Annotated in this window: 40 protein-coding genes and 1 pseudogene (1 of these 41 running past the window's edge); 22 read left to right on the top strand and 19 right to left on the bottom strand. The window is 62.8% G+C overall.

From position 1 onward, the window contains the following. The 3 genes in view from B3H86_RS01560 to B3H86_RS01550 are tightly spaced (at most 2 nt apart) and all read left to right on the top strand, a layout consistent with a single transcriptional unit that may run on beyond the window. Positions 1 to 5,133: the 3' portion of a DUF3320 domain-containing protein gene (locus B3H86_RS01560; RefSeq protein ID WP_292050803.1), read on the top strand. The gene continues 813 nt to the left of window position 1, outside the view; the window shows 5,133 of its 5,946 coding nt (coding positions 814–5,946); the start codon falls outside the window, past its left edge; it ends in the stop codon at positions 5,131 to 5,133. Between the two features lie 2 nt (positions 5,134 to 5,135). Beyond that, on the top strand, positions 5,136 to 6,260 hold the full coding sequence (locus tag B3H86_RS01555; protein WP_292050802.1) for a metallophosphoesterase family protein: 1,125 nt from the start codon (positions 5,136 to 5,138) through the stop codon (positions 6,258 to 6,260). Continuing rightward, positions 6,257 to 8,878 carry an AAA family ATPase gene (locus B3H86_RS01550; RefSeq protein WP_292050801.1) on the top strand — a complete coding sequence of 874 codons (2,622 nt, stop codon included), beginning with the start codon at positions 6,257 to 6,259 and terminating at the stop codon, positions 8,876 to 8,878. Before B3H86_RS01555 ends, B3H86_RS01550 begins: the two co-directional genes overlap by 4 nt. A gap of 53 nt (positions 8,879 to 8,931) precedes the next feature. On the opposite strand, the gene B3H86_RS01545 is transcribed toward B3H86_RS01550, so the two are convergent. Further along, complete coding sequence (locus B3H86_RS01545; protein ID WP_292050800.1) at positions 8,932 to 10,104, bottom strand: acetyl-CoA C-acyltransferase; 1,173 nt, start codon at positions 10,102 to 10,104, stop codon at positions 8,932 to 8,934. A 347-nt stretch (positions 10,105 to 10,451) separates the two neighbouring features. Between B3H86_RS01545 and B3H86_RS01540 the strand changes: the two genes are divergently transcribed. The 4 genes from B3H86_RS01540 to B3H86_RS01525 are packed head-to-tail and all read left to right on the top strand — an operon-like array spanning position 10,452 to position 16,457. Next, entirely contained in the window at positions 10,452 to 13,892 is a 3,441-nt protein-coding gene (locus B3H86_RS01540; RefSeq protein WP_292050799.1) for a response regulator, read from the top strand. Further along, complete coding sequence (locus B3H86_RS01535; RefSeq protein WP_292050798.1) at positions 13,889 to 14,749, top strand: CheR family methyltransferase; 861 nt, start codon at positions 13,889 to 13,891, stop codon at positions 14,747 to 14,749. The genes B3H86_RS01540 and B3H86_RS01535 overlap by 4 nt, the downstream gene beginning before the upstream one ends. After that, positions 14,746 to 15,315: a chemotaxis protein CheB gene (locus tag B3H86_RS01530; protein WP_292050797.1), complete on the top strand. Its 570-nt coding sequence runs from the start codon at positions 14,746 to 14,748 to the stop codon at positions 15,313 to 15,315. The genes B3H86_RS01535 and B3H86_RS01530 overlap by 4 nt, the downstream gene beginning before the upstream one ends. After that, positions 15,312 to 16,457 (top strand): hybrid sensor histidine kinase/response regulator, encoded by a 1,146-nt coding sequence (locus B3H86_RS01525; protein ID WP_292050796.1) that lies wholly within the window; start codon positions 15,312 to 15,314, stop codon positions 16,455 to 16,457. The genes B3H86_RS01530 and B3H86_RS01525 overlap by 4 nt, the downstream gene beginning before the upstream one ends. Before the next feature lie 45 nt (positions 16,458 to 16,502). Here B3H86_RS01525 and B3H86_RS01520 read toward each other — a convergent pair whose 3' ends face one another. Beyond that, entirely contained in the window at positions 16,503 to 17,189 is a 687-nt protein-coding gene (locus B3H86_RS01520; protein ID WP_292050795.1) for a Crp/Fnr family transcriptional regulator, read from the bottom strand. A 592-nt stretch (positions 17,190 to 17,781) separates the two neighbouring features. Between B3H86_RS01520 and B3H86_RS01515 the strand changes: the two genes are divergently transcribed. From B3H86_RS01515 to B3H86_RS01505, 3 genes are read left to right on the top strand one after another with little or no spacing between them, the layout of a single operon-like run. Next, positions 17,782 to 19,281: a DUF4153 domain-containing protein gene (locus B3H86_RS01515; protein ID WP_292050794.1), complete on the top strand. Its 1,500-nt coding sequence runs from the start codon at positions 17,782 to 17,784 to the stop codon at positions 19,279 to 19,281. After that, entirely contained in the window at positions 19,278 to 20,072 is a 795-nt protein-coding gene (locus B3H86_RS01510) for a response regulator transcription factor (protein ID WP_292050793.1), read from the top strand. Before B3H86_RS01515 ends, B3H86_RS01510 begins: the two co-directional genes overlap by 4 nt. Next, positions 20,069 to 21,676, top strand: coding sequence for a sensor histidine kinase (locus B3H86_RS01505; RefSeq protein ID WP_292050792.1), 1,608 nt, complete (start codon positions 20,069 to 20,071; stop codon positions 21,674 to 21,676). Before B3H86_RS01510 ends, B3H86_RS01505 begins: the two co-directional genes overlap by 4 nt. Here B3H86_RS01505 and B3H86_RS01500 read toward each other — a convergent pair. Continuing rightward, the gene (locus B3H86_RS01500) at positions 21,673 to 22,887 is read right to left on the bottom strand and encodes an SAM-dependent methyltransferase (RefSeq protein ID WP_292050791.1); all 1,215 of its coding nucleotides are present in this window, start codon (positions 22,885 to 22,887) and stop codon (positions 21,673 to 21,675) included. The two genes, B3H86_RS01505 and B3H86_RS01500, sit on opposite strands and share 4 nt — an antisense overlap. 242 nt (positions 22,888 to 23,129) lie before the next feature. Between B3H86_RS01500 and B3H86_RS01495 the strand changes: the two genes are divergently transcribed. After that, positions 23,130 to 25,196: an alkaline phosphatase D family protein gene (locus B3H86_RS01495; protein ID WP_292050790.1), complete on the top strand. Its 2,067-nt coding sequence runs from the start codon at positions 23,130 to 23,132 to the stop codon at positions 25,194 to 25,196. Positions 25,197 to 25,199: 3 nt separating this feature from the next. Here the strand turns inward: B3H86_RS01495 and B3H86_RS01490 are convergent, their stop codons facing one another. The 5 genes from B3H86_RS01490 to B3H86_RS01470 all read right to left on the bottom strand — a co-directional run bounded on the left by B3H86_RS01490 (position 25,200) and on the right by B3H86_RS01470 (position 34,095). Then, complete coding sequence (locus tag B3H86_RS01490) at positions 25,200 to 26,180, bottom strand: DUF4105 domain-containing protein (RefSeq protein WP_292050789.1); 981 nt, start codon at positions 26,178 to 26,180, stop codon at positions 25,200 to 25,202. Positions 26,181 to 26,273: 93 nt separating this feature from the next. Further along, the gene (leuA, locus tag B3H86_RS01485) at positions 26,274 to 27,971 is read right to left on the bottom strand and encodes a 2-isopropylmalate synthase (RefSeq protein WP_292050788.1); all 1,698 of its coding nucleotides are present in this window, start codon (positions 27,969 to 27,971) and stop codon (positions 26,274 to 26,276) included. Positions 27,972 to 28,224: 253 nt separating this feature from the next. After that, on the bottom strand, positions 28,225 to 29,544 hold the full coding sequence (locus B3H86_RS01480; RefSeq protein ID WP_409450228.1) for an Hsp70 family protein: 1,320 nt from the start codon (positions 29,542 to 29,544) through the stop codon (positions 28,225 to 28,227). Between the two features lie 122 nt (positions 29,545 to 29,666). Then, complete coding sequence (locus B3H86_RS01475; protein ID WP_292050837.1) at positions 29,667 to 30,953, bottom strand: metal-dependent hydrolase family protein; 1,287 nt, start codon at positions 30,951 to 30,953, stop codon at positions 29,667 to 29,669. 133 nt (positions 30,954 to 31,086) lie between these two features. Continuing rightward, a complete protein-coding gene (locus tag B3H86_RS01470) occupies positions 31,087 to 34,095 on the bottom strand; it encodes a TonB-dependent receptor domain-containing protein (RefSeq protein ID WP_292050786.1) in 3,009 nt (1,002 codons plus the stop codon). A gap of 389 nt (positions 34,096 to 34,484) precedes the next feature. Between B3H86_RS01470 and B3H86_RS01465 the strand changes: the two genes are divergently transcribed. Then, positions 34,485 to 35,390, top strand: a complete 906-nt coding sequence (locus B3H86_RS01465) for an acyl-CoA thioesterase (protein ID WP_292050785.1) — start codon at positions 34,485 to 34,487, stop codon at positions 35,388 to 35,390. Between the two features lie 69 nt (positions 35,391 to 35,459). Continuing rightward, entirely contained in the window at positions 35,460 to 38,540 is a 3,081-nt protein-coding gene (locus B3H86_RS01460) for a DUF3857 domain-containing protein (RefSeq protein ID WP_292050784.1), read from the top strand. Positions 38,541 to 38,592: 52 nt separating this feature from the next. Here the strand turns inward: B3H86_RS01460 and B3H86_RS01455 are convergent, their stop codons facing one another. Further along, on the bottom strand, positions 38,593 to 40,194 hold the full coding sequence (locus tag B3H86_RS01455) for an AbgT family transporter (RefSeq protein WP_292050783.1): 1,602 nt from the start codon (positions 40,192 to 40,194) through the stop codon (positions 38,593 to 38,595). A gap of 244 nt (positions 40,195 to 40,438) precedes the next feature. Between B3H86_RS01455 and B3H86_RS01450 the strand changes: the two genes are divergently transcribed. Beyond that, a complete protein-coding gene (locus B3H86_RS01450) occupies positions 40,439 to 41,485 on the top strand; it encodes an NAD(P)-dependent alcohol dehydrogenase (RefSeq protein ID WP_292050782.1) in 1,047 nt (348 codons plus the stop codon). A gap of 64 nt (positions 41,486 to 41,549) precedes the next feature. Here the strand turns inward: B3H86_RS01450 and B3H86_RS01445 are convergent, their stop codons facing one another. Next, positions 41,550 to 42,044 carry a DUF3617 domain-containing protein gene (locus B3H86_RS01445; RefSeq protein WP_292050781.1) on the bottom strand — a complete coding sequence of 165 codons (495 nt, stop codon included), beginning with the start codon at positions 42,042 to 42,044 and terminating at the stop codon, positions 41,550 to 41,552. A gap of 229 nt (positions 42,045 to 42,273) precedes the next feature. Between B3H86_RS01445 and rpmB the strand changes: the two genes are divergently transcribed. Together rpmB and B3H86_RS01435 are read left to right on the top strand one after the other, a co-directional pair. Next, positions 42,274 to 42,570, top strand: a complete 297-nt coding sequence (gene rpmB / locus B3H86_RS01440; protein WP_292041291.1) for a 50S ribosomal protein L28 — start codon at positions 42,274 to 42,276, stop codon at positions 42,568 to 42,570. Between the two features lie 115 nt (positions 42,571 to 42,685). Further along, entirely contained in the window at positions 42,686 to 44,392 is a 1,707-nt protein-coding gene (locus B3H86_RS01435; RefSeq protein ID WP_292050836.1) for a M1 family metallopeptidase, read from the top strand. Here B3H86_RS01435 and B3H86_RS01430 read toward each other — a convergent pair. Continuing rightward, positions 44,382 to 45,245, bottom strand: coding sequence for a LysR substrate-binding domain-containing protein (locus tag B3H86_RS01430; protein ID WP_292050780.1), 864 nt, complete (start codon positions 45,243 to 45,245; stop codon positions 44,382 to 44,384). The two genes, B3H86_RS01435 and B3H86_RS01430, sit on opposite strands and share 11 nt — an antisense overlap. Positions 45,246 to 45,356: 111 nt before the next feature. Here B3H86_RS01430 and B3H86_RS01425 point away from each other — a divergent pair, with 111 nt between their 5' ends. Continuing rightward, a complete protein-coding gene (locus B3H86_RS01425) occupies positions 45,357 to 45,974 on the top strand; it encodes a LysE family translocator (protein ID WP_292050779.1) in 618 nt (205 codons plus the stop codon). Positions 45,975 to 46,027: 53 nt separating this feature from the next. On the opposite strand, the gene B3H86_RS01420 is transcribed toward B3H86_RS01425, so the two are convergent. Beyond that, positions 46,028 to 48,376 (bottom strand): TonB-dependent receptor, encoded by a 2,349-nt coding sequence (locus B3H86_RS01420; protein WP_292050778.1) that lies wholly within the window; start codon positions 48,374 to 48,376, stop codon positions 46,028 to 46,030. A gap of 202 nt (positions 48,377 to 48,578) precedes the next feature. On the opposite strand from B3H86_RS01420, the gene B3H86_RS01415 reads away from it, so the two are divergent. Continuing rightward, positions 48,579 to 49,760: a serine hydrolase domain-containing protein gene (locus tag B3H86_RS01415; protein WP_292050777.1), complete on the top strand. Its 1,182-nt coding sequence runs from the start codon at positions 48,579 to 48,581 to the stop codon at positions 49,758 to 49,760. Here the strand turns inward: B3H86_RS01415 and B3H86_RS01410 are convergent. The 3 genes from B3H86_RS01410 to B3H86_RS01400 form a co-directional block, all read right to left on the bottom strand. Beyond that, complete coding sequence (locus tag B3H86_RS01410; protein WP_292050776.1) at positions 49,733 to 50,302, bottom strand: HNH endonuclease; 570 nt, start codon at positions 50,300 to 50,302, stop codon at positions 49,733 to 49,735. The genes B3H86_RS01415 and B3H86_RS01410 overlap by 28 nt on opposite strands. A gap of 143 nt (positions 50,303 to 50,445) precedes the next feature. Next, complete coding sequence (locus B3H86_RS01405; protein WP_292050775.1) at positions 50,446 to 51,099, bottom strand: trimeric intracellular cation channel family protein; 654 nt, start codon at positions 51,097 to 51,099, stop codon at positions 50,446 to 50,448. Positions 51,100 to 51,187: 88 nt separating this feature from the next. Further along, the gene (locus tag B3H86_RS01400) at positions 51,188 to 51,763 is read right to left on the bottom strand and encodes a DNA-3-methyladenine glycosylase family protein (protein WP_292050835.1); all 576 of its coding nucleotides are present in this window, start codon (positions 51,761 to 51,763) and stop codon (positions 51,188 to 51,190) included. A 186-nt stretch (positions 51,764 to 51,949) separates the two neighbouring features. Between B3H86_RS01400 and B3H86_RS01395 the strand changes: the two genes are divergently transcribed. Together B3H86_RS01395 and gluQRS are read left to right on the top strand one after the other, a co-directional pair. Then, positions 51,950 to 53,083: a JmjC domain-containing protein gene (locus B3H86_RS01395; protein ID WP_292050774.1), complete on the top strand. Its 1,134-nt coding sequence runs from the start codon at positions 51,950 to 51,952 to the stop codon at positions 53,081 to 53,083. A 5-nt stretch (positions 53,084 to 53,088) separates the two neighbouring features. Then, positions 53,089 to 53,937, top strand: coding sequence for a tRNA glutamyl-Q(34) synthetase GluQRS (gene gluQRS / locus B3H86_RS01390; RefSeq protein ID WP_292050773.1), 849 nt, complete (start codon positions 53,089 to 53,091; stop codon positions 53,935 to 53,937). 76 nt (positions 53,938 to 54,013) lie between these two features. Here the strand turns inward: gluQRS and B3H86_RS01385 are convergent, their stop codons facing one another. Further along, a complete protein-coding gene (locus B3H86_RS01385; protein WP_242914672.1) occupies positions 54,014 to 54,217 on the bottom strand; it encodes a cold-shock protein in 204 nt (67 codons plus the stop codon). Between the two features lie 181 nt (positions 54,218 to 54,398). Further along, positions 54,399 to 55,547 carry a serine hydrolase domain-containing protein gene (locus tag B3H86_RS01380; RefSeq protein ID WP_292050772.1) on the bottom strand — a complete coding sequence of 383 codons (1,149 nt, stop codon included), beginning with the start codon at positions 55,545 to 55,547 and terminating at the stop codon, positions 54,399 to 54,401. Between the two features lie 84 nt (positions 55,548 to 55,631). On the opposite strand from B3H86_RS01380, the gene ppk2 reads away from it, so the two are divergent. Beyond that, positions 55,632 to 56,372 (top strand): polyphosphate kinase 2, encoded by a 741-nt coding sequence (gene ppk2, locus B3H86_RS01375; RefSeq protein ID WP_292050771.1) that lies wholly within the window; start codon positions 55,632 to 55,634, stop codon positions 56,370 to 56,372. Between the two features lie 13 nt (positions 56,373 to 56,385). Here ppk2 and B3H86_RS01370 read toward each other — a convergent pair whose 3' ends face one another. Next, positions 56,386 to 56,751 carry a hypothetical protein gene (locus B3H86_RS01370; RefSeq protein ID WP_292050770.1) on the bottom strand — a complete coding sequence of 122 codons (366 nt, stop codon included), beginning with the start codon at positions 56,749 to 56,751 and terminating at the stop codon, positions 56,386 to 56,388. Positions 56,752 to 56,915: 164 nt separating this feature from the next. Between B3H86_RS01370 and B3H86_RS01365 the strand changes: the two genes are divergently transcribed. Beyond that, complete coding sequence (locus B3H86_RS01365) at positions 56,916 to 57,314, top strand: hypothetical protein (protein ID WP_292050769.1); 399 nt, start codon at positions 56,916 to 56,918, stop codon at positions 57,312 to 57,314. 12 nt (positions 57,315 to 57,326) lie between these two features. On the opposite strand, the pseudogene B3H86_RS01360 reads toward B3H86_RS01365, so the two are convergent. Next, positions 57,327 to 57,671: pseudogene (locus B3H86_RS01360) on the bottom strand (hypothetical protein); the annotation flags it as partial.

Genomic DNA, 57,671 nt, shown 5'->3' with positions numbered 1-57,671 from the left:
TTCGCCAACTCGATCGAAACGGACCAGATGGAGGTTCGCAAGGCGCTCGCCTCGCGCGAGATGATTGTGTTCGAGACAACGGGCGTGACCCACCGCCCCGCCATGACGTTTGAACAGGCGCAGCGCGCTCTGGACAATCGCATGAGCGAGGAAGAGGCCGGTGCCTTCGTGGCGTCCATCGATGTGCGGCGCGCGCGCAGTGGCGGGATTACCCCCCTCGCCTCGCATCAGCCGATGGCTCGCGCCATGACGGAAGCCGATGACGCAGCCGTTCCCGTCAGCGACCTTCCGTTGCCCGCAGCGCCGACCTTTGATCATCTTGCCGGCGACCAGGTCGAGCAAAAGCCCACCACCGCCTCGGGCCGTATCGACCGTTGGCAGAAGAAGCTTCTGGACCTGACGCTGCGCAACCGCCTGCTGAACTTTCCGGAAACGAAGAAGACAATCCCCTTCATCTGCCCGGATGTGGCCTATCTCGAAGACCGTCTGGCGGGGGGAGCGGCGGTCCAGATCATCTCCCTGCCGGAACAGAATCCTCTGGGAGAGCGTGATGCCGAACTCTACCGCGAGGTTCACGGGCGCGACATTCAGCGCCACTTTGCCGCCGAGGCGTTGCAGCGCGACGAACTGGCTTCTCCGCTGGACGGGCCCCAGCTCAACGCGCGCCTGATCGACCTGCACAGACAGGTCAAGAACGACTTGGCCGAAGGGGGCGCAAACACCCTGTTCATGGCCGTCGGCTTCCTGCGCTGGAAGCGAAAGGCCGAAGACCAGAAAACCTATCGCGCCCCGCTTCTGCTCGTGCCGGTCAAGCTGGAGCGCCGCAGCGCCAATGCGCCGTTCCGTATCCGTTTCCACGAGGACGAGCCGCGCTTCAACTCGACCCTGCTGCAGTTTCTGGAGCGGGAGTTCGAACTGAAGCTGCACCATCTCGCCGACCTGCCGATGGACGACAACGGTGTGGATGTACCGCAGCTTCTGGCCGCGGCGCGTCTGGCCGTCCGCGATGCGCCGGGTCTGGAGGTCGTGGACGAAGCCGCGCTCTCGACCTTCTCGTTCGCCAAATTCCTGATGTGGAAGGATCTGGTCGAACGGACCGATGCGCTTCGTCAGAACCGCGTCGTCAAACACCTGATCGATACGCCCGACAAACCCTTTGAAAATGGCGGCGACGGGTCTGGCACCTTTATTGACGAGAACACGCTCGACCAGACCTATGATCCGGCCGATATCGTCTGCCTTCTGCCGTCGGATTCATCGCAGACCGCGGCCAGCCTCGCCGCGGCACAAGGGCGCGACTTCGTCATCGTCGGCCCGCCCGGCACCGGCAAGAGCCAGACCATCGCCAATATGATCGCCAACTGTCTGGCGGTCGGGAAATCGGTACTGTTTGTCGCTGAAAAGACCGCCGCTCTCGACGTGGTCTATCGCCGTCTGCGAGAGCATGGTCTCGGCGATTTCTGTATCGAACTGCACTCGAACAAGGCCGACCGCAGGCAGTTCCTGTCCCAGCTCAAGGCGGCATGGGAGAACAGCGTCAAAACTGACGCCCAAGAATGGATCACGATCAACGAGCGCCTCAAGGTTCGCCGTGATCAGCTGAACGCCTATGTCACGGCCCTGCACCACCCCTATCCGAATGGCTGGACCGCCTATCGCGCGCTTGGCCTGAAACTGCGTGACAGGGACGTCTACACCCCCGTTCTGGACTGGCCCAAGCCGCAGGATGTCGACGCGGTCACACTGGCCAAACTCGAGGACATCGCCGATCAGCTCGGCAAGGTTTACGCCTCGATCGAGCGGCACCCGTCGCTGCATCTGGTCGACATCGCCGAATGGACCAGCGGCAGGCAGGACGCCCTGCTGGCGTCCGGTCGCGGTCTGCGTACGGCGGCGGATGTATTGGAAAATGCGCTGGACGCCTTGCGCCAGTCGCTGGGCCTGTCGGCGGCAGACCATCCGGTATCGACCGAACTCACGGCATGCAGGGCTTTGGCGCATGCCCTTGTCCAGGCCGAAGGACATGATGTGTCCATCGCCTTCCATCAGGCCTATGGGCGCTGTGCCGAAGACCTGAAAAATCTCGAAGCCGCGATCGGCATCTATCGCGATAACGAAGCGCAGATGGGGGCACGCTTTACGCCCTCGTCGCTGGCTACCATAGAGCTGGACCGGCTGGACCGCGAATGGCGCGAAGCCTCGGCCTCCTTCTGGCCGATGTCCGCACTGGGACGCCGCAAGATCACGCGCCTGCTGCAATCCTATGCCGAGAGCGGAACCGTCAATCCGGACACCGATCTGGGACGGCTGCGGGTAATGCGCGAACAGTTGGGCCTGATCGAGGCCAATGGACTGAACGGGCTGCCCCTGCCTGTGCGCGGCCTCGACACGCCGATCCAGGAGGTTGCCGATCGGCTCCAGCTCGCCGCCAGCCTGCGCGCGGCCCTGCGTCTGCCGGGGCGCGAGACTGCCGACATATCCGCCCTGATCACCCGTATCAGCCAGTGGTTGGGGTCTGAACACATGGGCGACAACGTCGTCCCCGTCGCCAAGCGCCTGATCGCGGCGACAGAGGCCTTCAACATCGCGCTGAAAGACTTCGCCGCCCTTTCCGAGCGTACACCCCCGTGGGGAGATACCCCCGACGGGCTGGCCGATCTGTCCCGACAGTTGGATGAACTGGACCAGCAGAAGCGTCTGCTGCGAAACTGGTCCAGCTGGTGCCACACCCGCCGTCAGGCCGTGGCGCACGGCCTGTCCAGCGTGGTCGAAGCGGTGGAGCGCGGTGACATCCCGCCAGAAGAAAGCCGTGCCCGCTTTACCCTGGCCTATGTCCGATGGTGGCTGCCCCAGGTGATGGACAGTGTGCCGGAGCTCAATAGCTTCAGGCGCTTCCAGCATGAAAACATGATCTCGGAGTTCCGCGAGATCGACGACATGGTGCGCAAACACGCGGCCCAGCGCGTTATCGCCGCCCTGAACCGCGACCTTCCGCCGGTCCAAAGCGTGCCGCGCAACTCCGAACTGGGGCTGCTGCGCCACCAGATGGAACTGCAACGCCCCAGCCAGTCCATCCGCGACATGATTGGGCGAATGCCGAACTATTTCGGCAAACTCGCCCCCTGTATGTTGATGTCACCCCTGTCGATCGCCCAGTATTTCCCGCCGAACCAGACACTGTTCGACGTGGTGATCTTTGACGAGGCGTCACAGATCACGACCTGGGATGCCGTCGGGGCCATCGCCCGCGCCCGTCAAACCATCATTGTCGGTGATCCCAAACAGCTGCCGCCGACCAGCTTCTTCGGCCGAAATGAAGAAGAGGAGGACGTCGAAGATCATGAAAAAGATCTGGAGAGCATCCTCGACGAGGCCAAGGCCTCGGGCATCCCCGTACGTGACCTGCGCTGGCACTATCGCAGCCGCAGCGAGTCACTGATCGCCTTCTCCAACCATCACTATTACCAGAACAGGCTGGTCACCTTCCCGTCGCCACAGGTCGATGACCGCGCGGTACAGCTGCGCAAGGTTCCGAACGGCATCTACGACCGAGGCAAGTCGCGCACCAACCGCATTGAAGCCCAGGCCATCGCCGACGAAGCCGTCCTCCGCATGCGCTCATGGCTGGCCCTGCCGGAAAGCAGCCGTCCGACACTGGGGGTCATCACCTTCAACGCCCAGCAGCAGAGCCTGATCATGGACCTGCTGGACGTGGCGCGGCGTAATGAGCCGGAACTGGAATGGTTCTTCGCGGAGGAGCGGGTCGAACCCACCATCGTCAAGAACCTTGAAAATGTTCAGGGTGATGAGCGCGATGTGATCCTGTTTTCGATCACCTTCTGGAAGGATGCCGCCGGAAGGCTGACAATGGACTTCGGCGCGCTCAACAAAGAGGGCGGCGAGAAGCGCCTGAACGTGGCCGTGACTCGTGCACGACAGGAGTTGATCGTCTTCTCCGGCTTCACCGCCGACCAGATCGACATCACGCGCACCAAGGCGCTGGCCGTCCATCATCTGAAGACCTTCCTCGACTATGCCGAACGCGGCGGCATCGCCCTTGCGGCCCAAGCCACGGACTCTATGGGCGGGTTTGATTCACCGTTCGAGGAAGCCGTCGCCGCCGAACTGGAAAAGCGCGGCTGGATCGTCGTGCCTCAAGTCGGCATGTCCGGCTTCCGTATCGACCTCGGCGTGCGCCATCCCGACCTGCCCGGTGCCTATCTGGCGGGTGTGGAATGCGACGGCGCGACCTATCACAGTGCAGCCACCGCCCGTGACCGCGACAAGGTGCGCGAGCAGGTTCTCAGGGGGCTGGGCTGGAACATACTGCGCGTCTGGTCCACCGACTGGTGGCATGACCACGCCGCCTGCGCCGAGCGCCTGGACAAAGACCTGCAGGACCTGCTGGCCGCATGCCGTGACCGCCGCGCCGAAGACACCCGGACCACGGCGCACTGGGACATGGGTCACGAGGTCGAGGACATCGTGGAAATCCGCGATGATCCGCTTTTGCTGCCCGATGTGCCCTCAGGTTTTGAACCAGAGCCCGAAAAGGTTACGGACAGCCCCGTGGACGAACCCCACAGCGCCGCGTCGGCTGCCCCGCCCACGGATGCGCCGGTCTATCGGTTGACCGACCTTTCTTCCTTCAGTGCCGATCCGGACAGCTTTTACGACTTTGTCTATCGCCCGACGCTTCAAGCGATGATCGATGCGGTCATGGCGACCGAGGCCCCCGTGCGGAAAGACATTCTGTGCCAGAGGATCGCTCGGGCTCACGGCTGGCTGAAAACTGGTTCAAGGATCAGAGAGCGTATCGAGATGCATCTGAAGACCTGCGACCTCACATTTGAATCCAGCGGGGAATTCGTGTGGGCCGCTGGAAGCGTGTCCGATCTCGTACCCTACCGTCAGCCTGTCGGAGACGACGCGCGGCGTTCGGTTGCGGATATTCCATTGGCCGAACTGGCGCACGTCGTTGTCACGCACCGCGATCTGCTGGAAGAGCCGGACCCGACACGCGAACTGTCCCGCCTGCTGGGTCTGGAGCGTCTGGCGACGCCATCGCGGGCGCGGCTGGATGAGGCTATAGAGCGTGCGCGCGCGCACCTCGCCGCCCAACTGCCAGAGTAGCCATGTTCAGGTTTATCCACTCAAGCGACCTTCACCTCGGCAAGCGGTTCGGCAATTTCGAAGGCGATCTGCCGGGCCGTCTGCGCGAGGCACGCCATGCGGTGCTGGGCAAGCTGGCGCGCCATGCACGTGAGCAGAACGCCCCGACGGTCCTGCTGGCCGGCGACACCTTCGACAGCGAGACACCCGCGCCCGATGTCCGACGTCAGGCGATGACGGAGATGGCCCAGCACGAGGACATCCACTGGATCATACTGCCGGGCAACCATGACTCGCTTCAGGCCAGCGAGCTTTGGCAGCGCATGGCGGGTGATGCGCCCCCCAACGTCATTCTGGCGGTCGAGCCGTCACCGATTTCGGTGGGGCCGAACGCCTATGTGCTGCCCGCGCCCTGTACCTTCAGGCGTCCGGGCCGTGACCTGACCGAATGGATGGGCGAAAGCGGTCTGGACGATACCGCCCTGCGGATCGGACTAGCCCACGGGGCCATCCAGAACTTTACCGAAGACGCCTCGACCCACGACGTCATCGCGCCGGATCGCGCGCGCCAGTCGGGGCTGGATTATCTGGCGCTGGGCGACTGGCACGGTGCCATGCAGGTGGACGATCGCACCTACTACAGCGGCACGCCGGAGCCGGATCGCTTCAAGCACAATCGCCCGGGCGAGGCCTTTGTCGTCTCCATCGCCGCGCGCGGGGCAAAGCCGGAAATGAAGGCAGTGCCCACCGGCACGTTTGACTGGCGCAGCCATGACCTACACCTGATGACGGCCAGTTCGGCCCCGGCGGCATTGGACGCCATCCTGCCGGAGATGGGACAGCGACGTCACAGCCTGTGGAAGGTCAGGGCCAGCGGCCACACACGCGTGGCCGAACACTCGGCCCTGCTGGACCGCGCCGAGCAGACGCGTCACGACTTCGCATGGTTCGACCTGTCACTGGACGACCTTGAGATCGAATATGATCCATCCGATCTGGACAGTATCGAGCTGTCCGGCGCCCTGCGCGAGGCGGCCAACGCCCTGATGGCCGATGTGAACAATGCGGCCCTGTCCGCACAGGACCGCTCTGTCGCGGGATCGGCTTTGTCGCGGCTGTACCGCCACCTTCAGGAGACATCGAAATGAGGCTCGATGCCCTGCGCCTTTTCAACGTCAAACGCTTTGACGGACATGGCGTCTCCATCGAAGGACTGAGCGATGGCGTAAACGTCCTGGCCGCACCGAACGAGTTCGGCAAATCGACCAGTTTCGAGGCCCTGACCGCCCTGTTCTTCGCCAAACATTCCAGCCGTTCGGCGGATGTGATGTCGCTTCGTCCCTACAGCGGCGGCTCCCCCCGTGTGGAAGCCGACATCACCACGGCCAAGGGGCGCTATCGCATCACCAAACAGTTCCTCGGCAAGGCGGTGGCCCAGGTGGTCGATCTGGACAGCGGCCGCCTGATCGCACAGGCGGACGAGGCCGAGGGCTTCATCGGTGAACTGCTGGGTGACGCCACCAGCGGACCTGCCGCGCTACTTTGGGTCAAACAGGGCGTCACCGGCTGGGAACGCCGCACGAAGGCCGAGGACGAGAACGAAACCACGGCCCGCACCGACCTGCTCCATTCCGTACAGGGCGAGGTCGAAGCCATCACCGGCGGGCGGCGTATGGCCGAAATCCAGTCCGCGACCGAGGCCGCTCTGAAAGAACTGGTCACGGCCACGGGACGCCCGAAGGTCGGCGGCCGGTATCATGCCGCACTCGATAAGCGTGACCGGCTTCGGTCCGAAATCGAAAAGCTGGGCGCGGATGTGGACGCCCTGCGCGTCGCTCTCGATCAAAGAGCCAGCCAGAACCGTCGCCTCAAGGAGCTCAACAGCCCTGAAGAGGTTGCAGCGCGTGACGCGGCACTGGCCACGGCCCAAAGCCAATTCGAAGCCGCCAAATCGCGGCATGAGGTTCTGGAACGCCTGAAGGCCGAGCTGAAGCTGGCACTGACCAATCGTGACGCGGCACAGCGCGAACTGGATCAGTTCCAGAGCGCACTGGAAGCCTATGCCACCGTCACGCAAGAGCTGAAGACGCTGGAACCGCTTCTCGTCGAAGCGACCCGCCATCGTGAAGAGGCCAAGGACGCTGAGCATCGCGCCCGCGAAGCCGCAAGCGCCGCCGAAAAGGCCGAAGCCGACGCGCGGTCCGCTCTGGAGAAACACGACCTTTTCCAACGCGCGACCGAGGCCGCCAAACGTCTGCAGACCCTGAAGGACAGTCTCGACAAAGCCCTGTCCTCACGCACTGCGATTGAATCGCTGAGGGCCGACCTGTCGGCCAAGACCGTTCCCGACAGCGCGCTGGCCGAGTTGCAGGAGTTGGAGAACACCCTGCTCAAACTGCGGACCATCCGCGACAACGCCCGGCCGTCCGTCATCGTCGAATACGACAGCGGAGCCAGCCACCGGATCCTGATGGACGGCGTCGCGCTCGAACCCTCGCAGGAGCGCCACTATTCCGGTCGCACCGCCCTGACCGCTCCGGGCATCGGCACCATCCAACTGCGCTCGAACAGTGTGGACGATGCCGCCGAACTGGCCGCCTGCGAAGAAAAGCATCGCCAGCTGCTGACTGCGCTGGGCGTCGAAAGTCTGGCCGCGGCGCGTCTGCGACAGGATCAGGCCAGAGACATCATGGGCCGCATCGAAACCGAGACGGCGCGTCTGGGCGCGCTGGCTCCTGACGGTATCGAAGCCCTGCAACAGGAGGTGTCCGCTTGCGAACTGGCTGCGAGGGACGTGCCCGAAGACCTGCCTGAATGCGACGTCCTGGAGGCGGCGTTCCAAGCCGCCAAAACACACCGCCACACCTGTATCGAAGCCCAGAAGACCAGCAGTCTGGCACTCGACAGCGCCACCAACCGCTATGTCGAAATCTCCACCCGCCACAGCCCGCTGGACAGCCGGTTCAGGCAGATGGGCGAGCAACTGGGTGCGCCCGACGAGCATCCGGCAAGGCTGGCGCAATTGAAAGCCGCCCTGCTCGCCGAGCAGGCCCGCGTGGAAGAGGCAGAAGCCAAGGTGCGCGAGGCAGAAAGCTCGGCGACCGACTTCGAGTTCGCCCAGGCCAATCTTCAGCGCGCCCAATCGGTCAAATCGGCCGCCGAAAAAGAGAGCAACCAGCTTCAGGTCGAGATCGCCAGCCATAACGCCCTGATCAAGGCCCGTTCCGACGAAGCCGTCGAGGAAAAAATCAACGAGCGGCGCGAAGAACTGGAAGCCGCCGAACAGGGTGTGGGCGCGTTCGAGCACGAGATCGCCATCCTCCAACGCCTGTTAAGCGCCCTGGAAAGCGCCCGTCAGGAAGCCAAGGACCTGTACCTTGCGCCGGTGATGGAAGAACTGCGCCCCTTGCTGTCCATGCTGTTCGAGGATGTGGCCATCACCTTCGACGACCAGGCCCTGCTGCCCGAAAGCCTGATACGCAAAGGTCAGGACGAGGCCGTGGACAAACTGAGCGGCGGCATGCGCGAGCAGTTGTCGATCCTGACACGGCTGGCCTTCGCCCGCCTGCTGGCCCGCGACAACCGCCCCATTCCCGTCGTTCTGGACGATGCTCTGGTCTACTCTGATGACGACCGCATCGAACACATGTTCAACGCCCTGCACCGTCAGGCCAAGGACCAGCAGGTCATCGTCCTGACCTGCCGTCAGCGGGCCTTCCAGAAGCTCGGGGGCCATGTTCTCAAGCTTCAGTCGTGGGAACCCTAACGACAGGCTGCCACGCGGGTGCGGCCTTATCCGCACCCGCCCGATAGACCCCGTCAATAGATTTCGAACAGTCCGGCGGCCCCCATGCCGCCGCCCACGCACATGGTCACCACACCATAACGGGCCTTGCGGCGGCGGCCCTCGATCAGGATATGGCCGACCATCCGCGAACCCGACATGCCATAGGGATGGCCGATCGAGATCGCACCGCCGTTGACGTTCATCTTCTCCAGCGGAATGCCCAGCACCTTCTGGCAGTAAAGGACCTGCACGGCAAAGGCCTCGTTCAGTTCCCAAAGGTCGATGTCCTCGACCTTCAGCCCGAAACGCTCAAGCAGCGGCGGGACGGCCTTGACCGGACCGATGCCCATTTCATCCGGTTCCACACCGGCCACCGCCATGCCGACATAGCGCCCCATCGGCTGCAGTCCACGGCGCTCAGCCTCGCCCGCCTCCATCAGCACACAGGCCGAAGCCCCGTCTGACAACTGGCTGGCATTGCCCGCCGTGACGATCCCGCCCGGAATGACCTCACGCAGGGCTTGCAGTCCCTCCAGTGTGGTGTCGGGACGGAAACCTTCGTCGCGTGTCAGGGTCACGTCCTTGTAGGACACCTCGCCCGTGGCCTTGTCCGTCACCTTCATGCGCGACGGCATGGGTGCCAATTCGTCGGCATAGGCACCGGCTTCATAGGCCTGGGTCGTGCGCTGCTGTGAAATCAGGCCATAGGCGTCGCATTCCTCGCGGCTGATCCCATAGCGTTTGCCAACGATCTCGGCGGTGTTGAGCATGGCGATATAGGCATCGGGAGCTTTTTCCAACACCGTCGGATCGCTTTGGACGCGCATCTCGACCGTCTGGACGGTGGAAATGGATTCCACACCGCCACCGACCGTAATCTGCATGCGGTCGGTGATGATCTGCTTGGCCGCCGTGGCCACGGCCATCAGGCCCGAGGCGCACTGCCGGTCCAGCGTCATGCCCGCGACCGAAACAGGCAGGCCCGCCGCAAGCACCGCATTGCGGGCAATCGTGTGCTGGTAGCCCTGCGGCAGGGCACAGCCCAGAAGCACATCCTCGATCTCGCCGCCTTCAAGCCCGGCCCTGTCGGCTGCCGCACGCAGGGCATGGCCCGCCAGTGTCGGCGACGGTGTGTCGTTGAAAGCCCCGCGATAGGCACGGCCAATGGGCGTGCGGGCTGTGGAAACGATGACGGCTTCTCTCATGAATATCACACCCTGACAGGGCCGGCCCCACCGGCAAATAGACAGCGGGTTCCGGACCGGATTGAACCGAAAGCGACGGTTTCTCGCCCCTCACGATCCACGAGCAGGCCACAAATAGCAATGCTTTGCGAAGGGATCGCCCCCTGTCATTGCCCCCACAAAAACAAGTCATCGCAATTGTAAGATTTTTTCAAATAGCGCAGTAATCTACAGGAACCGCCGCGCTTGGTTAGCGTTGCAGTACGACCTGTGCCGATGGAACCGTCCGTCAGCACTGACAGCACAGTTCTTAAACACTGACGGATCGCGGTAATGGGGCGCGAACTGTCCTGGCGGGGTGGCCTGGAATGTTTGATAAGTTTCGTCTGAAGTCCGGCTCGCGGACGGAGGGCTGGGCAGCCGTTGGCCTAGCCCTCGTTCTCGCATTCTTCTGCGCGACGGGCCTGCTCACCTACCTGAACATCCAGGTTCTTCGGTCCAATAATGAACAGATCATGCACACCCATCGCGTGATCGTGGGCATCGACAGTCTGATGACCACCATGCTGGACGCCGAAACAGGACAGCGCGGCTATCTGCTGACAGGTAATCCCTCCTATCTATCGCCGTATGAACGGGCGGTGGCCGACGCGGACAGGCGTCTTGATGACCTGTCCGCCCTGACCGCCGACAATCCCATCCAGACCGGCTATGTCGAACAGGTCCGTATCCACGTGGCGACACGCCTGGATGAACTGAACACCGCACTTGTCGTCCGTCGCGAGCAAGGCATTGACCGTGCGATCGAGCGCCTGAATTCCAACCGCGGCAAGAACGTGATGGACACCATCCGCGGCCTCGTGGCGCAGATGCAGGTAGAAGAGCAACGCGTCCGCCAACTGCGCATTGCCGAGATGCAGGCTGCCGCCCGCACCGCCGTCATCAGCGGCGTTCTGTCGGGGCTTCTGGGTGCGGCACTGACGATTGCCGTTTTCCAGCTAGTCCGTCGAAGCCTTCGTCAACGCGCCCGTCAGGAGTGGCTGCATGAAGGGCAGGTCGGCCTGACCAATACGATGATGGGCGAACAGTCGCTCGAACAGCTCGCGGAAAATGTGCTGGCGTATCTGAGCCAATATACCGGAGCCCATGCCGGTGCCCTGTTCAAGGGCGAGGACGGAATATTCCGTCGCATAGCCATTATGGGCGTGCCCGATGACTCCGCTGTGCCCAGACAGTTCGCACGGCGCGAGGGCCTGTTGGGTCAGGTGGCGACCGAAGGCCGCACCATGCTTCTGGACAATGTACCCGAAGGCTATCTGACCATCGGTTCAGCCCTTGGCCACGACAAGCCGCGCCACCTGCTGATTGTGCCCAGCACCGCTGACGGCGAGATCAATGCCGTGCTGGAGCTCGGCTTCCTCAATGACATAGACGAACGCGCCCGCACCCTGCTGGAAGAAGCCAGCTCCGCCATCGGTTCGGCTCTGCGTTCGGCCCGCTACCGTGCCCGCCTGCAGGACATGCTGGAAGAGACACAGCGTCAGGCCGAGGAACTGCAGGTCCAGAGCGAGGAACTGCGCGTCTCCAACGAGGAACTGGAGGAACAGGGCCGCGCCCTGAAGGAAACCCAGATCCGCCTCGAACAGCAGCAGGTCGAGTTGGAGCAGACCAACAGCCAGCTCGAGGAACAGGCGCAGATGCTGGAAATCCAGCGCGACGATCTGGAACGCAGCGCTGCCGATCTGTCTCTCAAGGCCCGCGAACTGGAACAGGCCAGCCAGTACAAGTCCGATTTCCTCGCCAACATGTCGCACGAGCTGCGCACGCCGCTGAACTCGCTGCTGATCCTGTCGAAACTGCTGGCGGACAATGCCGACGGCAACCTGAGCGAGCAACAGGTCAACTATGCCCGCACCATACAGTCGTCCGGCAACGACCTGCTGTATCTGATCAACGACATCCTCGACCTGTCCAAGATCGAGGCCGGACACATCCAGGCCCGCCCTGAGGCGGTTTCCGTCCAGCGTCTGGCCGGCGACCTGCGCCAGCTGTTCCAGCCGGTGGCCGATGAACGCAGCCTGTCGTTCGACATCGACCTGTCCGGACTGGGTCCCGACGCACTGGAAACCGACCGCCAGCGCTTGGAGCAGATTCTCAAGAACCTGCTGTCGAACGCCTTCAAATTCACCGAGGCCGGCTCGGTCAAACTGGCCGTCGAGGCCGTGGGGGCCGACGAACTGGCCTTTGTCGTCACCGATACCGGCATCGGCATTTCGCCCGAGCAGCAAAAGGCGGTGTTCGAAGCCTTCCGTCAGGCGGACGGTACCATCAGCCGCAAATACGGCGGCACGGGTCTTGGCCTTTCGATCTCGCGTGAGCTGGCGCGTCTTCTGGGCGGCCGGATCACACTTGAAAGCGAACCGGGCAAGGGCAGCAGCTTCACCCTGATCATTCCGCGCATCTACGAAGCCGATCGGGTGGCCCCGCGCGAGATCATGCCTGTGGCCTCGGCAGAACCCCACGCAGCCTCCGCGGAGCCGACAGTCGAACCGGCTGCCGACCAACCCGTCCGCGCGATGCCCCAGACCGTCGAGGATGACCGCGACCATCTGCACTCCAACCGCCGCGTGCTGCTGGTGGTCGAGGACGATGCCCGTTTTGCTTCCATCATCCGTGACCTTTCGCACGAGTTGGGCTTCCAGGTGCTGGTTGCCGGCACCGCCGAGGAAGCCGTCCGTCTGGCCAGACGCTATCGCCCCAGCGCGGTCGTTCTGGACGTCGGCCTGCCGGACCAGTCGGGCCTGACGGTACTGGACGCGCTCAAGCGCGATGACGAGACACGCCATATCCCGATCCACGTCATTTCCGGCGGCGACCACAGCCAGACGGCCATGTCGCTGGGGGCCATCGGCTATCTGGTCAAACCCGCCAAGCGCGAGGAACTGGTCGAGGTACTGAAGACGCTCGAGGAGAAGCTGACCCGTTCTGTCAGGCGTGTTCTGATCGTGGAGGATGACCCGGTCCAGCGCGACGCCGTCAGCCATCTTCTGGCCTCCGGTGATGTGGAAACCGTAGGCGTCGGTACGGCCGCCGAATGTCTGGAACAGCTCAGGTCCCAGACCTTTGACTGTATGGTGCTGGACCTGACGCTGCCTGACGCCTCGGGCTTCTCCCTTCTGGAAACGCTCAGCCGCGAGGGGACCTACGCCTTCCCGCCGGTAATCGTTTACACCGGACAGGACCTTTCGCCCGAGTACGAGCAGCAGCTTCGCCGCTACTCCAGCTCCATCATCATCAAGGGGGCCAAGTCACCCGAGCGCCTGCTGGATGAAGTCTCCCTCTTCCTGCACCAGGTCGTGGCCGAGTTGCCCCCTGAACAGCAGAAGATGATCCGCAAGGCCCGCAACCGCGACGCCGTACTGGAAGACAGGCGCATCCTGATCGTCGAGGACGACGTGCGTAACGTCTATTCCCTCACCAATGTGCTGGAACCGCGCGGTGCCAAAATCGAGATCGCCCGCAACGGCAAGGAGGCGCTGGACGCCCTCGCCCAGTCGGCCAACGATCCGGCCAGGGCCATCGATCTGGTTCTGATGGATGTGATGATGCCGGTCATGGACGGCCTGACCGCGACGCAGGAAATCCGCAAGGATCCGCGCTGGCGTGACCTGCCCGTTCTGATGTTGACCGCCAAGGCCATGCCCGATGATCAGGAACGCTGCATGGCTGCGGGTGCCAACGACTATATGGCCAAGCCACTGGACGTGGACAAACTGCTGTCCCTCGTACGCGTATGGATGCCCCGTTGACCGCACGACTGACGACACCGGCGTCCGCTCTGGCCCAGCCATCGGTTGAGGATATCGAAATCCAGCTGCTGCTGGAGGCCGTTTTCCTGCGCTATCACTACGACTTCCGCCGCTATGCCCGCGCCTCGATCAAGCGACGGCTCTTGCAGGCGCGCATCCATTTCGGCCTGCCTACCATTACGGCACTACAGGAACGCGTTCTGCATGATCCCGACATGCTGACGCGCCTGTTGGACTTCCTTACGGTCCAGGTCAGCGAGATGTTCCGTGACCCGAGCTATTTCCGGGCCCTGCGCGAACAGGTCATTCCGCATCTGCGCACCTATCCTTCGCTCAAGGTGTGGATCGCCGGGTGCAGCACGGGTGAAGAGCTGTATTCGATGGCCATCCTCTTCAAGGAAGAGGGCCTGTTTGACCGCACGCTCTTCTATGCAACGGACATCAACCCCGATGCCCTGTCGGCGGCCAAGGCCGGCATCTATCCTCTCGACCGCATCCGCAAATTTACCGAGAACCACCAGAAGTCAGGCGGCCGTTCGTCTCTGTCAGACTATTACACTGCCGACTATGGACGGGCAGTGTTCGACAGCGCCCTGCGCGCCAATGTGGTCTTTTCCGACCACAGCCTCGTCTCGGATGCCGTTTTCGGCGAGATGCAGCTGATCTCATGCCGCAATGTGATGATCTATTTCGATCGCACACTGCAGGACCGCGCCGTAGGCCTGTTCAAGGATTCCCTCAGCCATAATGCCTTTCTGGGTATCGGCTCCAAGGAGACCCTGCGTTTCTCACGCCATGTGGAGGCCTTCAACGAGTTCTGCCCCGCCGAGAAAATCTATCGGAGGAATGAACGGTGAGCGGCGTTTCGGCCATAGCCATCGGGGCCTCCGCCGGCGGGGTCCAGGCTTTGCTGGAGCTACTGCCGCGCCTGCCACAGACGTTTCCGGTTCCGGTATTTGTCGTGCTGCACGTTCCGGCCGACCGCAGCAACCTTCTGGCCCCCCTGCTGGATTCACGTTGCGACATCGCGGTCAAAGAGGCCGAGGACAAGGAAGCCGCCCGTCCCGGCGTCGTCTACTTCGCACCGTCCGACTACCATCTGCTGGTCGAGTTGAATGGCGATCTGTCGCTGTCCTCGGACGAGCTGGTGAATTTCTCGCGTCCGTCTATCGACGTCCTGTTTGAAAGCGCGGCCGACACCTATGGAGCGGGGCTTGTGGCCGTACTCCTGACCGGAGCCAATCAGGATGGCGCACAAGGCGTGGCCGCGGTTGCCGCCGCCGGAGGCACTGTCCTGATCGAATGTCCCGATACAGCCTACGCACGCACCATGCCCGAGGCCGGTATCGCCCTTTGCCCCACGGCCACCGTCATCCCTCTGCCGGGCATTGCCGAATATCTAGAAGCGATTGTACGCGCATGAGCATTTCCGAACAGCCGATCAACATCCTTCTCGTCGACGACCTGGACGAAAATCTGCTCGCTCTGGAAGCCTTGCTTGCGAACGAGGATGTGGTTTGCCTGAAGGCACGCTCTGGCGAGGAGGCGCTGGAACTCCTGCTGGTCCATGATGTGGCCCTGGCGCTGCTCGACGTACAGATGCCCGGCATGGATGGCTTCCAGCTGGCCGAATATATGCGCGGCAACATCAATGTACGCGCCATTCCCATCATCTTCGTCACAGCCGGCAGCGCCGACATCCAGCGCCGCTTCCGCGGCTATGAAGCCGGTGCCGTGGACTTCATCCAGAAGCCGATCGAAGCCGACATTTTACGCAGCAAGGTCAATGTTTTCATCGAGCTGTATCGCCAGCGCCGCGAAATCATCGCCCAGCGCGACGAGCTTGAAAACTATGCCAGCGTCCTTCGCAAAACCAATCAGCGCAAGAACGAGTTCATAGCCGTACTTGGCCACGAACTGCGCAATCCGATCATGGCGCTGACGGCAGGGTTCACTTTGCTGGAACGCTACAACGACCCCGAAAGGCAGCAGGACATCCAGAAACGGATGAAAGTCCAGGCCCAGCACCTGACACGTCTGGTCGAGGACCTTCTGGATGTTGCCCGCATCGATCAGGGCAAGATCTCGCTGAAGCGCGAGAAGCTGACCCTTCAAAGCGTCCTTTCCTCAGCAGTCGATATAAGCCGTTCCAAGATCGACGCGGGCAATCACACCCTGAGCGTCTCCACGCCGGATGAACCGGTATGGCTGCATGGCGACTTCACCCGCCTGTCGCAGATCATCAGCAACCTGCTGAACAATGCGGCCAAGTATACTCCGACCGGGGGCCAGATCCGGCTGGTCAGCACCGTCCAAGACAGCACGATCCGCATTGCCGTCGAGGACAACGGCATCGGCATTCCCGAAAAAGTACGCGAAAAAATCTTCGACCTGTTCGCACAGTCGAGCGGTCCGGATGAACGCTCCCGCGATGGTCTGGGGGTCGGCCTGGCGCTGGTCAGACAGCTGGTGGATATCCACAACGGCCAGGTGCAGGTGGAAAGCGAAGGCGAAGGACAGGGCAGCCGTTTCGTCGTCACCCTTCCTCGTGTCGTCGCGGAATAAAATCAAGGGTGCGAAGGTCCTCACCGCCGCACCCCCAAGCTGATCCTATCCGTTAGCGCATCTTTCGGTCAGGGTCGCCACGGCGCTGTTGGCGGCAACCCTGTGCGAGTGATTGGCGTGATGGTTCGCCGAATTCATCGCGTCGCAGCCGCACGCGATCCGGCTCAGAAGGGCCTCGTTGACCACCGTCACACGGCCTCTTTGAACACGCACCACCCCACGGTCCTGCAAGGCCCCGCAGGCCGCATTGACGCTGGTTCTCTGGAAGCCGGTAATCTCGGCCATGAAGCTCTGGGTGATTTTCAGATTGTCGGCGCTGCCGCTGCGCCACAGTCGCAGTATCCATTTGGCCACGCGCTGCAGACAGGTGTGCATGGCATTGCAGGCCGCTTCGGATGCCAGACGCTTGGCCCGCAGCGTCTCGTTGGCGTTCAGCAATCGCGTAAGCCACAGTTCATCCAGATTGCGTCTCAGCTCGGCCGCCGGAACATGGAAACCCTCGCACAGTGTCAGCGCACTGGCCCTGAAGGGATTGCGGCCGATGGTGTGCCCCCATCCCCATACGCCTCCGGGAAGGACCGTATCCACGCAGATAGGTCCGTCATCCACGAACACCCCCAACGCCCCGAAGGTCGAAAAGAACACCACACCGTCCGGCGGCGACTCATTCGGCTGAAGGGATAGAAACCGCCCGTGGTTCAAACAGAAGGCCTTGGCCTGTTCAGGCAACAATCCAACGACGGGATGCCATAACGGCGACGGCGCTACAGACAGTGACTTTGAACTGACCAAATAATTATTGGACGCAGACCCCATTCATTCGCTCCCCGGAATACGAATGTCATGTCTTCAGTGTCGAAACATGACAGTTGTTGCCTCGTGTAAATCTTTGCAAAGCTGAACCGTTCCCGCCTTTACGGCCCCGTTTGAAAATAAGCCTTACGGTTAATGACGCGATGCTAGATCAAGGATTTGCCGAAGCTTTTTAACCGGAACACATTCGTCCCTTATAGTGCTGATTTCAAAGCTGTTTCGCTTGAGAAGGATCTGACCGCACCGGCAATATGGATGCGGGTGTGCCCGATCGGCCCCGGTTAATCAACTTCACCATAAGTCCGGAATCGGACCTAACGGATGGAGTGGGCAGTGAGGACGGCCTGATGCACGGGCCTAACGCCCGCTCGCTGTTCTGCGGATGCTTTCAAACAACGCACCGGCATCTGCACCGGTTCTGCACAATCCCTGCGCAGCAGTTTGACGCGCCCGCCATAACGCCTCGACGGCAGCGGTCGATAAGCCATCTCGACAACGACCGAGGTGCTTCGTGATCACTGCCATTCAATCCGGTTTCTGGTTCAAGATTTCTGCCGCCGTGCTTCTCGTGGTCACGGCGGATATTCTGGTCTTCGACACCATTCCCGGATCGGTGCTGGGTGTCTTCTGTCTGCTGTGGCTGGTGCTGGCCGCAAGCGTGCGCAAGGGATGGCGCGGTGATCGACGCGGACAGTGGGCCGCACTCGCCGCGCTGGCGATGTCAGCGGTCATGATTGACCGGCCCAGCCTTCTGGCATGGATATTGTTCGGTATCGCCTTGATGGTGGCCATGCAGTCCGCACGTGTCAGACCGCATGAAGATGCGTGGCGCTGGGCGCAGCGCCTTATCGTGAATGTACTGGGTGCCTTCATCGCTCCGGCGCTTGATCTGCGCACCCTGTCGAGAGCCAAAACCCGCAAAGGCGCGGGCGTGGCACCGGCCAGGGTCCTGCATTTTCTTGTCGTGCCCGTTATCGGTGCTGTCGTTTTTATCGGCCTGTTTTCAATGGCCAATCCGCTTCTGGCCGACTTCATCAGCCGTCTGAGCGTGCCCCGACCGGGCGAGAACCAGATCGCCCGGGTGATATTCTGGGGCATTGTGCTGATCGGGACCTATGGCGTGTTTCGCCCCCGCTGGCGTCGCAAGCTGATAGCCCTGCCGCACCGTTCCAGTGACACCTCCTTCATTCCGGCAGCCTCGGTCATGGCCTCGCTGGTCGTGTTCAATCTGATCTTTGCTGTGCAGAACGGACTGGACCTGGCCTTCCTGTGGAGCGGAGCCAGCCTGCCTGCGGAGATCACACTGGCGGAATATGCGCATCGCGGCGCCTATCCGCTGATCTTCACCGCCTTGCTGGCCGGTCTGTTCGTTCTGGTCTTTCTGCACCCCGGCTCGACGACCGCCAACAATCCGTGGATCCGGCGGCTGGTGGTGCTGTGGGTCGGCCAGAACCTTTTGCTGGTCGCGTCCAGCCTGCTGCGCACAGCCGAATACATCGACGTCTATTCGCTCACACGTCTGCGCCTGTCGGCCATGATCTGGATGGTGCTGGTGGCGGTGGGCCTGTGCCTGATCTGCTGGCGACTGCTGAAAAACCGCTCCGGCAGCTGGCTTATCAATACCAATGTGGCTGCCTGTGCCATCGTGCTTTTCACGGCCGCCACCATCGATCTCGGCCCCATCGTGGCCGCATGGAACACCACCCATGCCAGAGAAGCCGGTGGCCACGGCCAGCCTCTCGACCTGCCCTATCTGATGACGCTGGGCGGTGCCTCGGTTCTCTCACTGGCCCGCATGGAACAGCGCACGGGCGACCCCGCCTTCAAAGCCACCGTGCGGCCCATGCTCGATGACCGGATCTTCAGCCTGACGCAACGCCAGGCCGACTGGCGCAGCTGGAGATGGCGCGATGCCCGCCGTCTGTCCCGCCTCCGGTCCATTCGTCCTGACGCGCTTGCCGCCCGCCCCTGTCCTTCCCCTGCCTGCGATACCGATTGGATCCGCACATGAACATGCACACCCCGATATCCGCCCTGCCCACGCGCCCCGTTGACCTTTTGCAGCAGAGACTGAACATGGGGATCATGCAGCGCACTGTCCTGATTGTTGATGACGATCCCCATATCCGGGACCTTCTGGCCTTTGCGCTGGCCAAGGCCGGCCTTGCCACGTGCGAAGCCGGTGACGGTGAAGCGGCTCTGGCCGCCATCGAGACCTATGAGCCGCATCTGGTCATCCTCGACATCAACATGCCGCGCATGGACGGGTTGGAAGTCTGCCGCCGCATCCGCGCGCAGAGCGACCTGCCCGTGCTGTTCCTGTCGTCACGCGATGACGAGATCGACCGCATCCTCGGCATTGAACTGGGCGGCGACGACTATGTGGTCAAACCCTTCAGCCCGCGCGAAGTGGTGGCCCGCGTCGCGGCCATCCTGCGTCGCACCGTGCTGTCGCCGCCGCCCGTACCGTCGGGTGGCGTAAAGATCGGTCGCCTGTCGCTTGACACCGACGGCTGGGCCGCCCGCTGGGATGATCGTGAGGTGGCCCTGACCGCGACCGAGTTCAGCATCATCAAGACCCTCGCGGCCAAACCCCAGATGGTCTTTACCCGCGATGCCATCATAGACCGCATCCACGGGCCGGGCTTTGCCCTGACCGACCGCACCATCGACAGCCACGTCCGCAATCTGCGGGCCAAGTTTGCGGCTCTGGGCGGCGGCGATGTGATCAGCACCCGATCGGGCGTCGGCTATCAGCTGGGTCCGTGCCTCGGTGCCCAGGGCGCGGGCCTGAACGCGTGACATCAGCCGGGGTGGAGCGGCTGCGCGGTTTCGTACGGGCGCACTGGCCCGCCATGAGGCTGCGCACCATCCTGTTGTCGGTGCTGCTGTTTGCCGCCCTGCTGCCGGGGCTGGGTGCCATATTCCTGCGCGTGTACGAAAACACGCTCGTGCGCCAGACCGAGGCTGAACTGATCGCGCAGACCGCCGCCATCTCGGCCACGGCAGAGGCGATCTGGCCCGGCGCGGTCCATTTGCCCGTCACCCCCGAACTGCGCCGCAAACCCGGCTATTATGTGCCTTTTCCGGCCACCATCGATCTGCGGTCCGATCCAGTTCTGCCGCCCAGACCAGCCGCCCCTGCCAGCGCGCGCACCGCCGATCCCCAAGCCCTGGCCGTGATGGAGAAACTGAACCCGATCATCGAGGAAACCTCGCGCACCACGCTGGCCTCGCTCACCGTTCTGGACCGTCACGGCATTGTCCTTCGCGGCGAAGGTTTCGGTGGCAGCTGGGCCGACCTGCCCGAAGTGGTCACCGCACTGTCCGGGCGACCCGCCACGGTCCTGCGCCGCAACGCCGCCTATCAGCCCCGCTATTCTTTCGAATGGCTCAGCCGTGCCTCGGCCCTGCGCATCCACCATGCACGTCCGGTGGTCGTGAACGGCAAGGTCGAGGGCGTGATCCTGACCTCGCGCTCTCCGCGTGCGCTGTTCAAGGGCATCTATCAGGATCGCGGCAAGATTGTCTTTGGCATAGTCGCCATATTGGGCCTGCTGACCGTTCTGGCTGTCGTGATCTCGCGCGGTATCGCCCGCCCTATCGAGCGCCTGCGCCGCGCCACCCGCGATGTCAGTTTTGGCGGCGGCACGGTTCCGCCACCACCGCCGACCGCCGCCGTGGAAATCCGCGACCTGTACGAGGACTTTGGCCGCATGGCCGAGGCCGTAGACCGCCGCTCGCGCTATCTGCGCGACTTCGCCGCCGCTGTCAGCCACGAGTTCAAAACCCCGCTGGCCGGTATTCGCGGCGCTGTTGAACTGCTGCAGGACCATGCCGACGATATGGAGCCCGCCCAGCGCGAGCGTTTCCTCGCCAATATCGGTGACGATGCCCGCAGGCTTTCCGATCTGGTATCGCGGCTGATGGATCTGGCCCGTGCAGACATGGCGCGTCCCGAGGCGGGCGTCGCCACCAACCTCTATGACGTGACCCGCCGTATCGCAGACGCCCTCGGCAATGCTCTGGCCATCCAAACCGGCCTGCCTGCCCGTCTGCCGCTTGTGGCCGTGCCCGAGGCCACGCTGGAGATGGTGCTGACCATATTGCTGGAGAACAGCCGCCAGATCGGGGCCACCACCGTCACCCTGACGGCCGAGGAACACCCCGACCGGATTGTCCTGAATGTCTGCGACAACGGTCCGGGCGTGGCAGAGGGCGATGCGCACCGCCTGTTCGAACCCTTCTTCACCACCCGTCGCAGCGAAGGCGGTGCAGGTCTGGGTCTGTCGATCGCCCGATCCCTTTTGCGGGCGAACCACGCCGACCTTGATCTGGCCGACAGCCTTCAGGGGGCCTGTTTCGCCGTGATCCTGCCCCTGCCCGAAGCGCCCGCCCGCGCCTAGGATACGGCCATCTGGATGACGTCTATCCGTCTGGACCGGAAACCGGCCTCGCAATAGGCCAGATAGAACATCCAAAGCTGGTGGAAGCGATCATCGAAACGGTCGTGTATCCGCTGGATATCCGGCCACGCCGCACTGAAACGTCTGCCCCACGCCGCCAGAGTATCGGCATAGCTGATACCGAACCGCTCGACCGCCCGCGTGGCCAGTCCCGCCCCCGCCACCACCGATGCCAAACTCTCTTCCGAAGGCAGTACCCCGCCGGGGAAGATGTATTTCTGGATGAAGTCTGTGCGCTTGTTATAGCCGTCGAACAGGTCGTTGCGGATAGTGATGATCTGCAACCCCGCCCGGCCACCGGGGCGCAGGACCTCGCGGACCTTGCCGAAATAAGCTGGCCAATATTCCTGACCGACCGCCTCGAACATTTCGATGGAGGCCACCCGATCGAACTGTCCCTGAACATCGCGATAGTCGATCAGTTTTATATCGACCTGCTCGCTCAGTCCCTGTCGCACCATCCGCTCACGCGTGTAGTCATATTGCTCGCGCGAGATGGTGATGCCCGTCACCTTGGCCCCGATCACCTTGGCGGCATATTCGGCAAAGCCGCCCCAGCCACATCCGATCTCCAGCACCGTCTCGCCTGCCCGCAGGTCCATCATCCGCGCAAGCGAGGCGTATTTGGCGGTCTGCGCCTCTTCCAGCGTACGGACCGTCCCTCCGTACCGTCCGGAAGAATAGGTCATCGTCCGGTCCAGCCACAACGCATAGAAGCTGTTTCCGAGGTCGTAATGGGCATGGATGTTACGCCGCGCGCCCTCGCGGCTGTTGCGGTTCAGCCGGTGGCCGATCCAGTTCACAACCTGTCCAATGCGGTTGCCGTCAAACAGCCGGCGGATACCCTCGTAGTTATTGGCCAGCGTCTCCAGCAGCACGGCCAGATGCGGCGTATCGAACTCGCGCGCCATATAGGCTTCGGCAAAACCTATATCGCCGCCTTTCAGGACACGGCCCGCCATCCTGTAGCTTTTGATCCGAAGCACGGCACGATGGCCGGGCCGGGGGCCGACCAGCCGGTGCTCATTGCCGTTGGGCAGGACTATATCCAGCTGCCCCCACGTCCAGTTGGCCGACAGCAATCTCAGGAACAGGCCGAAAATCCTCGGCGTGCCGACAGGTCGATCAGCGAGTGTCCCGGCAACGGTCATAACGCGGCTCCGAAGGTTCTACCGGACAGGACACAGCGCCCTGCAACCCGATCCCCCCTCGCCGGCCCCCACACCCCTACAGCGTCGCGCACAGGTGACACAGGCGAAGGTTGTCCGGCCACGTTGACCTCTATGCCACGTCATTTCAAGGCCGAAACCGCCATTACTGTTACGCCTTATTAACTTGGAAAAACGGCGGTACAGGCTCCAACTGTAGGCGATATCAACGCACGAAAAGCCATATGACGCCGCCAGACCGCCGCCAGTTCCTCATTGCCGCTGCCGCTTCTGTGGGAGCCAGTCTGGTCATGGCCGGACCCGCTGCCGCCATCGCAGGGGTGCGCGGCGTATCGCGCGAACGTTTTCCCGAAGGTGTCGCATCGGCTGATCCACAGAGCGACAATGTGCTGCTGTGGACGCGCTGCCCCCGGTGGCCCGGCCGTGCCGACAGCCTGCGTGTAGAAGTGTCCGAGTTCGACGATTTCCGCACCGTGATCACGCGCGAAACCGTCATCCCCCTGGCCGAGGCCGACTGGACCTGCCGCGTTCTCGTGGGCGGCCTGAAGGCGGGTCGTCAGTACTGGTACCGCTTTGTCGACAATGACGGCTATGCCAGCCGCACAGGCCGCACCTTTACCGCGCCCGATACCACCGACGTCTCGCCCGTCCGCTTCGCCTTTGTCAGTTGCCAGAACATCAACATCGGCCACGCCACGCCCCTGCGCCGCATGATCGTGGAGGACATGTCGCGCCCGCCGCAGGAACAGCTGCAGTTTGTGCTGCATCTGGGCGACTTCATCTATGAAATGATCTGGTCGCCCGCCGACCAGCCCAAGGTTCAAGGCCGCGACGTCAACGAGATCGGCCCCCTTCCGACCGGCCGCCGCGTGGGCACGATACAGGTGCCCACCACGGTCGAGGACTATCGTCACGTCTATCGCGCCTATCTGGCCGACCGCGATATCCAGGATGCCCGCGCCCGTTGGCCCTTCATCTGCATCTGGGACAATCACGAGTTCGCCAACCGCTGCTTCCAGAGCCAGATCAACTATGACGGCCCCGCACCGGCCCAGTCGCTGAAGGTCGCGGCCAATCAGGCGTGGTTTGAATATATTCCCGCCCGCGTCATCGGCTCGACCGATGCCCTGCGGCGCTTCCTTCCGCCTGCGGTGACCGATACGCCTCTTGAGGGTTTCGACGACCACGGCCTGGCGCACGAACCGAACAACCTTACCGCCATCAACAGCCTCAATGTCTATCGGGCACTGCGCTGGGGCGCGAACATCGAGCTGATCCTGACGGACAACCGCTCGTTCAAATCCCGTCCTGTAGCCGAGCAGAACGCGGCGGCACCCTTCCTGCCGCGAAACTTCCCCTGGTACGCCCCCCAGGAGGTGATCGAGGTTCTGGATGCAGGCCGCGCCTATCCCGGCGGCGCCCCCCAGACCCTCGCCTATGACGGTACGTCACACCCCAATCCGCACAAGGATATGCCCCCCGGCAGCATTCTGGGCCAACGCCAGAAGCAGTGGTTCAAGGAGCGTCTTGTCTCGTCCACCGCCCGCTGGAAACTGTGGGGCAACTCCTTCGGCATGCTGCATCGCCGCACGGATATGCAGAACCTGCCGAAGGATTTCGAGCCCAAATGGCCCAGTGCGGGCTATGCCCTGTCCGGCACCGATGACTGGTGCGGCTATCCCGCAGAGCGGCGCGAACTGCTCGACTTTGCCAAGACGCAGGGCGTGACCAACATGGTCTCCTTGGTCGGGGATCGCCACGCCTTCTTCGCAGGGTATCTGTCCGCCGATATCCCGCCGTGCGACTATGACCCCGTGGCTGTGGAGTTTGTGGTCGGCTCCATTTCCACCCCTTCGGTATTCCAGGCTGCCGAAGCGTCCCTGCCCTTGGACCGCCCCCTGTCGCCCCTTTATCTGGTCAGGCAGAACGATCAGGGCCCGGTGCTTCCGGCCATGAATATGGCGGTGCGCCACGGTGTCGAGGCCTGTCTGGAATATGCCCGCAGCGGAGATGTCGAAGCGGCCAAAGCCCTGTCGAACCCGCAGCTGGCCCCGCATCTGGCCTTTGCCGATCAGGGAGGGCACGGCTTTGCCATAGTGACGGCAACGCCCGACGATCTGACCGTCGATTTCGTCGGCACCGCCAGACCGGACACGCCTTCAACAACCCCCGAAGGCATCGCCGTCGCCTATCGTATCAGCCACCGCATCAAGGCCTGGAGCAAGGGGCAGCAACCGCATCTGGAACATATGGGTACCGAAGGACACGCCGAACTGGTCACCAACCTCTAGGGCTTACAGCCCCTGACGGACGGCACGGGAGTAGTCCGCATCCCCGGGCAGGGCGCGGGCCTTGGCGGTGATGCGGGCCCTGGCCTTTATGACATCGAGCGGGCGGTCATTGGCGATCACGCCCAGATCATACAGATAGTCCTGCGTATACCCCGACAGCAGGATACGCCAGTCCATAGGCAGGCCCGGTGCCACAACCCGCGCCAGCTTCCAGATCACGGTCGTACAGTTGGTCGTGATCGTCTGGTACCAGCGCGGTTCACGGGCCAGATCATTGCCCAGACCGACATAGGACAGGAACAGGCCACGCCGCTGTTCCGGTGTCATGCTCAGGCGATAGATGGACACATCCTCGTTGCGCGCATGGGTGCGCAGTTTGACGATGTCCTCCTCGGTCGCCCCGATCAGGACCAGTTCGAACTTTTTGAAGAAACCGCCCAGTTCGGAAAACTTCTCGTGCTTCTCGCGCCGGATCTCGGCGGAGAAGACGACATACTGGCCATCGCTGAAACCAAAGCTGATCATGGTGTGGGCGATGGCCTCGCTGGCCCATGTCGTGCGGATGAAATCCACATGCTCCAGCCGATCCAGATCGACCGTTTTGGTGATCCAGCGGGCCTCGCCATCATCGCGGGTACGCCAGCGGAAATCGCGGACATTCCTCAACCGCACAATCGGGCCGTCGATTTCAGCCTGTACGCCGCGCGACAGCTCAGGTGCCCAATCGCGGTTCTGTTGCGGACGCACCTGTGCCCATGCCACCACGACCGTAACCAGCATGATCCCCAGTACGGCCCACGCCCGCTTGGCTCCCCTAAAGGATGCCGCCAGTACGATCGCCGCGACCAGCACCGGAAGCGCATAGACCCACCATCCCATCGCCCCCAGCTGGAAATGCACAGCCAGAAAGGTCCATGCCAAAAACGGGACACTGACGAACAGGCTTCCCCACGCCCAGCGGCGCTTTTCGGTACGCGATCTCAAACAGGCCCCCTGCGGAAACGAAAGCGGACCCATGTCTAGCACACAGGTCCGCGATCGATCACCAGCGCTGCACATCCCGAAAGGATGCACGCATCAGGCCGCCAGCGTCTGTTCCTGACGGGCAGAGGCGGTATTGGCCGCGCTGATCACCGCACGGGCCGAAGCCGTGGCCACATCGGAATCCATGCCGAAGCCGAACACCGTCTGGCCGTCCGCCGTGCGACACTGCACATAGGCCGCGGCCTTGGCATCGGTGCCAGCGCCGATGGCGTGTTCCTGATAATCGACGATCTCGAACACCGGACCGCCCGCCTCGCGCATGCCGTCCAGCAGGGCCGAGATCAGCCCGTTGCCGCGTCCGGTGATGTTCTGGACCTTGTGGCCGATCTTCACATCGCCGCTGAACACGCGCTGGCCATCGCTCTTGGCGATGCCATGCTCGGCAAAGGTCATCAGCTCGAACTGCTGCGGGCCTTCGACGCGATAGGTCTTCTTGAAGGCGTCCCAGATGTCGGCGCTGGTCAGCTCGCGGCTGGTCTCGTCGGCCAATTTCTGGACCGCGCGGCTGAAGTCGGCCTGCATGGCCTTGGGCAGTTTCAGGCCCTTGTCCTGTTGCAGCACCCACGCCATGCCGCCCTTGCCGGACTGCGAGTTCACGCGGATGACGGCCTCGTAGCTGGCACCGATATCGGCCGGATCGATCGGCAGATAGGGCACGTTCCAGATCTGGTCGTTGCGCTTCTTCTGCGCCTCGAAGCCCTTCTTGATCGCATCCTGGTGCGAGCCCGAGAAGGCCGTGAACACCAGCTCGCCCGCATAGGGATGGCGCGGATGGACGGGGATCTGGTTGCAGAACTCCACCGTCTGGACGATCTCCTCCATGTTTGAGAAGTCCAGCTCCGGCGAGACGCCCTGAGTGTACATATTCAGCGCCAGCGTCACGATATCCACATTGCCCGTGCGCTCGCCGTTACCGAAGATACAGCCCTCGATACGGTCGGCACCGGCCATCAGACCCAGCTCCGCCGCCGCCACGCCCGTACCACGGTCGTTGTGCGGGTGCAGCGAGATCACCACCGCATCACGGCGCGACAGATTGCGGATCATCCACTCGATCTGGTCGGCATAGATGTTGGGGGTCGAGCATTCGACTGTGGCCGGCAGGTTCAGGATCATCGGCTTTCCAGCCGTCGGCTCCAGAATGTCCTGAACGGCCTCGGCGACTTCCAAGCTGAAATCCAGTTCGGCGGTCGAGAAGGTTTCCGGTGAATATTCAAAGCGCCAGTCGGTGTCCGGACGCTTTTCGGCCTCTTCGCGCAGCATCTTTGCGCCTTCGATGGCCAGTGCCTTCACGCCCGCGCGGTCCATGTTGAACACCACTTCGCGCCATGCGGGCGATACGGCATTGTACAGGTGGACGGTCGCCGTGCGCGCGCCTTCCAGCGATTCAAACGTCTTCTGGATCAGGTCGCGACGTGACTGGGTCAGCACCTGCACCATCACATCCTCGGGGATGCTGTCGTTACGCACCAGGCCCGAGATGAAGTCGAACTCGGTCGCGCCCGCAGACGGGAAGCCGACCTCGATCTCCTTCAGGCCGATCTTCACCAGCATGTCGAAGAAACGCTGCTTCTTGGCGGCGTCCATCGGGTCGATCAGGGCCTGATTACCGTCGCGCAGATCGGTGGACAGCCAGCGCGGGGCCTTGGTGATCGTCTTGGACGGCCATTGGCGATTGGGCAGGTCGATTTGCGGAAACGGACGGTATTTGACCGAGGGGTCGCGCAGCATGGGATGCGCCTCTCTTGGGTAAGCAGATTTTTAGCGGGAGATGTGCGGCGCAGACACGTCGCCACCGAGGCAGCCGTTAACCCCGGCGGCCACTCATAAGTCGCCCAAGGGCGAGTCCAAGCTGGAACTGCATCTCAACCATCGCGGCGTTCACTAAGCCACGATCCGGCAAAAATCCACCCCTATTTCTGCACCGCAACCAAAGTCTGCGCAAATATGCACCCAAAGCGTCACCATACAGGCAAATAATGCCTTAGGATGATTTTCTCTCGCTCCACAGATCAAGGTCCGTTTCTTTCCCGATAAGCGCCAGACCGGAGGCGATCGACTCAAATTCACTGCCGCTTTCGATTTTTTCATGACCGAAGCGGCTGACGAAAATTTCGCGCACCGCCGGCACAAACGAGGTGCCCCCCGTAAGGAAGACGCGGTCCACGCCGCCGGCCTCGATACCCGCTTCGGCCAGCGCCTGATCGACCGCATTCTGCATCGCTTCTAGGTCCGGCGCGATCCAGCCTTCGAATTCGGCGCGGGTCACATTGGCGCGGATATCAATGCCGCCCACCGTGAACACAAACCGGGCCTCATCCTTGGACGACAGGGCCACTTTCAGGTCCGAAACGGCGCGGTAAAGGGCATAGCCGTGGTTGTCGTCCAGCACCTCGACCAGACGCTCCACCTTCTCCGGCTCCTCGGCATCGCGCACCAGCAAGCGGATGTCCTTCATGTCGCGCGATGCCCGCAGCAGCGCCAGCTGCTCCCATTTGGCAAAGGCGGTGTAATAGCGCTGCGGGATCGGCAGGGTTTTGCCAAAGCTGGTGTATTGCGTGCCCTTGCCCAGTTCCGGCGACACCAGATGGTCGATGATGCGATAGTCGAAGGCATCGCCTGCAATGCCCACACCCGCACGGCCCAGAGGGGTCGATCGCAAGCCATCCGGCGTCGGCTCGAAACGGATGATGGAAAAGTCCGACGTACCGCCGCCGAAGTCGGCCACCAACACGGTTGCCGCCTGCATCAGGTTCCGCGCGAAATAGAAGGCCGCGCCGACCGGTTCATAGGCATAGCGGATATCTTCAAAGCCCAGTTGCTCGAACGCGGCCTGATAGCGTTCCAGCGCCAGATCTTCCTTGGGATTGCCCCCGGCAAAGGTCACCGGCCGCCCTACGATCACGCGCGGCGGCAGGTTGTGCATCGCCTCGCCACCATAGTGTTTCACCTGTTTCAGGAAGGCGGCCAGCAGGTCCTCGAACTTGTAGCGTTTGCTGTCGATCACCGTCTCGGTGAAGGCACTGCTGGCGGCGAAATTCTTGAACGACTGGATGAAACGCGTCTCCAGCGGGTCTTCCAGATAGGCCTCGATGGCCCACGGCCCCGCGGTAATGACGCGCTCGGCCACGCCACCTGCATTGTGCACCAGCTGGAACCCCAACGCCGAACGCCAGCCCTTCTCCAGACCCTCCGGCCCTTCCAGCGTCATGACATGGGTGTCGCCCCCCGGATGGCTGATGGCCACCACCGTATTGGTGGTTCCAAAGTCGATACCGATGGTGGCAGACGTCACAGGCTTGATCCGGCAGGCAGAAACAGGGGGGCGCACCCCCTACAGCAAATCGCGGGTGATTGCGCCCCCGCCAAAAGGAAAAGGGCCGCCCTCCTTTCGGAAGGCGGCCCCTGCCCTGTCTCTCGAGCGGCTTATTGCTGCTTGTAGATTTTGCCCGCACGCATGACGAAGTTGACGTCCATCAGGGTGGTCACGTCTTCCAGCGGATTGCCTTCGACAGCGATGATGTCGGCATTGTAGCCTGCGGTGATGCGGCCGATCTGGTCACCCAGACGGAAGTGGTCGGCGGCATTGATCGTCGCGGTCTGGATGGCTTCCAGCGGGGTCAGGCCCGCCTGCACCAGCAGTTGGAACTCACGGGCATTGGTGCCGTGCGGGGCCACGCCGTTGTCGGTACCGAAAGCGATCTTGACGCCCGCGGCGTGGGCGCGGCGCGCCATGTCCAGCATCAGCGGACCGGCCTCCAACGACTTCTTGCGCTGGTGCTCGGTGAAGGTATTGCCCGGACGCACGGCTTCACGGGCAACGAAATCGCCGGCCAGCAGGGTCGGGACCAGATAGCCGCCATTGGCCTTCAGCATGCGGATGGTTTCGTTGTCGAGGAAGGTGCCGTGCTCTATCGAGTCACCACCGGCCCGCAGGAAGCTGTTGATGCCGTCCGTGCCGTGGGCGTGGGCGGTGACCTGACGGCCCATGAAGTGGGCGGTCTCGACAATGGCGCGCAGTTCCTCGTCCGCGAACTGTTGGTTCAGGCCCGCGCCGGTGTCGGACAGAACCCCGCCCGTGGCCGTGATCTTGATGATGTCTGCACCGGAGCGGACACGTTCACGCACAGCGCGGCGGCAGTCGTCCGGCCCCGAACAGACGCCCGACGAGCGCAGGTGCGGCACCAGCGATTCCGGCACGCCATTGGCATCGCCATGACCGCCGTGCGGGGTCACCGTACCGGCCGAGGCCAGGATGCGCGGGCCCGGTACACGGCCTTGGGCGATGGCATTGCGCAGGCCGACAACGGCATCGATATTGCCCCCCAGATCCGCCACGGTCGTAAAGCCCGATTCAAGGGTGATCTTGGCGTATTGGGCGCCACGAAGGGCGGCATCGGCCGAGGTCGTGGTGAACCGCGATGCACGGTCACCGTCGCCTTGCTGGCCGTTCAGGTGAACGTGGCTGTCGATGAAGCCCGGCAGGACGAACTTGCCGGACAGGTCAACGACATTGCCCTCGCCGACGAAGCCGTCGCGGATTTCCTTGACCTTGCCATCCTCGATCACCAGCGTCTGGCGCTCGGCCACACGGCCCGTTGCCGGATCGGCCAGAACGCGGCCTGCGTGGATGTAGGAGACCTCGCCCGCAAAGGCCGCCCCCGCAGAAGCCAACAGCGCTGCGACCACACCGGCAGCCAGACCCTTCTTCATCGAAACTTTCATACTTTCCTCCTCCACAGCGCCGATGGCGCTGTCCCAAGAACATCACTCTCGCCTTGCCCGTGAAGCTTCGTCCACCGGAAACGCAAAAGGGAGCCGCAAATAGTCGCGGCTCCCACGTCCATCAGAACGTCTTGGTCACCGCGACCGAATAGTAGCGGCCCAGAACGTCATAGTTCTGCGGGTCATAGGTTCCGCGCACATCGCCGACCTGTGGCGGTGCCGTGTTGAACAGGTTGGTGACTGTAAAGCGCAACGAAGTCTGCCACGGCAGGTCCACACGGGCGTTCAGGTCGAACACATCATAGGCATCCACCCCGCGTGTCGTGCTGTTCGGCGAGGTCACCCGCGCCGAATGGATCATCTCCGAGGTATGCCGCCAGCGCAGGCCGACGTTCCAGCCGTCGCGCGAATAGCCGACGCTGGTGACGGCCTTCCACTCGGGGTGGGCCTGACCGGCATTGGCCTCGATCGCGGTGCCCCAGGTCCCGGCATAGTCATAGACCGGTGGCCCCGGCAGAGCCTGGATCTCGAAGCTCTGGAGATAGGATACCGCCGAGCCCAGCGTCACCGTGCCGGTATCGCCAAATCCCAGGTCGGACAGATGAAGACGCCAGTCGAACTGCAGGTCCACACCCGTCACATTGAACGCGCCGAGGTTCAGCAGAGGTTGCAGCGGATTGACCATATTGCCGTCAACCGTGCTGCGGTCCTGCAACTGGCAGTAATAGTTGTTCCTGTCGTAGGTCGGGTTGTTGCCGCCGTCATTGAAGCAATAGCGGATGGCATTGCCGACACCCAGCGTCCCCACGGCGTCGGCCACCTTGATCTGGTACCAGTCGACCGAGGCGGTGATATTGCTCAGCCACGGCGAGTCAAAGCTGGGCGAAATGACCGCGCCCAGCGAATAGGTATCCGCCGTTTCTTCCTGAAGATCGGGATTGCCGCCGGTCAGTGCAAAGACCTGTGCCGCGCCGAACTGATAGGTGTCAATGATCGTTTCCGGCACGCCCAGAGCAACGCAGAGGTCGGCGACCTTCTGGCCGTTCGGACCCTGGCGGAAGGAAGAGCGGGTGTCGCACGGATCGCCGTCGGTATTGGCCGGTGTGGCAGTGCCGATGGTGACGGTCGCGGTCGAGATCGGGGCGTAAAGCTCGCCCACGCTGGGGGCACGCACGGCGCGGTTATAGCCGCCGCGCAGGCGCAGGGTGTCGTTCACCTCCCAGTTGATGTCCGCCTTATAGGCCTGGACACCACCGACCGAGCTATAGTTGGAATAGCGATAGCCCAGATCGACTTCCAGCAGTTTCACTAGCGGCAGGTCCTTGAGGACCGGAACGAGGAACTCGGCGAAGATTTCGGTCGCATCCACATCGCCCGACGAAGGACGCAGTTCGGAATAGCCCAGAACGTCGCTGGTGCCGTCCGGCTGTGCCAGCAGCGTATCCGGCTCGAAGGCGAAGTCGTTGTAGCGATAGCCCACACCCGCCGCGAAACGCACCTCGCCCGCAGGCAGTTCGAACAGGCCGCCGGTCACGCTGGCCTCGGCCATGCGCTGGGTCAGCTCATTGGTGTTCTTGGTGCGGCGGGTGACATAGTTCACGCATTCTGCCGACGGCGCATGGGCACCGAACGGATTGAAGCCGCCCGCGCACAGATCGGCCCCACCCGTCGGGCTGTAGAGCAGCCGGCTGATGGCCGAACGCGAAACCCCGCCCGCCTGCACATTCTCGAAGTCCGAGCGCGAGACCGCCGCATAGGCTTCCCACGTCCAATCCTTGAAACCCACATCGCCCGACAGGCCGCCGATGAACTGATAGACGTCATAGGCATATTTCTGCAGGCGCTTGCCCGCGAAATCGAGGTCCTTCCAAAAGGAAAAATCCGCCGTCGGATCAGGCCGCGAAGCCAACAGTCCGGCAAAGTCAGCACCGATATAGGGGTTGGTCACCGGCACGCTGAGCGCATAGGCCAGACCCGCCAGCGTGGGATTGAAAATACCCTCGGACTCATAGCTGGTCAGGGTCCCCTGGATGAAGAAGTCGAGGTTGGGGGCCAGCTCATAGTCCACGCGCGAGAACAGCGAATAGCGCTGGTTGTCGTTCTGCACGCTGTTCTGGGTCCATCCCCACAGCATGTTGGTGCCCGCAGCGTTCAGGAACGCCCCGTCATTCTCTTCATCGCGCAGGTTGGAGACAGGTGCCGAGGTGCCCAGGTTGAACACCGTCCGGTCCCCGGTATTGAAGCCGATCTGGCCATTGTAGAAACCGCCGACGCCCGCGATGGGTGCGGCACCATACCGGCCGACGAACAGATCGTTCACCGCCGCGATCGTCGGGCGGTTGGTGCCGAACCAGGCGGTGCCCTGGGCGATGATGGCAGTGCTGGACTGGCGGTTGCGGCGGTAATAATAGTCGCGCTCGGCCTGCAGGGCCACGTCGCGCATCGAATAGTCCAGAGAAATGACGGCCCGGCCGCGATCATCGGCAAAGCGGTCACCCGCCGTCACCGACAGGCGGAAGCTCTCGCCGTCGCCATAGTCCGAAACGCCATACTGGGACGCGACCGTAACGCCTGAGAAATCGCGCTTGAGACGGAAGTTGACCACGCCTGCGGTGGCATCCGAACCATAGGCGGTCGAGGCCCCGCCGGTGATGACCTCAACATTGCCGATCAGGGCTTCGGGGATGATGTTCAGATCCACCGAGCCGTCGGGGTTCGATGGCTGGAGGCGCTTGCCATCCAGCAGGATCAGCGTGCGTTTGGAGCCCAGACCGCGAAGGCTGGCATAGGCCTGCCCCCCGTTCAGAGCCGTCGAGGAAGAGCCCGAAGTGCTCTGGCCCATAGCGCCCGCAAACTGGGGCATTTGGGTCAGGGCCTTTTCAACCGTCACCTGCCCGGTGTTTTCGATGGCCTCTGCCGTCACCGAAGTCAGCGGGCTGTTGGAGGCATAGTCGCGGCGCGCGATGCGCGAGCCGGTGACGACAATCTCGCTCACCTGAACCGCCTGCTCTCCATCGACGGCGTCCTGTGCCAGTGCCGCCCCCGCCGAAAGCGCCGCATAGGCACACGCCCCCGATAGAATAGCACGATGTGCCAGACGTCTTTTGGAATGACGACCTGCCATACGCATACGCGACTCTCCCCTTACCTGGTCGGTTCAGGGCTTCGCATTGCGGTACGCTTTTCGCTGCCGCGAAAGAAAGACTGTTCGCACAATGGACAGTTTCAAGATCGATTTTGCGCTATTTCGTTTCTATATCTGCCGAAATTAGGCAAATATTCCGCGCCCAAGCGCGGAATAGACAGTGATCGTTGCAAGATTTTGCGCACCCCGAACAAAGCCGCTGCTAGTTAGGGACCGGAAGTTCGCTCCGAAGCGGGGCGGCCCGCTTTCCTTTCCGAATTCCCGCCATTCTTCCGAGCCTTACCCCGGGTCAAGAAGCGGCTTTTGCTTGCACCGCAAGGTGTCTGGGCCGATGATTGCAACCTCCCTTTCGATGCCGGGATTTCTTAGGCCTGATGACTGAACTGCCCTCCCCCAAGGACCCTTCCTCGCCTTCGGCTCCGGCGCGCGTCGATGCGCTGGTTGAACTGCTGACCGTCGAGACGCTGGATACAGACCTTTATCGCGGCATCCCGCTGCCCGGCGGCAAGGGACGGGTTTATGGCGGCCAGGTGGTGGCACAGGCTCTTCAGGCCGCCCAGCAAACGGTCGAGGGCGGCACCTGCCACTCCCTTCACTGTTACTTCATGCGCCCGGGCCAAGAGGGCAGACCGATCATTTATCGCGTGGCCCGCGACCATGATGGCCGCACCTTCTCGACCCGCCGCGTCATCGCCTCGCAGGGCGGCGAGCCGATCCTGAATATGCTGCTGTCATTCCAGGTTCCAGAAACCGGTTTCGAGCATCAGGATCGGATGCCGGCTGTCCCAGCGCCTGAGGAACTGGTGCCCGAAATCGATCTGTGGCGCGCCGTCGCAGACCATCTGCCCGACAGCTTGCGTGACTATGCCCTGCGCCCGCGCTCCATCGAGTTCCGGCATGTCTATGTCCGCAATCCTCTGGCGCCGACACCGGAAGAGCCGCGCCATGCCTCGTGGTTCCGTACCGCCAGCGCGCTGGGTGACGATGCGGCCATGCACCGTGCCGTTCTGGCCTATGCCTCGGACATGACCCTGCTCAGCACGTGCGGCCTGCCTCACGCCGTCAGCTTTTTCGATCCGGCCTATCAGGTTGCCAGCCTCGACCACGCCATCTGGTTCCACAACGACTTCCGCGCCGACGACTGGCTGCTGTACGTCACTGACAGCCCCTCGGCCTCGTGCGGACGTGGCTTCAACCGTGGCCAGATCTTCACCCGCGACGGAAAGCTGGTCGCCAGCGTCGCCCAGGAAGGCCTGATCCGGAAGCGCGGCTCCAAATAGGTCACATCCCTATTCCCCGCCCTGCAGTTCTGTTAGTCGGATTATGGCAACATAACGGCAGGATATCCCGTGAAAAACAGACTGATGATGGCTGCGGCGGTGTGGCTTCTCGCCTCTCCGGCTATGGCGGGGGACACCATCCTGCGCGCTCCAGCGCCGGAATGGCTGCCGGAGGTTGCCCCGCATCTGTCCAATATGCCGGACGATGCTTCCCAGCATCTCCGTTACGAACTGGCCGAATCCCATGTGCGGCATTTTGGGACGCACAACGAGAGCTATATCCGCATGCGGATCAAGATCCTCTCGTCGCTGGGGCTGCAACACGGCTCGCAGCTGGGCTTGGAATGGAATCCCGCCTTACAGACGCCCTCGGTCCATCACGCGCGGATTATTCGCGCCGGTGAAACCATCGAGCTTCTTGACAAGGTCGATTTCACCGTACTGCGCCGTGAAACAGGTCTTGAATCCTCTCTTCAGATCAATGGCTTCCTGACGGGCGTTCTGTTGGCACCCGACGTCCGCGTGGGCGACGTGATCGATTTTGCCTATTCGGTCAGGACGCAGTTCGACATCTTCGGCAATCCGCTGGAGATGCAGAATGTGCCCGTGTCGCCCATTCCTCTGGATCTGGCGGTCACCACGGTCAGTTGGCCTTCCACTCTAAGGGTCCAGACCCGCGCCGGTGCCCACGCCACCCTGCCACCGATCCAGGAAGCGAACGGCATCAAGGTCATGACCATGCGCCTGACCGATGTCCAGGCCGAGACCTTCCCGCAAACCGTTTCCGCCTATTCCATTCCCGATTACGGCTGGCAGATCAGCAGCATCCCCCAATGGGGAAGCATCGTGGACTACATCCGCCCCGCCTATCAGCAGGCCATCGCCCTGCCGGCTGCCGATGATCTGGCAGCACAGGTCGCGCGGATAAAAGCAGAGCACGCCACGCCCGAAGCGCGCGCCGTGGCCGCCCTGCGACTGGTTCAGGACGAGGTGCGCTATCTGGCCATAGCGCTGGGAGACGGCGGCTGGCTGCCGACTTCGGCCAGCGAGGTCTGGGCCAGCCGCCAGGGCGATTGCAAGGGCAAGACCGTTCTTCTGGTGGCGATACTGAAGGCACTGGATATCGACGCCGTTCCGGTGCTCGTCTCATCGGAAAATCTGCCGCTGGACAAATACCTGCCGATGGTGGGCGCTTTCGACCATGTGATCGTCAAGGCGCTTATCAACGGCGAAACCTATCTGATGGATGGCGCGCGTATCGGTGACCGCAGCCTGACGCCGGACAAGTCCATCGTGCACGAATATGTCCTGCCCATCGTCGAGCGCGCCCGCCTGGAGAACATCCCGGTGCGGGTACCATCGCAGGCCAAGCCCACCCTTCAAATCGAGATCGACTTTTCGGACGGTGTCTACAGCCCTGCCCGCGTCACCCTGACCGATTACGGGCGGGGCAATGCGGCCACCGAAATGCAATCGGGTATCAGCGCGGTGCCCAACACCGAACTGACGCGCTGGTATGACGATCGCTGGAACAAATTCCTCAAGGACTTCGGTCAGGTTTCCGACGTGAAGAGCCAATGGGAATACCGCGAGGCCACCCACGAGTTTGTCGCCAGTGCCACCGCACGGGTGGCTTTTGACTGGTCCAACGGCCCCATAAACATCCCGCTGGCACACGTCACATGGAAGGGACTGGACGAACACCGCGGCGAGCGTTTCAAAGACGCCCTGTATGCCAATTCATTCCCCTCGGCCTCCTCGTTCCAGACCACCATCATACTGCCCGAGGAAGACGACGCCCTCGAACTGACGGTTGAGCCCTATGAGGTCGAAGCCGGCGCCACGCGCTATTTCCGGACCGTAAGACGCAACGGCAACCGACTGGAAACGGATCGCGGCTCTATCGCGCTGCGGCCCTATATGAGCGGTGCAGAGCGGGCCATCGAACAATCGCGCATGGACAGCTTCAACACCCTGAAGGCCACCATGCGTCTGCGCCGCGGCTACACCATGACAGCGGCAGATCGCTCCACGCTGACGGAAGCGCCTGCGGATAACCCGGAAGCTACGCTGCGTCGTGGCTATGCCTTGTACAACGCAGGCGACTACGCTGGCGCGATCGCCCAATTCGATGCCGCTATCGCAGGCTTCCCGACGCCCCACGCCAATGCCTTGGCCAATCGTGCCCTCGCCTATCTGTCTTTGAACGAAGTGGACAAGGCCCGCGCGGACATCGCCGCCGCCGAGGCCGCCGATCCCAACGAAACCATCCTCTTCCATGCCAAGGGCCGTCTGGCCGAGACAGAAGAAGACGATCTGGACGCGCTTCTGGCCTTTACCGGCGCGATCAATGCGTGGCCCGAAAACACCTATGCGCTTTACCGCCGGGCCGCCGCCTATGAACGGATGGGGCAAACGACCCGCGCCCTCGCCGATCTGGAACGCGTCGTGACGATCAAGCCGCAGGACATCGAGGCCAAGGGTGCCGTGGCCGGCCTTCTGCTTCGCATGGGCCGCCCGCAGCAGGCCCTCGAACAGACCGCACTCGTGGCCGAAGCTTTGGGCTATCCCGATGCCAAGACCTCATTGTTCATCGGCATGGCCCAGCGCTTCGCATCAGAACTGACCCCCAAGGACCCCGCCAAGGCCGAAGCCATTCTGACCGATGCCCTGTCGGTGGAAACCGACTTCCCCGCGCTGATGGTCAACCGCGCGCTCATCCGCGATCTGCGCGGTGATACCCGTGGTGCCGCTACGGACAGGGCGCGCTTCAAACAACTGACCCAGATCGACCTCGACAGACCGGCTCAAGCCTGCGTCTCCGAACGCCTGATGACGCATAGCCGCGAGGCCGCACTGGACGCCTGCAACAGGGCTATCGCGCAGAAGGCAGACGATGCTGATCTGCATACCCGCCGCGGCTATCTTCTGTATGTGACCAATCGGGAAGACGAAGCTGTCGCGACCTATCGCACCGCTCTGGAGTTAGCCCCGGCCAATCAGAAGGCCAGATACGGCCTTGGCATGATGCTGAAGGAAACGGGTCAGGTCACTGAGGGGGAAAGCCTGATGGCCGAAGCCCTTGCCGCCGATCCCGATGCCAACAAGGATTACGACAGCAGCGAAATGATCCGCGTCCGCCTAGACTGAAACACAAAAAAGGGTCACCCGACGGGTGGCCCTTTTCCATTTTCGGTTCGCCTCAGCCCACGCTGTAGAAGGTCGGTGCCCCCGGCCCCACCGGCAGGCCGAACCCGAACACCCACAGGAAGAACAGGATCGTCCAGGCAATCGTGAAGAAGATCGAATACGGCAGCATCATCGCGATCATGGTGCCGATGCCGACCTTCTTGTCGAAGCGCACCGCCCACGCGAGGATAAGTCCGAAATAGCTCATCATCGGGGTGATGATGTTGGTGGTGGAATCGCCGATCCGGTAGGCGGCCTGGATGACTTCCGGCGAATAGCCGACCAGCATCAGCATCGGCACGAAGATCGGGGCCGTCATCGCCCACTGGGCCGATGCCGAACCGATCGACAGGTTGACGATGGCGCAGATGATGATGAAGCCGACAAAGACGATCGGTCCGGTCAGGCCCGCCGTCTCCAGCATCTCGGCGCCCTTCACCGCCGTGATCGAGCCGATGTTGGACCAGTTGAAGAAGGCCACGAACTGGGCGGCAAAGAAGATGATGACCAGATAAAGACCCAGCGAACTCATGGCTTGCGCCATACCGTCGATGACGTCGCGGTCCGTCTTCACCGTCCCGACCACACGGCCATAGGCCCAGCCCATAGCAAGGAAGAAGATAAAGATCCACACGGCAAAGCCGCTGAAGAAGGGCGAGCGCATGGCATCGCCTGTCACCGGATCGCGCAGCACGCCCCACGACGGCACCACCGTCAGCAGCATGACCGCCAGTACGCCCAGCAGCACCAGACCGGTGACCTTCAGGCCCTTCTTCTCCTGCGCGGTCAGTGGCTCGGCACTGGCTTTTTCCAACACCGTCGGGTCGGCGTCATCCTTGTTGTAGCCCCCCAGTTTCGGCTCGACGATATAGGTGCTGACGGCCCAACCGACGATGGTCACAAGGAAGGTCGAGACCGCCATGAAATACCAGTTGGCGGTCGCCGTGACCGAATAGGTCGGATCGATCAGCCGCGCGGCTTCCTCGGTGATACCGGCCAGCAGCGGATCGATGGTGCCGATCAGAAGATTGGCCGAATAGCCGCCCGATACACCGGCAAATGCCGCCGCCATACCGGCCAGCGGATGACGGCCCAGCGAATAATATACCACGCCTGCCAGCGGGATCAGGACCACATAACCCAGCTCGGACGCCGTATTGGACATCACCCCCGCGAACACGATGACCACGGTCACCATATTCTTGGACGCGCCCAGCACCATGCCGCGCACCGCCGCCGAAAGGACACCGGATTTTTCCGCTACGCCGATACCCAGCATGGCTGTCAGCACCACGCCCAGTGGCGCGAAACTGGTGAAATTGGTCACAAGGCTGCTGAAGATGCGGCGCACGCCATCGGCACTCAGCAGCGATACCGCGCGGATCATGCCATCATCGGCCCGTCCAGCAGCCCCCGCTGGGCGCGGGTCTTCGACGGCGACACCCAACCAACCGAACAGCCCCGACAACAGAACCATGCCTGCCGCCAAAATAAAGAACAGCGTCACAGGATGCGGCAGAAGATTTCCCAGCCATTCAACCGTATCCAGAAAGCGGGTGAAGGCATTACGTTTGCGGGCGGGCGGCTCGGGCGTGGCGGGCTGTAGGTCCGTCATGCGATCTCCTCATCAGGTACAACCGGAATACCCGCCCCTCCCCTTTCGAGGTACGGATGTCGCAGGTATGCAGCCTTGAGGTTCGTCGAGGCAACGTCGCAGGGGTGTACACAATGTCGCGCCCCTCTATGGTCGCCTGCGCATTCATAACTGTGACGCATCATCGGCACAGGCTAGAATGACGTACAATATAGGTGAGGCGCACAACCGTGTACGCGCACCTATAATTACCGGAGTTTCCTGAATGACCGTCAAAGCCTATGGCGCAACCGCCGCCGATCGTCCGGTAGAAGCCATCGAGATCCCGCGCCGCGATGTGGGCGAACACGACGTCCAGATCGAAATCGACTACTGCGGAATCTGCCATTCGGACCTGCATACGGTCCGCGGCGAATGGGGCTCGGTGAACTATCCTTGCGTCCCCGGCCACGAAATCGTCGGCCGCGTGTCCGCCGTGGGCAGCGGTGTCAGCCGCTTCAAGGAAGGCGACACCGTCGGCGTCGGCTGCATGGTCGACAGCTGCCAACACTGCCACTCCTGCGATGAAGGCCTGGAGCAGTACTGCGAGAACGGCTTTACCGGCACCTATGATTCCAAAACGCCGGATGCGCCGGGCCATACCCTGGGCGGCTATTCCCAACGCATCGTCGTCAAGGATGATTTTGTCCTGAAAATCACCCACCCCCGCGAGCAACTGGCTGCCGTTGCGCCGCTGCTCTGCGCCGGTGTCACCACCTGGTCGCCCCTGCGCCACTGGAAGGTCGGACCGGGTATGAAGGTGGGCGTCGTCGGCATCGGCGGCCTCGGCCATATGGGCGTCAAACTGGCCCATGCGCTGGGGGCGCATGTCGTCGCCTTCACCATCTCGGAATCCAAGGTTCAGGCCGCGCTCGATCTGGGTGCCGACGAAGTGGTGGTGTCCAGGGACAAGGCCCAGATGAAGGCCCACGCCCGCAGCTTTGACTTCATCCTCAATACCGTGGCGGCCAGCCACGATCTGGATGCCTTCACCAAACTGCTGACCATCAACGGGACCATGTGCCTTGTCGGCGTGCCGGAACACGGCCACCCATCGCCGAACGTGTCGATCCTGATCGGGGGGCGCCGCTCCATCGCCGGCTCGCTGATCGGCGGCATCAAGGAAACGCAGGAAATGCTCGATTTCTGCGCCGAAAAGGGCATCGTATCCGATATCGAAATGATCCGCGCCGAGCAGATCGAGGAAGCCTATGAGCGGATGCTGAAATCCGACGTCAAATACCGCTTCGTCATCGACAACAGCACCATCTGACCTAAAGAAAAGCCCGTCGGATCGCTCCGGCGGGCTTTTTCGTTCTCGGGCCTGCAGGCCGGGATCAGAAATATTCGGCGTTGGCAGGACACTGGACCGCGATACGGCGGGCGGTGATGCTGGCCGGAATATAGGGCGTACCGCGCGACAGCTGGGCACCGCCGGTGAAGCGGAACGATTCCGGCTGATAGGTGCCGCCAAGGCGCACATTGATGCGACGGCCCTTGCGGTCCTGACACGTGCCCTCGAAACGGGTCCGGCCATCGCCGACCTCGCGCACCGGATAGGTGCACTGCCATTTGCGGGTCGAAAGACCGCCGAAGAAGCGGTTTATCTCGCTGGGGCGCACGCATTTCTGCTCTGTGTCACGCACCCCCAGCACACTGGTTGTGTATTCCCAGTACCCGGGCAGGACCTCGCTGCGGGCAGCCTGTGCATGCGGAGCCGAGGTCGGTGCCGCCAGCAGGACTGCGCCCGCCACCAGAGGGAATGTCAGCGCCGCAAGGCGAAAGCCCTTGGTGGAGGCGAGAGAAGCGGTTTTGGTTTTCGAACGGCTCATCATAGGCTCCGGTATAGCTATGAGGGTTTGAACGGCGCGTGAACGGCTTCGATCCCTTATATTTATCGCCAGAATCCACTTTCGTCGCCGGCTCCGGGGCAGACTCGGCTTGACGCCAAGTGAGTCCTTCCTCTATACGGCCCCCTCTCGCGTGGGCCAAAAGCCTTACGCGCCACCTGTTTTCATGCGTCCGCAACGTTTGCGCGGATGTGACCTTGAGGATCTTAAGATGTCGCGTCGTTGCGAACTCACCGGTATCGGCCCGATGGTCGGCCACAATGTGAGCCACTCGAACATCAAGACCAAGCGTCGTTTCCTGCCGTCCCTGAAGACGGTCAAGGTAACCTCGGACGCTCTGGGCCAAACCTTCTCCCTGCGTATTTCGAACGCTGCCCTGCGCACGCTCGACTACAAGGGCGGTCTGGATGCCTTCATCGTGAAGGCTCGTGATGAGAAGCTCTCGGCTGCTGCCCTGCGTATCAAGCGTCAGGTCAAGGCCAAGCTGGCTGAACAAGCCGCTGCCTAATCAGCCCTGCTGATTTTGAAGTTCTGGAAGAGGCCGCTGGAAACAGCGGCCTTTTTCTTTTGCCTCTTCGTCCGTAAAGCTCGCTGCATAACCGCGATTCACGGATTGATTGAAGATGCCCCTGCGCCGCCCCGCCCTGTTGTGCTGCACCGCCCTTATGGCCTGTATGGCCGTGACGGCCCCAGCGCTTGCCAGCTCCGAACAGCGCACGGCGACGCCCTTCACCCTGTCCAGCGGTACGCCCCGCACACCGGAACAGGAGGCGGTCCGGTTCGATTCCGCCCGCCTGGCCTTTGACATCAATCCGGATGCCAAGACGGTTCAGGCCCACGCCCGCCTGGATTTCACGGCGCAGTCCCCCGTTTCGGCGATCGTTCTGGAGCTGGATACGCGATTCGCGATCGACGGCATTCAGGTCGGAGATACCGACATCACGGACTGGACCAATCCCGAGGGCCGCCTGACCATTCCCCTGCCGCGCTCGCTGGAAGCCGGAGAATCGGTGGCGGTGAACATCGCCTATGGCGGCAGCCCGCACCCTGCCAGCCGCGCTCCGTGGGACGGTGGCTGGGTCTGGAGCCAATCGAATGGCAAGCCGTGGATCGCCACCGCCGTCCAGGGCGAGGGCTGTGACCTGATCTGGCCCTGCATCGACCACCCGATGGGCGAACCAGCCCGCGTGGACATGTACATCACCGTGCCCGCCGGCCTGTCCGCCCCCGCCAATGGCACCTTGGTCAGCAAGCAGGAACATGGCGACGGCTCGACCACATGGCACTGGACCACGCGCGATCCCGACACCTATGCCATCACCCTCAATTTCGGCCCCTATCAGGAGTTGTCGGGCCAATATGAGAGCCGCTACGGCAACACCATCCCGATGCATTTTTGGGCGCTGGACAGCGTGCCGCAGGACAAGGCGCAGGGCCTGTTCGACCAACTGCCGTCGATGCTGGATTTCTTCGAGGAATGGGTCGGTCCCTATCCCTTCGCCGATGAGAAGGTCGGAGTGGTAGAGACCCCGCACCTCGGCATGGAGCACCAAACGATCAACGCCTATGGCAACGGCTACAAGCTGGACGGCAAGGGATACGACTGGCTGCTCCAGCATGAACTGGCGCACGAATGGTTCGGCAACCAGATGACCAATGTGTCGTGGGACGACATGTGGCTGCATGAAGGGTTCGGCACCTATATGCAGCCGCTTTACGCCTATTGGCTGCACGGCGAGCGGGCGATGCAGGCCGAGCTGGAAACCATGCGCCGTACATTGTCCAACACGCACCCGCTGGTTTCCGGCGAACCTCAGGCAGCGGGCACGGTCTATAAGGCCGAGACGGGTCCGGCGCTGGACCTCTATTACAAGGGTGCGCTGATCGCCCACACCCTGCGGATGCACATCGGCGATGCCGCCTTCAAGGAAAGCCTGCGCCGTCTGGTCTATGACCGTGCCGATCCCCAGCCGGGAAATTTCCGTCCCGTCTACCGCACCACCGCCGACTATTTGGCCATCGTCAACGCGGTGACTGGCAAGGAATGGGGCTGGTTCTTTGACGCCTACCTCTATTACGCCGCCCTGCCCGATCTGGTTATGACGCGATCCGCCGATGCCGTGCGCCTGACATGGCAGACTGGATCGAAGCTGTCTTTTACCCTGCCCGTCGAGGTCGAGATCGACGGCCAACATCTCACGGTCGATATGCCCGGTGGTACGGCGGTGTTCAGCGCCCCCGCCAGCGCCCACATCATCCTCGACCCGCAGTCGAAGATCCTGCGTCGCCTTCCACACATCGAAGAGTGGAAGGCCGCCCCTAGAAGTTAAGATGCAGCCGCATCCGCGCCCGCAGCCACTCGACCAACCGGTCCACGCGCGGATCATCCGGCCTGCCCGACGGACGCAGCAGCACATAGGCCGTGCCGTCGGGCGCAAAGCCGTGGGGAGCGACCAGCCGCCCCTGCTCCAGCGCCTTGGACACCATATGCACCGAGGCCATCGCCACGCCCTGCCCCGCAAGCGCCGCCTGAAGCGTCAGATAGAAATGCTCGTACTGGATATCCGGCCCCTCGAACCGGACCTTGCGGTTCCGCAGCCATTCCTTCCACGCACCGGGGCGCGTGCGGCTGTGCAGGCGGTTGACCGTGGACAGGTCCGCATCCGCCAGTGAAGGGGCCACCACCGGCCCCATCCTTTCCTCGACCAGCGGAATGGCCTCGATGCCGTCGGCCAGGGGGAAGTCATGCCGGCGCAGGGCCAGATCATAGTTCCGGCTGGCGAAATCCACCGGACCACCCGCCGCCAGCGCCCGCACGGCCATTCCGGTTTCCTGTTCCAGATCGACCATCGCCGGAATCAGGAAACGCAGGCACAGCGTCGGCTCGCACGACACCACCAGCGGGGGCGGCCCCGCATCCAGATGCCGGAACGCATCCATCGTCTGCGCCAAGCCGCCGAACAGCGGCCCCAGCCTTTCCGCCAGCCACGCCCCGCGCGTCGTCAGGTGCAGGCCCCGATTGCGGCGCTCGAACAGCGGGTGGCCCAGCTCCTCCTCCAGCAGCCGTATCTGTTTGGACAGCGCCCCGTGCGTCACGTTCAGTTCCGCCGCCGCCGTCACCAGCGATCCACGACGCGCCACCGCCTCGAAGGCGCGCAGACTGTTCAGGGGCGGCAGGCGCAAACGGTCAATCCCGATATGTGAGCTTAATTCACATAATAGCGGTATCTTATTCGATTTCAAACAAGCTATACCGCGTCATCTGTGAGCCATCTTCCATCATGGGACATGCGCATGGAACAGCTCGCCCTCTTTGCCGGTATCGTCATACTGGCCGTCATCAGCCCCGGTGCCGACTTCGCCATGGTCTCGCGGACCAGTGCGGTGGACGGCCAGCGTGCAGGCCTGTGCGTCGCAGTGGGCGTGGCCACGGCCTGCTGGGTCCACATCACCTATGCTGTATTCGGGCTGGAACTGGTCTCGCGCTGGGTGCCCGATCTGCTGGACATCATCCGTTATGCGGGGGTGGCCTATCTGCTCTATCTGGGTCTGCGGATGATCCTGCCCGCCCGCGCCAAGGCCGCATCTGGTGACATAGCGTCCGGCTCCGAAGGGCGGGGCCGCCATTTCTGGCTGGGCTTCGTCACCAACGCCCTGAACCCCAAGACCTCCATCTTCGTCATCAGCCTGTACGCGCAGGTGGTCGGCCACGACACCGCCGTACAGGTCAAACTGGCCTATGGCGCGCTGATTTCCGCCATCCATCTGATGTGGTTCGCGCTGGTCGCCTTCTTCCTCTCGCGCGAGGCGGTGCGCCAGTATGTGAACCGCAACCGCCGCACCATCGACCGCATCATCGGCGCGCTTCTGATCGCGCTGGGCATCGGCCTGTTGTTCTGGGCCATGCCGTAACGCCAAAGGGGCTCCGCGACAGCGAAGCCCCCCTCCTCCCTTTAAAGGGCGGATCAGTACCTGACCGTCAGCTGCAGGCCGAAAGTGCGCGGCATGTTGAAGTTGCCATAGTCCCCGAAGGTCGGGCGGTTGGACGGGTCGCGGCGGTACACGAAGGTCTTGTCCAGCAGGTTACGCGACCACAGCGCCAGCTCCAGATCGGGACCGCCCGGCTTGGTCGGGATGTCGGCGATGGCGATGCGGCCGTTGACGATGAAGGAGCTGTCGTTCTTCACGTCGAACTGCTCGAAGCTGTAGCTGGCATCGGCATAGTTGGCGTCAATGTGCGCCTTGAGCGTCGCCCCCATGAAGGGCGATTCCCAGTCGGCGGCGAAGTTGGCGGCGTTTTCCGGCGTATAGGCGATGAACACCTGCTGGACCTTGCCCGTGAACGGGTTGGCCGTGTCCGGCACCTTGGCGTCGGTATAGGTGTAGGACGCCGACAGACGCAGGTTCTCGGTGGCTTGGAACTGGCCCTCCAGTTCAAGCCCGCGGATCTTGGTCGTGCCCGGCGCATTGACCGTTTCCAGCGTGTTGCGGGTGCCGGTGATCAGGCTGAAATCCAGCTGGCTGTCGGTGCGGTCCATCGCATACAGCGCCGCGTTCAGGCGGACGCGGTTGTCGAACAGGTCGCTCTTGATGCCGATCTCATAGGCTTCGACCTCTTCCGGATCGAACGAGCGATAGGTCAGCGAGCGCGATGACGCCCCGCCCGCACGGTATCCGGTCGAGTATTTGGCATAGACGCTGACGTTCTCGCTCGCCTCATAGGCCACCGTGACCAGCGGGTCGAAACGCTCGACCGAGGAGGCGAACGTCAGTTCGCCCGACACACCGTTCACGACCGGAAGCGCGTTGTTGACGATCTCCAGCGTGCCGTCCTTGTCGTCCCAGGTGAAACGGCCGCCGACCGTGATGTGCAGGGCATCGTTCAGGATATCCGGCGTCCAGGTGGCCTGACCGTAGATGGCCTTGGATTCCGAATGGGCGGTCGAGGCGCGATCGATGAAGCGCGAACCGCGCAGCGTCGGCGTCGGGTCAAGGATGGTGTAGCCCGTGCCGTCCGCGTTCCAGCGGTTGGTCGTCGGTGTCGCCGCGTCGTCCGACACGGTTTCCTTGAAGTAGTAGAGACCGGCCACATAATCGATACGGTCACCGATATTGCCGACCGCCTGCAGTTCCTGACTGAACTGGTGCTGCCAGAAGCCCGCCAGCGAATAGCGGCTGAAGTTGGCGTTCGGGCCGACAACCGGCGGACGGTGCGCCCCGCCGATATTGTCCCACTGGTCCACATCCAGATCGCGGTAGGCGGTGATGGAGCGGATTTCCAGATTATCGCTCGGACGCCACGACAGGTGCAGGTCGATGCCGCGCGTGTCGTTGATGTTCCATTGCTGCGGCACGCCGATATCGGCCACCCGCATACGCTCCTTGCCCTCGACCTCGACCAGCGGCGACAGGTCGCGGATGCTGCCTGACGGGATGGAGGTGGAGGTGAACGGCACCACCGGAAGGTTGAAATAGTTCCAGTTCAGCAGCTGGCTGTAGAAGGGCGTGTTCTTGTCCTTGCTGATGTCGGCGGCAAGGGTGGCGCTGAAGGTATCGCTCGGCTCCCACCGCACCTGTCCGCGCAGGCCGCGGCGGTCATATTCGCCAAAGCCCTGCTCGCCCGACAGGCGGTTCTTGGTCACCGGACCCTGCACCGAGATCACACCATCGACCTTGAAGGCAAAGTCGCCCAGCGCGGGGAAGTCCACGTGGACTTCGGAGTTGTAGGAATCGAGGTTGCCAATCCCTGCCACGGCCCGCAGGCCGAACTCGCCCGTCGGCTTCTTGGTGATCAGCGACAGGGCACCGCCCTCGGTATTGCGCCCGAACAGCGTGCCTTGCGGCCCCTTCAGGACTTCCACGCGGTCGATGTCCAGCAGCGCCGCCGCCAGACCATGCTGGCGCGCCAGATAGACGCCGTCGATATAGACGCCAACGCCCTGTTCACGCGCGGGCTGGTTGGCGTCATTGGGAACGATGCCACGGATGCCGACGGTCAGCGCCGACTGGCGCGCTTCAAAGGTTGTGATCCGCAGACCCGGCACACTGCCATCCGACAGGTCCATCAAGCTCTGCACATTGCGGTTAGTCAGGTCCTCGGACGAGGCCACCGAAATCGAGATCGGCGTGTCCTGCAGATTGGTGGCGCGCTTGGTCGCGGTGACGACGATGTCCGACAGGCGTTGCGGGCTATCGCTATTCAAATCGCTCAGCGGTGCCGCGACCGGAGCCGCGTCGCTCTCACTCGCCAGTGCCGGAGCACAGATCGCCATAGAAAGGGCTGTAAAGGACACAGCCGCCATCAGTCGTTTCATGGTTTATCCCTCGCCTCGCGCACTCCGCGTCGAGCAAGGGCGATCTACGAAGCGATTGCGAACGGCTGACGACCGACCGAACTCAGGAACAACACCGTTTTTCCGCAGCCGCGTGACGATCGCTCCGACTTCGGACCATACGTTACACATACGTCGATTTGACGTATTACTGTCGTCGCAATCCGAAACGGAGGGGTTTTCCATGCGCCGACTTTCCGCACTTGCCGCCAGCCTGATCCTGGGCACCGCGCTTGTTTCGCCCGCCGTGGCACAGGATGACCTGCCCGCACTGGAAACCCCGTCACAGGTGCTGTTCTGGCCGCAGGTCGCGCGCGAGGCCGGCTTTCGCGCCATGGAACAGATCGTCCCCCATCGCGTGGTGAAAGCAGGCGAGCGCCCCCATCCCCTGCCCGCCGGAGAGCCGCTGGACCTTGACGTCGATGCCTATATGCAGAGCGAGCATACCGCCGGCATCCTCGTGCTTCAGGACGGTCGCATCCGTTTCGAGAAGTACGGCCTCGGCTTCACGCCCGAGGGCCGCTGGACCTCCTTCTCGGTCGCCAAATCCCTGACCTCGACGCTGGTCGGGGCGGCGATCAAGGACGGCTATATCGAAAGCCTGGAGACGCCCATCGTCCGCTACCTGCCCGAGCTGGCAGGCAGCGCCTATGACGGCGTCACCGTGCGTCAGCTTCTGACCATGACATCGGGCGCGGACTGGAACGAGGACTATACCGACCCCAACGCCGACGTGGCCCGCTTCTTCACCAAGCACGAGACGGGCGGCATGGACCCGACCCTGCATTACATGCGCCAGCTGAAGCGCGCGGCTGAGCCCGGCACGCGCTGGCACTATTCAACGGGCGAGACCAATCTGGTCGGCGTGCTTCTGACCCGCGCCACGGGCAAGCCATTAGCCGACTACCTGTCCGAAAAGGTGTGGCAGCCCTACGGGATGGAGCGCGATTCCGGCTGGATGATCGACGAGACGGGTCAGGAAGCCAGCGGCTGCTGCGTCATCGCCACCTTGCGCGACTGGGGCCGCGTGGGCCAGTTCATCCTCGATGGCGGCAAGATCGGCGACACCGAAGTCCTGCCCGACGGCTGGCTGGAACAGGCCACCACCAAACAGGCCGATATCGGCGAGAAAGACGAAGGCTACGGCTTCCAGTGGTGGACGCACGACAACGGCCGCTTCGGCGCCTACGGCATCTTTGGCCAGTCAATCACCATCGACCCGAACCGCCGCACCGTCATCGTCATCCTGTCCGCATGGCCCAATGCCACGGGCCTCGCCCACTCACAGGCGCGCGGCGGCGTGTTGAAACAGGTTGCCGATGCGGTTGACGCCGAAGCTCAAGCCTCCAACGCCACGTCCCAGTAAAGAAAGTCGAGCCAGCTCTTGTGCAGGGTCTGGGGCGGGAATTTCCGGCCCGCTTCCTGAAGCTGCCATGTGGTGGGGCGCTCGACCTTGCGGCGCAGGGGCATCTGCGCCTGTAGCGGGGTCCGCCCGCCCTTCCTCAGATTGCACGGACCGCAGGCGGTCACGATGTTGCGCCATGAGGTGATACCGCCCTGCGAGCGGGGCAGGACATGATCGAAGGTCAGGTCGTGGGACGTGCCCCGCTCTCCGCAATACTGGCAGCGGAAACCGTCGCGCAGGAACACATTGAAGCGGGTAAAGGCGGGACTGCGGTCCTGATCGATATAGGACTTCAGGCAGACCACACTGGGAAGCTGCATTTCCATCGAGGGGCTGCGGACCACGCGGTCATAGGTGGCCACCACCTCGACGCGGTCCTGCCAGACCGCCTTGATCACCTCTTCCCACGACCACAGCGACAGCGGGAAATAGGACAGGGGCCGGAAGTCGGCATTCAGCACGAGAGCCGGAAAACCCGAGGGCGAGCCAGTCAGGACCTGCATCGCGCAAGCCCTCCGGCACGGCAATCTATCGACGCAACAGGACTGAAGACACGTCTCCTTCCTTCGTCAGGACGAAGAAAGGTTAAACCTGATTCCCGCACATCACCATGACCTAAATATCATGGTTCTTTTATAGCCAAGCTTTAGAAACGCTGCGGCGTCGAGGGAAAGGCCGGAAGGCTCCAGCCCTTGAGGATGGCCCCCGCACGCAGAGCCAGACCGGCCACCACCGCAATCGCCACCGCCCACCACGTCGGCACGCTGACCGCCTTAAGCGCTACGAACAGGGTCGCCGAGAGCAGCGCCGCGGTGATGTACAGCTCGCGGCGCAGCAGGATCGACGGCTGGTGCGCCAGCACGTCGCGCACGATGCCGCCGAACGACGCCGTCAGCGCCCCCATGACAATGCAGATCAGCGGTGCCGCGCCATAGGACGCCGCCTTGGCCGCCCCCAGCACGCCGTAGGCCGCCAGACCGATGGCATCCAGCCACAACAGGGCGCGGAAACGCCACGTCCGCGCACCGATCACCCACACGCCCAGCGCCGCCACCAGACAGATGGCGATGTACCACCAGTCCTTCACCCAAAAGACCGGAGCCCCGATCAGCAGATCACGAAGAGTACCGCCGCCAACCCCGGTAAAGGCCGCGAAGAAGGCAAAGGTCACAAGGTCATGCTTCTGACGCGCGGCAGCCAGCGCGCCGGTCGCGGCAAACACCGCCACACCGGCAAAATCCAGCAACGGCAGTACATTTTCCGGTCGTGCCAGTTCGGTCGTCGCGCTCAGCGGTGTCACATCAATCCTCCGGCGCACCCTGATCGCGCCAAATCCCATCCATAACATGCTGGCAGGATTTGTCCGTCCCTACAAAAGACGGGGCGGATCACCCCTGATCCATCCGCGGGATTTCACCGCGCTTCACTCCCCCGTACCAATACCAGAGCATCTGTGCGGCGACGGAGCGATACGGTGCCCACGCACGCGCCACCTCATAGAAATCGCGCTCTTTCAGCCGCGTCTCCTGCCGGTCCGCCCAGCGCCACGCCTCCTGCAGGGCGACATCGCCCGCCGGAAACACATCCACCCGACCTTCGCAGAACATCAGGAATGTCTCGGCGGTCCAGCGGCCCACCCCCTTGATAGCCGTCAGGGCCGCTATCGCCGCCCCGTCGTCCAACCGTTCCAGGTGGTTGAAATCGATACGGCCCTCGGTATGCGCCCGCGCAATCTCGTGGGCATAGCGGGCCTTCTGCCCTGACAGGCCCAAAGCACGCAGCGCCTCGACCTCCATCGACAGGACACGTCCGGGTGTGATCTCGCCCAATCCCTCGCCCACGCGGCGCCAGATGGAAGCCGCAGCCGCCACCGAAACCTGCTGTTCCACAATCATGCGAAACAGCCCCTCAAACCCTCCGGTGCGCAGACGCCACTCCAGCGGCGGGGTTGACCGGTGGATCATCTCCAGTCGCGGATCCAGCCGTGCCAGCACTTCGCGTGCCTCGGCCAGACGCAGGGTCAATCGCTCAGCCTGCCGCTGCCTGTCGTGTGTCAAATGCCCGCCTCCTCATGCCCAATGGATAAACGAACAGCACCTGGTCCCTTGTCACGCTCGACACCATCAGGTGCCGCGACTAGCGTCTACCTTATGATCAGCCTGTCCGAACTCTTGCACCCCATCACGCCGGAGGCGTTCTACGCCCAGTATTACGACCGGCAGCCCCTGCATATTCCGGCAGATGGTACGGTTCGGAAAGACGCTATGTTCGGATGGGACGACTTCAATGAAATGTTGAACCGTCCGGGTCAGTGGACGCCTCGATCGCTTAAACTGGTGCACAATACCCAGCCCGTCCCGATGGACAGGTATTGCAGCGAAGTCCTGACCGGACAGGGGCGGATGCCCCGTCCCGACCCGAGAAAAATCGAGCTCTTCCTCGCCCAGGGGGCCAGTCTGGTGGCTGACGATGTTGGCCCGCTGCATCCGGCCATCGCACAGCTGAGCGTGGCCCTGTCACAGGAGTTCGCCGCCCAGATCGGGGCCAATGTTTATTGCTCGTTCAAGAATGTTCAGGCTTTTGGCCCACATCTGGACCTGCACCACGTCTTCGCCGTCCAGGTCGAGGGCGAGAAGGTCTGGCGGCTGTATCGCAACCGCATGGCCGATATCGTCGAACTGCCCGTCAGCGGCAGCGACGTGCCCCAGTGGTACCGCGCCAACTGCGGGCCTGTGGTTCAGGAGATCACTATGAAGGCAGGCGATGTCCTTTATCTGCCGCGCGGGTGGTTCCACGACGCCCTGGCCAAGGATGGCCCGTCGCTGCATGTCACCTATTCGGTGAGCCCGCTGTATGGCCGCATCCTTTTCAGCCTGCTTGAAAATGCGGCCCTTCAGGACGGCGAATTCCGCCAGTATTTCCCGCACGCCGCCAAGGACGGAGGACGCGCGCTGCAAGCCCACCTGACCCGACTGGGACAAAAACTGGCGGCGATTTGCGCACACCCCGCGTTCCGTGACGAAGTGGCTATGGCCCAGAACCGGCTGGTACCACGCCCCGGCCGTTTCAACCTGCCTGACGTGCCCGGACTGACGCTGTATCAGGTCCAGCCCATGACCCCGCCCGCCTTTAGCGGGCCAGTGGTCCATGCCATGCAGCATGCCTATTCGCTGCGCGAGTTCACTTTGGAAAACATCATTGCCCTGTTCGATTTCGTGCCCGAGAGCGACATCCGCGCCGCCGTCGAGAAAGCTGTGGCAACGGGCTCTTTGAAGCGTATCTAGAGCCTATGTTCGCCACCCGATTTGCGCCCTCTCCCACCGGCCGCCTGCACAAGGGACATGCCTTTTCCGCCCTGACGGCCTATCGGGCCGCGCGTGATGACGGCGGGCGCTTCATCCTGCGCATCGAGGACATAGACCCCACCCGCTGCAAACCCGAGTTCGAGGGCGGCATCTTTGAAGACCTGATGTGGCTGGGTCTGGACTGGGAAACGCCTGTCCGCCGCCAGTCCGACCATCTGGATGACTATTCAAAAGCCGTAGAACAACTGCGCCAGCGCGGTCTGGTCTATCGCTGCTTCCGTACCCGCAAGGAGATACTGGATGGCATCGGCCACGCTCCGCATGGCACCGCCGAAGCCGTTCGCCCCGGTCCCCACACACCGGACGAAGAGGCCGAACTGCTGGCCACGGGCAAACCGTTCGCATGGCGGCTGTCGCTGGATGCGGCGCGGGACGCCATCGGCGGCGCTGCGTGGGACGCCCTGTCTTTCTTCGAAGAAGGCCACGGCCCCGATGGCGAGCACGGTCGCATGAAGGCCCGGCCCGAAACGGCAGGTGATGTGGTGTTGGCCCGCAAGGATGCCGGCGCGGCCTACCATCTGGCTGCCGTCCATGATGACGCCCTGCAAGGCATCACCCACATCATCCGCGGTGTCGATCTGTTCGAGGCTACCCATATCCAGCGCCTGATCCAGACCCTGTTCGACTGGCCGGAACCTGTCTACCGCCACCATCGCCTGCTGACGGGGCCGGATGGCCACCGCTATGCCAAGCGGGACGGCTCGGTCACACTCAAGGCCCTGCGCGACGGTGGCCTGACAGCCCCTGCCCTCAAGGCCGATATCGGTTTCTGACAATAAAAAACGCGGAAGACCCCGAGGCCTTCCGCGTTTTCTGCATAAACCTTTTCAGGTCCGGATACGTGGGTTCTTAGAGAACCTTCAGTTCCACTGCAGCGGTTTTGCCGCGCTGGTTTTCCAGCTCGTACTCGACCTTGGTGTTGTCATCCAGACCAGCCAGGCCAGCCTTTTGAACAGCGGTGATGTGGACGAAAACGTCCGAACCACCGTCGTCCGGTTGAATGAAACCGTAACCCTTGGTCGGGTTGAACCACTTGACCGTGCCGGTCGCCATATTGCGTCTCCATTGAACGCGTTTTCCAGGCAGTCATCCCGAGGGACAACCGTCAGTCCATCTGGACAACCTCGTTCGACTAAGGAGCGAGACGCGAGTTTGGACCCCACGCGATATCCGGACTGCAAAAACGTTGTCACTTGCTATTTGCGAGCGGTCAACTGAAATGATTCCGTTATTTTTAGTTCGCACCCGCCGAATTCAGCATTTCTCTTATCAGCGCGGAACAGGCCGGACCGCCTTTGTCGGCATCATTCGAGACTGTGACAAAGGCCATTTTCCGGGTCGGAGCCAGGACTGCGGTGGCGAACCACATGGTATTTGAGCCATTGTGGACGAACGCCGGTCCCTGTGCCCACGCCTTTACGCCCGGCGCGCCCCAGCCCAAGGCATAGACCTCTCCCGCCAGCGGCGTCAGCAGGTAGGACAGCGACCCGCCGGACAGCCAGCCCGGCGTCATCATGGCATTCAGGAACCGTCCATAGTCATCCAGATTCATGTGGACCGTCCCCGCAGGTCCCAGAACAGCGGGGTTGTCGGACTGGATCGTGGCCGGATCAACCGCCGTCCCCGCATCGGTATGGCCCCATGGCTGATCGCCCTTGGGCGCACCAAAGCCGCCGCTGCCGATGCCCAGCGGCTCAAACAGCTCGGCCTGCATCAGGGCCTCCCACGTCTGGCCGCCCAATCCCTCGAGCAGGGCACCGGCCAGGATGTAGTTGGCGTTGCCATAGCTATAGGTCCCCAACGGCCCGTCCGGAGCCGCCGCCAGCACCGACGCCAACATCGCGTGGCGCTGTACTGTCGGGGGATCCTTGCTGAAGGCCGCGGTCATTATCCATTGGGGCGTGACATGGGTCTGGTCATACAGACCCGCGCGGTGACGCATCAGATCCTCGACGGTGCGATCGCTCCACCCCCCGTGAACCGTCAGACCGGGATAGGCGCGGGACACCACATCAGGCAGCGGTTCATTCCACGCGACCTTGCCCTGTTCGACAAACCGCGCCCAGACAGCGGCGGTCATGGCCTTGGAATTGGATCCCAAATGCCATTTGTCGGTCAGCGACACCGCTTCATTGCCGCCTGCACGGCGCAGCCCCGCCGCGCCCTTCCACACCAGTGACCCGTCACGCCAGATCGCCCCGGAAAGTGCGGCCGGCTTATGAGTGGTCAGGGCCCTGTCCAGGGCGGCATCAAGATCCGCCTCCCGGGCAATGGCCCATCGCGGGAGAACGGTGGCCGCACCGGCAAACAGTCCAGCGCCCAACAGCAGGCGACGGTCAGGGTTTTGCAACGCGGCGGCGCGAACATCAGGATATTTGCTCATGCGGCCATGCTTGACCATCGCTTAGGATAAGCAAAGTTAAGACGCTGTAATACGAAGTGTATCCGCACACCGGAAAGGCCGCCCATGTCCAAAGACTATGAAGCCGAACTCGAAGCCTTGCAGATCCAGATTGTAGAGACGCAGGCCCGCGGTATCGAAGAAGGGCGCAGGACCCTGATCATCTTCGAGGGACGCGACGCCGCCGGAAAGGATGGTGCCATCAAGCGCCTGACCGAGAACATGGCCCCGCGAAACACCCGCGTCATCGCCCTGCCCAAACCGACGGAGCGCGAGACGACCCAGTGGTATTTCCAGCGTTATGTCGCCCATCTGCCCGCAGCGGGCGAGACGGTAATCTTCAACCGTTCGTGGTACAACCGTGCGGGCGTAGAGCCTGTGATGGGCTTCTGCACACCGCAACAGCACGCAGACTTCTTACGCGATGTCGAGGACTTCGAGCGGCTGCTGGCCCACTCGGGTATCACCATCATCAAGCTGTGGCTGGACATCAGCCGCGAGGAGCAGGCCGAACGTCTGTCGGAGCGCGAGAACGATCCGATCAAACGCTTCAAGGTCTCGCCGATGGACAAGGAGGCACAGGCCCGCTGGGACCTCTATTCCAAGGCCCGCGATGAAATGCTGGCCACCACCAGCTTTGATTTCGCACCGTGGACGGTCATCAAGACGGACAAGAAGAAGACAGCTCGTTTGAATATCATCCGGCACATCCTGCATGCCGTGACCCAATCAAAGATCAAGGTCGAGAAGCCGGACACCTCGGTGGTGCTGTCGGCAAAGGCGGCCAAGGGCAAGCTGAACCCCTGACCGCCTCCTGATCCTATCTGTCTTCGTCGTCGTTGAGGCCTTCGACCTCGACGACGGCCGGCGCGTCGGAATTCGAAGGCTGTCCGACCAGTCCACCCAGAATGCTGCTGACCTGATCGGTCGGTCCGGTACCTTCGGCGGCACTGGTTTCCAGTGCCGTCGCGCGTGCCTGAAGCGCGGCCAGCGCCGAGACACGCGGATCGTCCTGAGGCAGTTCAGCCCCATCGACATGGCGCTGTTTCAGCTCCTCGACCAGTTCGGCAAATCGGGCACTGTCGATATTCTCGCCCTGCTCGAACAGGTTGATGGCCTCTTCCAGCGCTTCCTCCCACGAACGTTCACCGTTGTCGTTTTGCGGCGTGCTCAGAGTATCAGCCATCTTAAAGCGTCTCCTTGAAAAGCGGGCTTGCCGTCTGTCGGCAGGTCTTCCCCTTCCAAATGGCAGCCTGTGCCCTCGGGTTCCGCTTTTCAACCGAGAGTTAACCCCTATGGCTCAGCTTCGACTTGCGGGTTCCCCGTCCACAGCGCAGCGAAAGGTCGCCGATGTCTTCCATCCTGACCCAGAACTACCGCCGTCAGCGTGACCACTTCCAGCCGGAAGACATGGATCCGCAGGAACAGCGCCGCCTGCGCGGTCTGCTGGAACAGATCGACTATACCGCCTGGGTGGCCAACCGCGAGGTCATCGGCCAGAGCCTGGGCGAGGCTGATCCAGCCCATTTCGAGAAACTGGCTGTCCTGACCGCCCAGGCCCGCTCACGCTGGGCCGCCGAGGCTTTACGACTGGTGCATTCCGGCTCTCCGGCCACACCCGATCAGGTCGCGCGACTGACATCGGCCCGCGTCGCCTATGAAGAACTGGCCGAGGCTTATGAGGCCCTGCGCCGTATGGTCGAGCGGGGCTACCTGCCGATCAAACCTGCCCCGCCGCCTCCGGTCTAGGCCGCCGGACCATCAGTCCAGACGGGTCGGGCGGGTCACCACCGGCGCGTTGGGATCGGTCTCCACAGGACGCGCAGCCGTTGGCGGCGGCCCCTGGACGACGGGAGGCTGAACAGGAGGCGTCACAACGACCACAGGATCAGGTGTCGCGACCGGCGCACGTGCAGCAGGCGTCGCGTCGACTGCACCCTGCGTTTCAGACGGCACCGGGCGTGAAGGCGTAGCCGCCGGAGTAGGCGCAGGCGTTGGGGCCGGACGGTTCTCCGCCGCAGGGCGCACGGGTTCACGAACGGCAGGCGCGGTTGCAGCCGGCACTTCCGGTACATCCACCGCTGCCGCTGGGGGCGCGGTGTCCGA

Source organism: Brevundimonas sp. UBA5866, from assembly GCF_002432125.1.
In the GTDB taxonomy this organism is placed as follows: Bacteria; Pseudomonadota; Alphaproteobacteria; order Caulobacterales; family Caulobacteraceae; genus Brevundimonas.
Note: the sequence above shows the minus strand (reverse complement) of the source record. Positions and strands in the feature narration are given on the sequence as shown.

Excerpts from the sequence above, each read along its gene's own strand:
- B3H86_RS01455 (WP_292050783.1), bottom strand. The coding sequence starts at position 40,194 with ATGACGGACCTACAGCCCGCCACGCCCGAGCCGCCCGCCCGCAAACGT.
- B3H86_RS01395 (WP_292050774.1), top strand. The coding sequence starts at position 51,950 with ATGATCAGCCTGTCCGAACTCTTGCACCCCATCACGCCGGAGGCGTTC.
- gluQRS (WP_292050773.1), top strand. The coding sequence starts at position 53,089 with ATGTTCGCCACCCGATTTGCGCCCTCTCCCACCGGCCGCCTGCACAAG.
- B3H86_RS01400 (WP_292050835.1), bottom strand. The coding sequence starts at position 51,763 with ATGATCCACCGGTCAACCCCGCCGCTGGAGTGGCGTCTGCGCACCGGA.
- B3H86_RS01500 (WP_292050791.1), bottom strand. The coding sequence starts at position 22,887 with ATGACCGTTGCCGGGACACTCGCTGATCGACCTGTCGGCACGCCGAGG.
- B3H86_RS01385 (WP_242914672.1), bottom strand. The coding sequence starts at position 54,217 with ATGGCGACCGGCACGGTCAAGTGGTTCAACCCGACCAAGGGTTACGGT.
- B3H86_RS01465 (WP_292050785.1), top strand. The coding sequence starts at position 34,485 with ATGACTGAACTGCCCTCCCCCAAGGACCCTTCCTCGCCTTCGGCTCCG.
- B3H86_RS01540 (WP_292050799.1), top strand. The coding sequence starts at position 10,452 with ATGTTTGATAAGTTTCGTCTGAAGTCCGGCTCGCGGACGGAGGGCTGG.
- B3H86_RS01555 (WP_292050802.1), top strand. The coding sequence starts at position 5,136 with ATGTTCAGGTTTATCCACTCAAGCGACCTTCACCTCGGCAAGCGGTTC.
- B3H86_RS01525 (WP_292050796.1), top strand. The coding sequence starts at position 15,312 with ATGAGCATTTCCGAACAGCCGATCAACATCCTTCTCGTCGACGACCTG.
- B3H86_RS01470 (WP_292050786.1), bottom strand. The coding sequence starts at position 34,095 with ATGCGTATGGCAGGTCGTCATTCCAAAAGACGTCTGGCACATCGTGCT.
- ppk2 (WP_292050771.1), top strand. The coding sequence starts at position 55,632 with ATGTCCAAAGACTATGAAGCCGAACTCGAAGCCTTGCAGATCCAGATT.
- B3H86_RS01380 (WP_292050772.1), bottom strand. The coding sequence starts at position 55,547 with ATGAGCAAATATCCTGATGTTCGCGCCGCCGCGTTGCAAAACCCTGAC.
- B3H86_RS01545 (WP_292050800.1), bottom strand. The coding sequence starts at position 10,104 with ATGAGAGAAGCCGTCATCGTTTCCACAGCCCGCACGCCCATTGGCCGT.
- B3H86_RS01435 (WP_292050836.1), top strand. The coding sequence starts at position 42,686 with ATGCCCCTGCGCCGCCCCGCCCTGTTGTGCTGCACCGCCCTTATGGCC.
- B3H86_RS01420 (WP_292050778.1), bottom strand. The coding sequence starts at position 48,376 with ATGAAACGACTGATGGCGGCTGTGTCCTTTACAGCCCTTTCTATGGCG.
- B3H86_RS01550 (WP_292050801.1), top strand. The coding sequence starts at position 6,257 with ATGAGGCTCGATGCCCTGCGCCTTTTCAACGTCAAACGCTTTGACGGA.
- B3H86_RS01410 (WP_292050776.1), bottom strand. The coding sequence starts at position 50,302 with ATGCAGGTCCTGACTGGCTCGCCCTCGGGTTTTCCGGCTCTCGTGCTG.
- B3H86_RS01370 (WP_292050770.1), bottom strand. The coding sequence starts at position 56,751 with ATGGCTGATACTCTGAGCACGCCGCAAAACGACAACGGTGAACGTTCG.
- B3H86_RS01365 (WP_292050769.1), top strand. The coding sequence starts at position 56,916 with ATGTCTTCCATCCTGACCCAGAACTACCGCCGTCAGCGTGACCACTTC.
- B3H86_RS01495 (WP_292050790.1), top strand. The coding sequence starts at position 23,130 with ATGACGCCGCCAGACCGCCGCCAGTTCCTCATTGCCGCTGCCGCTTCT.
- B3H86_RS01510 (WP_292050793.1), top strand. The coding sequence starts at position 19,278 with ATGAACATGCACACCCCGATATCCGCCCTGCCCACGCGCCCCGTTGAC.
- B3H86_RS01475 (WP_292050837.1), bottom strand. The coding sequence starts at position 30,953 with ATGAAGAAGGGTCTGGCTGCCGGTGTGGTCGCAGCGCTGTTGGCTTCT.
- B3H86_RS01450 (WP_292050782.1), top strand. The coding sequence starts at position 40,439 with ATGACCGTCAAAGCCTATGGCGCAACCGCCGCCGATCGTCCGGTAGAA.
- B3H86_RS01445 (WP_292050781.1), bottom strand. The coding sequence starts at position 42,044 with ATGAGCCGTTCGAAAACCAAAACCGCTTCTCTCGCCTCCACCAAGGGC.
- B3H86_RS01415 (WP_292050777.1), top strand. The coding sequence starts at position 48,579 with ATGCGCCGACTTTCCGCACTTGCCGCCAGCCTGATCCTGGGCACCGCG.
- B3H86_RS01425 (WP_292050779.1), top strand. The coding sequence starts at position 45,357 with ATGGAACAGCTCGCCCTCTTTGCCGGTATCGTCATACTGGCCGTCATC.
- leuA (WP_292050788.1), bottom strand. The coding sequence starts at position 27,971 with ATGCTGCGCGACCCCTCGGTCAAATACCGTCCGTTTCCGCAAATCGAC.
- rpmB (WP_292041291.1), top strand. The coding sequence starts at position 42,274 with ATGTCGCGTCGTTGCGAACTCACCGGTATCGGCCCGATGGTCGGCCAC.